General features: G+C 30.0%; 48 protein-coding genes (2 of these 48 only partly in view). 38 read left to right on the top strand and 10 right to left on the bottom strand.

All coding sequences use genetic code 11. The features are described from left to right. Both ABD715_RS06310 and gltX read right to left on the bottom strand, forming a co-directional pair. On the bottom strand, nt 1–673 hold the 5' portion of the coding sequence (locus tag ABD715_RS06310) for an AraC family transcriptional regulator (RefSeq protein ID WP_344787273.1). It extends 230 nt beyond the left edge of the window; the window shows 673 of its 903 coding nt (coding positions 1–673); its start codon is at nt 671–673; its stop codon lies off the left edge, out of view. Between the two features lie 113 nt (nt 674–786). After that, nucleotides 787–2,295 carry a glutamate--tRNA ligase gene (gltX, locus tag ABD715_RS06305; protein ID WP_344787272.1) on the bottom strand — a complete coding sequence of 503 codons (1,509 nt, stop codon included), beginning with the start codon at nt 2,293–2,295 and terminating at the stop codon, nt 787–789. Between the two features lie 200 nt (nt 2,296–2,495). On the opposite strand from gltX, the gene ABD715_RS06300 reads away from it, so the two are divergent. From ABD715_RS06300 to ABD715_RS06275, 6 genes are all read left to right on the top strand, one after another. Then, the gene (locus ABD715_RS06300) at nt 2,496–5,903 is read left to right on the top strand and encodes a hypothetical protein (protein ID WP_344787271.1); all 3,408 of its coding nucleotides are present in this window, start codon (nt 2,496–2,498) and stop codon (nt 5,901–5,903) included. Then, on the top strand, nt 5,896–6,309 hold the full coding sequence (gene ybeY, locus ABD715_RS06295; RefSeq protein ID WP_344787270.1) for an rRNA maturation RNase YbeY: 414 nt from the start codon (nt 5,896–5,898) through the stop codon (nt 6,307–6,309). The genes ABD715_RS06300 and ybeY overlap by 8 nt, the downstream gene beginning before the upstream one ends. Before the next feature lie 72 nt (nt 6,310–6,381). After that, a complete protein-coding gene (gene mnmG / locus ABD715_RS06290; RefSeq protein ID WP_344787269.1) occupies nt 6,382–8,253 on the top strand; it encodes a tRNA uridine-5-carboxymethylaminomethyl(34) synthesis enzyme MnmG in 1,872 nt (623 codons plus the stop codon). A gap of 272 nt (nt 8,254–8,525) precedes the next feature. Further along, a complete protein-coding gene (locus tag ABD715_RS06285; protein ID WP_344787268.1) occupies nt 8,526–9,104 on the top strand; it encodes a hypothetical protein in 579 nt (192 codons plus the stop codon). A gap of 14 nt (nt 9,105–9,118) precedes the next feature. Further along, complete coding sequence (locus tag ABD715_RS06280) at nt 9,119–9,973, top strand: class I SAM-dependent methyltransferase (protein ID WP_344787267.1); 855 nt, start codon at nt 9,119–9,121, stop codon at nt 9,971–9,973. 248 nt (nt 9,974–10,221) lie between these two features. After that, on the top strand, nt 10,222–10,749 hold the full coding sequence (locus ABD715_RS06275) for an OmpH/Skp family outer membrane protein (RefSeq protein WP_344787266.1): 528 nt from the start codon (nt 10,222–10,224) through the stop codon (nt 10,747–10,749). A 53-nt stretch (nt 10,750–10,802) separates the two neighbouring features. Here the strand turns inward: ABD715_RS06275 and ABD715_RS06270 are convergent, their stop codons facing one another. Continuing rightward, nucleotides 10,803–11,951, bottom strand: coding sequence for a DNA polymerase III subunit (locus ABD715_RS06270; RefSeq protein WP_344787265.1), 1,149 nt, complete (start codon nt 11,949–11,951; stop codon nt 10,803–10,805). A 283-nt stretch (nt 11,952–12,234) separates the two neighbouring features. Between ABD715_RS06270 and ABD715_RS06265 the strand changes: the two genes are divergently transcribed. From ABD715_RS06265 to ABD715_RS06250, 4 genes are all read left to right on the top strand, one after another. Further along, nucleotides 12,235–12,960, top strand: a complete 726-nt coding sequence (locus tag ABD715_RS06265; protein WP_344787264.1) for a hypothetical protein — start codon at nt 12,235–12,237, stop codon at nt 12,958–12,960. A 209-nt stretch (nt 12,961–13,169) separates the two neighbouring features. Continuing rightward, entirely contained in the window at nt 13,170–14,357 is a 1,188-nt protein-coding gene (locus ABD715_RS06260) for a phosphoglycerate kinase (protein WP_344787263.1), read from the top strand. Between the two features lie 133 nt (nt 14,358–14,490). Continuing rightward, the gene (locus ABD715_RS06255; protein ID WP_344787262.1) at nt 14,491–16,095 is read left to right on the top strand and encodes a LysM peptidoglycan-binding domain-containing protein; all 1,605 of its coding nucleotides are present in this window, start codon (nt 14,491–14,493) and stop codon (nt 16,093–16,095) included. 23 nt (nt 16,096–16,118) lie between these two features. After that, nucleotides 16,119–17,108: a DUF4837 family protein gene (locus ABD715_RS06250; RefSeq protein WP_344787260.1), complete on the top strand. Its 990-nt coding sequence runs from the start codon at nt 16,119–16,121 to the stop codon at nt 17,106–17,108. Between the two features lie 84 nt (nt 17,109–17,192). Here ABD715_RS06250 and tatA read toward each other — a convergent pair whose 3' ends face one another. Continuing rightward, nucleotides 17,193–17,375, bottom strand: a complete 183-nt coding sequence (tatA, locus tag ABD715_RS06245; protein WP_344787259.1) for a twin-arginine translocase TatA/TatE family subunit — start codon at nt 17,373–17,375, stop codon at nt 17,193–17,195. A 121-nt stretch (nt 17,376–17,496) separates the two neighbouring features. Between tatA and ABD715_RS06240 the strand changes: the two genes are divergently transcribed. From ABD715_RS06240 to ABD715_RS06150, 19 genes are all read left to right on the top strand, one after another. Beyond that, nucleotides 17,497–18,366 carry a M23 family metallopeptidase gene (locus tag ABD715_RS06240; protein WP_344787258.1) on the top strand — a complete coding sequence of 290 codons (870 nt, stop codon included), beginning with the start codon at nt 17,497–17,499 and terminating at the stop codon, nt 18,364–18,366. A gap of 2 nt (nt 18,367–18,368) precedes the next feature. Then, a complete protein-coding gene (locus ABD715_RS06235) occupies nt 18,369–19,853 on the top strand; it encodes a GH3 auxin-responsive promoter family protein (protein WP_344787256.1) in 1,485 nt (494 codons plus the stop codon). A 46-nt stretch (nt 19,854–19,899) separates the two neighbouring features. Beyond that, a complete protein-coding gene (locus ABD715_RS06230) occupies nt 19,900–21,591 on the top strand; it encodes a DUF6909 family protein (protein WP_344787255.1) in 1,692 nt (563 codons plus the stop codon). Nucleotides 21,592–21,595: 4 nt separating this feature from the next. Further along, nucleotides 21,596–22,648 carry a YveK family protein gene (locus ABD715_RS06225; RefSeq protein ID WP_344787254.1) on the top strand — a complete coding sequence of 351 codons (1,053 nt, stop codon included), beginning with the start codon at nt 21,596–21,598 and terminating at the stop codon, nt 22,646–22,648. 182 nt (nt 22,649–22,830) lie between these two features. After that, complete coding sequence (gene rfbC / locus ABD715_RS06220; RefSeq protein ID WP_344787253.1) at nt 22,831–23,367, top strand: dTDP-4-dehydrorhamnose 3,5-epimerase; 537 nt, start codon at nt 22,831–22,833, stop codon at nt 23,365–23,367. 3 nt (nt 23,368–23,370) lie between these two features. Further along, complete coding sequence (gene rfbD, locus ABD715_RS06215; RefSeq protein ID WP_344787252.1) at nt 23,371–24,165, top strand: dTDP-4-dehydrorhamnose reductase; 795 nt, start codon at nt 23,371–23,373, stop codon at nt 24,163–24,165. Next, on the top strand, nt 24,162–25,289 hold the full coding sequence (gene wecB / locus ABD715_RS06210; protein WP_344787251.1) for a non-hydrolyzing UDP-N-acetylglucosamine 2-epimerase: 1,128 nt from the start codon (nt 24,162–24,164) through the stop codon (nt 25,287–25,289). The genes rfbD and wecB overlap by 4 nt, the downstream gene beginning before the upstream one ends. A gap of 2 nt (nt 25,290–25,291) precedes the next feature. Continuing rightward, nucleotides 25,292–26,509 carry a UDP-N-acetyl-D-mannosamine dehydrogenase gene (gene wecC, locus ABD715_RS06205; RefSeq protein WP_344787250.1) on the top strand — a complete coding sequence of 406 codons (1,218 nt, stop codon included), beginning with the start codon at nt 25,292–25,294 and terminating at the stop codon, nt 26,507–26,509. A 252-nt stretch (nt 26,510–26,761) separates the two neighbouring features. Further along, on the top strand, nt 26,762–27,805 hold the full coding sequence (gene rfbB, locus ABD715_RS06200; protein WP_344787249.1) for a dTDP-glucose 4,6-dehydratase: 1,044 nt from the start codon (nt 26,762–26,764) through the stop codon (nt 27,803–27,805). A gap of 41 nt (nt 27,806–27,846) precedes the next feature. Further along, nucleotides 27,847–28,719 (top strand): glucose-1-phosphate thymidylyltransferase RfbA, encoded by an 873-nt coding sequence (gene rfbA, locus ABD715_RS06195; protein ID WP_344787248.1) that lies wholly within the window; start codon nt 27,847–27,849, stop codon nt 28,717–28,719. Nucleotides 28,720–28,738: 19 nt separating this feature from the next. Next, nucleotides 28,739–30,628 (top strand): DCC1-like thiol-disulfide oxidoreductase family protein, encoded by a 1,890-nt coding sequence (locus ABD715_RS06190; RefSeq protein WP_344787247.1) that lies wholly within the window; start codon nt 28,739–28,741, stop codon nt 30,626–30,628. A 2-nt stretch (nt 30,629–30,630) separates the two neighbouring features. Beyond that, nucleotides 30,631–31,479, top strand: coding sequence for an NAD-dependent epimerase/dehydratase family protein (locus tag ABD715_RS06185; RefSeq protein ID WP_344787246.1), 849 nt, complete (start codon nt 30,631–30,633; stop codon nt 31,477–31,479). Further along, a complete protein-coding gene (locus tag ABD715_RS06180) occupies nt 31,458–32,429 on the top strand; it encodes an ATP-grasp domain-containing protein (protein ID WP_344787245.1) in 972 nt (323 codons plus the stop codon). Before ABD715_RS06185 ends, ABD715_RS06180 begins: the two co-directional genes overlap by 22 nt. Nucleotide 32,430: 1 nt before the next feature. After that, complete coding sequence (locus tag ABD715_RS06175; RefSeq protein WP_344787244.1) at nt 32,431–33,066, top strand: HAD family hydrolase; 636 nt, start codon at nt 32,431–32,433, stop codon at nt 33,064–33,066. Next, nucleotides 33,066–33,698 (top strand): acetyltransferase, encoded by a 633-nt coding sequence (locus ABD715_RS06170; protein ID WP_344787243.1) that lies wholly within the window; start codon nt 33,066–33,068, stop codon nt 33,696–33,698. The genes ABD715_RS06175 and ABD715_RS06170 overlap by 1 nt, the downstream gene beginning before the upstream one ends. A gap of 13 nt (nt 33,699–33,711) precedes the next feature. Beyond that, complete coding sequence (gene rffA, locus ABD715_RS06165) at nt 33,712–34,842, top strand: dTDP-4-amino-4,6-dideoxygalactose transaminase (RefSeq protein ID WP_344787242.1); 1,131 nt, start codon at nt 33,712–33,714, stop codon at nt 34,840–34,842. Then, on the top strand, nt 34,839–35,975 hold the full coding sequence (locus ABD715_RS06160) for a TDP-N-acetylfucosamine:lipid II N-acetylfucosaminyltransferase family protein (protein ID WP_344787241.1): 1,137 nt from the start codon (nt 34,839–34,841) through the stop codon (nt 35,973–35,975). Before rffA ends, ABD715_RS06160 begins: the two co-directional genes overlap by 4 nt. After that, a complete protein-coding gene (locus tag ABD715_RS06155; RefSeq protein WP_344787240.1) occupies nt 35,968–37,245 on the top strand; it encodes an MOP flippase family protein in 1,278 nt (425 codons plus the stop codon). The genes ABD715_RS06160 and ABD715_RS06155 overlap by 8 nt, the downstream gene beginning before the upstream one ends. Then, nucleotides 37,246–38,493: a DUF6369 family protein gene (locus tag ABD715_RS06150; RefSeq protein WP_344787239.1), complete on the top strand. Its 1,248-nt coding sequence runs from the start codon at nt 37,246–37,248 to the stop codon at nt 38,491–38,493. Between the two features lie 14 nt (nt 38,494–38,507). Here ABD715_RS06150 and ABD715_RS06145 read toward each other — a convergent pair whose 3' ends face one another. Continuing rightward, nucleotides 38,508–39,011 carry a hypothetical protein gene (locus ABD715_RS06145; protein WP_344787237.1) on the bottom strand — a complete coding sequence of 168 codons (504 nt, stop codon included), beginning with the start codon at nt 39,009–39,011 and terminating at the stop codon, nt 38,508–38,510. Nucleotides 39,012–39,818: 807 nt separating this feature from the next. Here ABD715_RS06145 and ABD715_RS06140 point away from each other — a divergent pair. The 5 genes from ABD715_RS06140 (at nt 39,819) to ABD715_RS06120 (ending at nt 45,028) form a co-directional block, all read left to right on the top strand. Further along, complete coding sequence (locus ABD715_RS06140) at nt 39,819–41,018, top strand: glycosyltransferase family 4 protein (protein ID WP_344787236.1); 1,200 nt, start codon at nt 39,819–39,821, stop codon at nt 41,016–41,018. Then, nucleotides 41,011–41,748, top strand: a complete 738-nt coding sequence (locus tag ABD715_RS06135; RefSeq protein ID WP_344787235.1) for a WecB/TagA/CpsF family glycosyltransferase — start codon at nt 41,011–41,013, stop codon at nt 41,746–41,748. Before ABD715_RS06140 ends, ABD715_RS06135 begins: the two co-directional genes overlap by 8 nt. 169 nt (nt 41,749–41,917) lie before the next feature. Beyond that, entirely contained in the window at nt 41,918–42,904 is a 987-nt protein-coding gene (locus ABD715_RS06130; protein WP_344787234.1) for a UDP-glucuronic acid decarboxylase family protein, read from the top strand. Between the two features lies 1 nt (nt 42,905). Continuing rightward, nucleotides 42,906–44,258, top strand: a complete 1,353-nt coding sequence (locus tag ABD715_RS06125) for an undecaprenyl-phosphate glucose phosphotransferase (RefSeq protein WP_344787233.1) — start codon at nt 42,906–42,908, stop codon at nt 44,256–44,258. A 5-nt stretch (nt 44,259–44,263) separates the two neighbouring features. Next, entirely contained in the window at nt 44,264–45,028 is a 765-nt protein-coding gene (locus tag ABD715_RS06120; protein WP_344787232.1) for a glycosyltransferase family 2 protein, read from the top strand. Here the strand turns inward: ABD715_RS06120 and ABD715_RS06115 are convergent. Then, nucleotides 45,012–46,319: a phenylacetate--CoA ligase family protein gene (locus ABD715_RS06115; RefSeq protein WP_344787231.1), complete on the bottom strand. Its 1,308-nt coding sequence runs from the start codon at nt 46,317–46,319 to the stop codon at nt 45,012–45,014. The two genes, ABD715_RS06120 and ABD715_RS06115, sit on opposite strands and share 17 nt — an antisense overlap. Nucleotides 46,320–46,510: 191 nt before the next feature. Here ABD715_RS06115 and purD point away from each other — a divergent pair, with 191 nt between their 5' ends. Continuing rightward, nucleotides 46,511–47,782, top strand: a complete 1,272-nt coding sequence (gene purD / locus ABD715_RS06110) for a phosphoribosylamine--glycine ligase (protein WP_344787230.1) — start codon at nt 46,511–46,513, stop codon at nt 47,780–47,782. Here the strand turns inward: purD and ABD715_RS06105 are convergent. Further along, complete coding sequence (locus tag ABD715_RS06105) at nt 47,777–48,004, bottom strand: DUF6341 family protein (RefSeq protein WP_344787229.1); 228 nt, start codon at nt 48,002–48,004, stop codon at nt 47,777–47,779. The genes purD and ABD715_RS06105 overlap by 6 nt on opposite strands. 38 nt (nt 48,005–48,042) lie before the next feature. Between ABD715_RS06105 and ABD715_RS06100 the strand changes: the two genes are divergently transcribed. Beyond that, the gene (locus ABD715_RS06100) at nt 48,043–48,966 is read left to right on the top strand and encodes a DUF6427 family protein (protein WP_344787228.1); all 924 of its coding nucleotides are present in this window, start codon (nt 48,043–48,045) and stop codon (nt 48,964–48,966) included. Here ABD715_RS06100 and upp read toward each other — a convergent pair. Beyond that, entirely contained in the window at nt 48,955–49,614 is a 660-nt protein-coding gene (gene upp / locus ABD715_RS06095) for a uracil phosphoribosyltransferase (RefSeq protein WP_344787227.1), read from the bottom strand. The genes ABD715_RS06100 and upp overlap by 12 nt on opposite strands. A 74-nt stretch (nt 49,615–49,688) precedes the next feature. On the opposite strand from upp, the gene ABD715_RS06090 reads away from it, so the two are divergent. Together ABD715_RS06090 and ABD715_RS06085 are read left to right on the top strand one after the other, a co-directional pair. Further along, a complete protein-coding gene (locus ABD715_RS06090; RefSeq protein ID WP_344787226.1) occupies nt 49,689–50,294 on the top strand; it encodes a DUF4254 domain-containing protein in 606 nt (201 codons plus the stop codon). Nucleotides 50,295–50,409: 115 nt separating this feature from the next. Beyond that, complete coding sequence (locus tag ABD715_RS06085) at nt 50,410–51,384, top strand: glycosyltransferase family 9 protein (protein ID WP_344787357.1); 975 nt, start codon at nt 50,410–50,412, stop codon at nt 51,382–51,384. Between the two features lie 63 nt (nt 51,385–51,447). Here the strand turns inward: ABD715_RS06085 and ABD715_RS06080 are convergent, their stop codons facing one another. Together ABD715_RS06080 and ABD715_RS06075 are read right to left on the bottom strand one after the other, a co-directional pair. Then, nucleotides 51,448–53,742, bottom strand: a complete 2,295-nt coding sequence (locus ABD715_RS06080) for a sulfatase-like hydrolase/transferase (protein WP_344787225.1) — start codon at nt 53,740–53,742, stop codon at nt 51,448–51,450. 22 nt (nt 53,743–53,764) lie between these two features. Continuing rightward, nucleotides 53,765–57,671: the 3' portion of a hybrid sensor histidine kinase/response regulator transcription factor gene (locus tag ABD715_RS06075; RefSeq protein WP_344787224.1), read on the bottom strand. The gene runs 365 nt beyond the window's last position; only the last 3,907 of its 4,272 coding nucleotides appear in the window; its start codon lies beyond the right edge, outside the window; the stop codon is at nt 53,765–53,767.

Here is a 57,671-nt window from a genome sequence, read left to right as displayed (position 1 = left end):
TAAATAACAGTTTAGCATATTCTGAAACCGAAAGTCCTTTGGTGTAATTTTCGTCAATAAGATTAATAAACTTTATAAACTGTAATTTTTTATCGTCAAATATGGTATAAGTTTGTTCTTCGGTTTGCTCGCAGGCTTGTTTTACACGTTGTATTTGTATAAGAAATGCTTTTAAATACGACTTTAATAATTCTTCTTTACCAAATTGGTCAGGATTATTAAACTCGCGTTTTATTTGCGCAATATACTCTTCAAATATAATAGCAGTTGTTTTTTTTAAAGGACAAAGTGGTTGTAGGTAAGGATTGTTAAAAAGGTTACACTTTAAAAAAAAGTCGGTTTCATTGTCTTTTTGCACAATAAAAGTCTCATTAAAATGCAACAAAATACCTTGGTAATTAGTATTGTCATCAAAATAATGCACTTGGTTTTTAGCGACAAACAAAATAGTATTATCGGTAACATCATGCGCTTTTAAATCTATAAAATGTTTTCCGTTACCTTGCTTAAACCAAATAACTTGAAAATAACTATGAATATGTGGTTTGGTAGTATGGCCTTTATGTTTGGTAATATATTCGTTTAAATCGTGTATGGCTAATTGTGGCTTATCTGGTTGATGCCTGTTTAAATGATATTCAACAATTTTATTTTCGGTATTTGTATTTGCCATATGTAAATTTACAAACTTATTTGTCTATATCGCTCTAGTTTTTATTTATAAAAAAAGCTTTTAAAAAGTAATTACACTCTTTAAAAGCTTTCGTATTATTTTTGGTAAGCTACTTAAGATTTAATTAAATTCTCAATACGTTTAACCGTTTCGTTTTTACCAATCATGTACATAATATCGAAAACATCTGGACCTTGTAATGCGCCAACTAAAGCTAAACGAAGAGGCATCATAATTTTTCCAAAACCAATTTCGTTATTTGTTATCCAACCTTTAATTTCGGTTTGAAGAGCCTCTACAGTAAAATCTGTATTTGCATTAATTATTGCAATTAACTCTGTCATTAATTCGGCGGTACCTTCTTTTATTGCTTTTTTAGATGCCTTTTCGTCGTACGAAGTAGGGGCGTTAAAAAAGAAATGTGTGAGATCCCAAAAATCTGTTACAAAGGTAGCACGTTCTTTAATTAGGTTAATAGCCATTGCAATGTAATTAACATCAATTTCTGCTAATTCTGGTTTTAGGTTTTTAAAGGCATCAGCTAAAGTTTTGTTACTTTGTTGTTGCATATAATGGTGGTTAAACCATTTTATTTTATCAGGATCAAAACGTGCACCAGCTTTATTTACACGATCTAAATCAAAAGCTTCAATAAGCTCTTGAATGTTAAAAATTTCTTGTTCAGTACCTGGATTCCATCCTAAGAAGGCTAAAAAATTAATGGTAGCTTCGGCAAAGTATCCGTCTTCTTTATAACCTCTAGAAATGTCGTTTGTTTTAGGATCTGTCCATTGTAAAGGAAAAACCGGGAAACCTAATTTATCGCCATCACGTTTACTTAATTTTCCTTTTCCGGTAGGCTTTAAAATTAATGGTAAATGTGCAAATTCTGGTACATCCCAACCAAGTGCTTTGTATAGTTGAAAATGTAGAGCTAAAGACGGTAACCATTCTTCACCACGAATTACATGGCTTATTTCCATTAAATGATCATCAACAATATTGGCTAAATGGTAGGTAGGCATACCATCACTCTTAAATAACACTTTATCGTCTAAAATATTAGTATCTATTTTAATATTACCACGAATAATATCTGTTAAATGCAAAGTTTCGTTTTGCGGAGATTTAAAACGAATTACATAATCGTCTCCTGCATCTAGTTTAGCTTTAACCTCTTCTGCACTAAGCGATAAAGAGTTGTTTAATTTTAATCTGTTATGCCAGTTATAAATAAATGTTTTGCCTTTAGCTTCGTGATCTTTTCTATGAAAATCTAAATTTTCGGCAGTATCAAAAGCATAATATGCATTGCCAGAAGCAATTAATTTATCGGCATATTCTTTGTATATATGTTTACGTTCACTTTGTCTGTAAGGACCAAACTTTTCGTTTTTATTTACACCTTCGTCAAAAGGTATACCACACCAATTTAAGGCATTAACTATATAGTTTTCTGCACCTTCTACATATCTATTTTGGTCTGTATCTTCTATTCTAAGAATAAAAGTTCCGTTGTGTTTTTTAGCAAATAAATAGTTAAATAGCGCAGTACGAACGCCACCTATATGTAAAGGTCCTGTTGGACTTGGTGCAAAACGCACACGAACATTTTTGGTCATGTTATAATTATAATTATGTATTTTAAATTTAATATAAATCTTTAAAATTTCGGGTTAAATGTTGTTTTAAAAATTTGAGGCAAATATACAATTAACACATAATTATAAACAGTGTTGTAATTAAAATTGTAGTTTAGTAAGTAATTTGTATACTGTCTTTTTGCTTATGCAAAATGAGATACTGTAATATTAAAAGTTATATGAGTAATTTTAAACATATACAAAGCAAATTAGAGGCTTTTATTTCTAGGTTTTACACAAACGAGTTAATTAAAGGCGCTATTCTTTTTTTTGCTATTGGTTTATTATATTTTTTACTAACACTTTTTATAGAGTCTGTTTTATGGTTAAATACTACAGCTAGAACTATTTTGTTTTGGCTTTTTGTTTTGGTAGAAATTGTGCTGTTAGTTAAATTTATATTTTTACCATTAGCCAAATTATTTAAGCTTCAAAAAGGCATTAATTACGAAGAGGCTTCAATAATTATTGGTAAACATTTTCCCGAGGTTAGCGATAAGTTGTTAAATGTACTTCAATTAAAACAAAGCGAAAGTGAGTCAGAATTACTATTAGCAAGCATAGAACAGAAAAGTTTAGAGTTAAACCCTGTACCATTTAAATTAGCTATCAACTTTAAAGAAAATATTAGTTATTTAAAATATGCTGCTATTCCTGTTTTAATTCTTGTAATAATAGCCATAACTGGAAATGCAAATTGGTTTAGCGATTCTTATAAACGAGTTACAAATTATAAAACTGCTTACGAGCCACCAGCACCATTTCAATTTTTTGTGGTTAACGATAGTTTAAACGCTATAGAAAATAAAGATTTTAAACTAGTTGTTAAAACCGCAGGAAAAGTAACACCAGAAAGTGCACAAATTGAATATAATGGAGAAACTTATTTTTTACAACAAAAAGGATTAGGAGCGTTCGAGTATGTTTTTTCTCAGCCAAAAAGCAATATAGAATTTAAACTTTTTGCAAATGCTGTAATTTCTAAACCATATAAATTAAATGTTATAGAAGTGCCTTCGCTTTTAAGTTTCGATATGTTTTTAAATTACCCAAAGCATACTAAGCGTAAAGACGAAGTTTTAAAAGGTTCTGGTAATGCTTTGGTTCCAGAAGGAACAAAAGTTACATGGAAATTAAAAACTAAATCTACTAGCCAAGTATATTTGTTTGCTAAAGATACCTTGGCATTTATATCTAGTAAAAAGGATGTTTTCGAAGCTAAAAAAAGTTTGTTTTCTAATTTAGATTATGAAGTAAGCACAAGTAATTCAAGACTTAAAAATTACGAAAATTTAGCTTTTAGTATTGATGTTGTTAAAGATGAATTTCCAGAATTGAATGTTACAATGAAGGTTGATAGTTTAGATTTACAGTCGCTTTATTTCCATGGGCAGGTGAGCGACGATTATGGTTTGTCTAAATTAGAATTGGTTTATTACCCAACAAACAAAGAAAATGAAAAGCAAATTGAAGCTATTAAATTAACAAATTCTAATGTTTCTGAGTTTATAACTGCGTTTCCAAATAATTTAAATATAAAAGCAGGGGTTTCTTATAATTTGTATTTTCAAGTATTTGATAATGATGTAGTTAATAAGTTTAAACAGGTTAAAAGTTCTGTTTTTACCTATAAAAAAAGAACTGCTACAGAAGAAAAAGAAAAACAGCTTAAAGAGCAAAACGAAACGATAAAAGATTTAAATAAATCGCTTAAAAAATTTAACGAACAAGAAAAGCAACTGGTACAGTTGTCTAAAAATCAAAAGGAAAAAAAGAATTTAGATTTTAACGATCAAAAAAAAATGAAGTCATTTTTTAAACGTCAGAAAGAACAAGACGAAATGATGAAGAATTTTAATAAAAAGCTAAAAGAAAATTTAAAACAATTTGAAAAAGATAACCCTAAAGACGATCAATTTAAAAAAGATTTACAAAAGCGTTTACAAGAAAACGAAGAGCAGTTAAAAAAAGATGAAAAACTCTTAGAACAGTTAGAAAAAATTACTGATAAAATTAATAAAGAGGAGTTAGGGAAAAAATTAGAAGAACTTGGCAAACAAAACAAAAATAAGAAAAGAAGTTTACAGCAACTTTTAGAATTAACTAAACGTTTTTATGTAGAGAAAAAACTTGAAAAACTTAAAGATGATTTAGAGAAGTTAGCAGAAGATCAAGAAAAGTTATCAAACCAATCTGAAGAAAATAATACTAAAGAAAAACAAGATAGTTTAAATAAATCTTTTGATGATTTTAAAAAATCTATTGAAGACTTAGAGAAAGATAATAAGGCTTTAAAAAAACCATTAGAAATTCCTAGAGATAAAATTGATGAAAAAGAAATAGATCTAGAACAAAATAAAGCTTCAGAAAATTTAAATAAAGAAGTTTCTCAAACTGAAGAAAAGAAGAAAGAAAATCATTCTAAAGCAGAAAAGAATCAAAAAAAGGCTGCTAAGAAAATGAAAGAAATGAGCAAAAAAATGAGTGCCTCGATGTCTGCAAGTGGTGGAGAACAAATGCAGGAAGATATGGATATGCTACGTCAAGTTTTAGATAATTTAGTTTTGTTTTCTTTCGATCAAGAAGCACTTATGGATCAGTTTAATGCTATAGATGTTAATCATAACAAATATGCTTCCTATTTAAAAAAGCAATATAATTTAAAGGAGCATTTTGAGCATATAGACGATAGTCTTTTTGCCTTGTCTCTTAGACAACCTAAATTATCTGAAACTGTTAATAAAGAAATCACCGAGGTGTATTTTAATATGGATGAAGCAATGAAAGTGTTAGCGGATAATCAATTGTATTATGGAATTTCTAAACAACAATTTGCTACAACCGCAGCTAACAATCTTTCTAGTTTTTTAAGTGATGTTTTAGATAATATGCAAGAAAGCATGTCTATGTCAAAAGGCAAAGGACAAGGTGAAGAACAATTACCAGATATTATTATGAGCCAAGAAGAGCTTAATAAAATGATGGAGAAAGGCATGAAAAAGGGTGAGAAAGGTAAACCTAATAAGGAAGGTGGCAAGGAGAAAGGAGAGAGCGAAAAAGATGGTGATGCGGGTAAAGATAAAAATAAAGGAAAGAGTAGTAAGAAAGGAGATAATGGAGAGCAAAATACAGAAGGAGAAAATGGAAGTAAACAAGGGGAAGGTTTAGGTGAACAAAATTCTGAGGAGCTCTATAAAATATATCAAAAGCAACAAGAGCTTCGGGAAGCTTTACAAAAGCGTCTAGAAAAAGAAGGTTTTGGTAACAAAGGAGGTAAATTGGTTCGTCAAATGGAAGAGATAGAATTAGACTTATTAAATAAAGGTTTTACAGAGCAAACGCTTCAAAAAATGATGAATTTAAAACATCAATTAATTAAGTTAGAGAATGCAACTTTCCAGCAAGGCAAGGATAAGAAGCGAGAGTCTGAAACTAATAATAATCAATTTGATAATAACGCAAAAAATCAAATACCTAAGGCTAAACAATATTTTAAAACAACTGAAATATTAAACAGACAAGCATTACCTTTGCGCCCGATTTATAAAAAGAAAGTCCAAACTTATTTTAAAAATACTGATGATTGATTTTAATTACGAAACCGATTTTACAATAGCTAACGAAGAGACTATTTCAACTTGGATTACTAAAGTCTTGACTGAAGAAGGTTTTAAAGAAGGTGAAATAAATTATGTGTTTTGTAATGATGAATATTTGCACAAGTTAAATGTAGAGTTTTTAGATCATGATACATTAACAGATGTTATAAGCTTTGATTATACAATGGGTAAATTAATATCTGGAGATATATTTATATCTATTGATAGAGTTAGAGATAACGCTAAATATTTTAAAGTCGATTTTATAAACGAATTATATAGGGTTATGGTTCACGGTATTTTGCATTATTGCGGATACAAAGACAAGAGCCAAGAAGACGCTAAAACAATGAGAGCCAAAGAAAACCATTATTTAGGTTTAATAAATAGTTAGGCTAAAGTTGTATATTTGCAAACTTTTAAAAATGGTGTTCCACGTGGAACATGTTAATTAAAATTAAGAATTATGTTTAACGAAGTGTATGATGTTATAGTTGTTGGAGCAGGGCATGCAGGAAGCGAAGCAGCTGCAGCTGCAGCTAATATGGGGAGTAAGACGCTACTTGTTACTATGAACCTTCAAAACATCGCTCAGATGTCTTGTAATCCAGCTATGGGCGGTATTGCAAAAGGACAAATAGTTAGAGAAATAGATGCTTTAGGTGGCTACAGTGGTATTGTTTCTGATACGTCTGCTATTCAGTTTAAAATGTTAAACAAATCTAAGGGGCCTGCTATGTGGAGCCCTAGGGTGCAAAGTGATAGAATGCGGTTTGCAGAAGATTGGAGAATGCTCCTTGAAGGAACTCCTAATTTAGATTTTTATCAGGAAATGGTTTCTGGTTTAATTATAGAAAAAGAGAAAGTAGTAGGTGTAAAAACTTCTTTAGGTATAGAGATAAAAGCAAAATCTGTTGTTTTAACTAATGGTACTTTTTTAAACGGTTTAATTCATATTGGAGATAAAAACTTTGGTGGTGGTAGGGCAGGAGAAAGAGCAGCTACAGGTATTACAGAACAGCTTGTTAATTTAGGTTTCGAATCTGGTAGAATGAAAACAGGAACTCCTCCTAGGGTTGATGGTCGATCTTTAGATTATTCTAAAATGACTGAACAGCCTGGTGATATTAACCCAGAAAAATTTTCTTATTTAGATATTACAAAACCATTAACTAAGCAACGATCTTGCCACATGACTTATACAAGTTTGGAAGTTCATGATTTGCTTCGTGAAGGCTTCGATAGATCGCCAATGTTTAATGGTAGAATTAAGAGTTTAGGACCTAGATATTGTCCTTCTATAGAAGATAAAATTAATCGATTTGCAGATAAAGATAGGCATCAGTTGTTTATAGAACCAGAAGGTTGGAATACTTGTGAGGTTTATGTAAATGGTTTCTCTACGTCTTTACCAGAAGATGTTCAGTTTAAAGCATTACGTTCTGTTGTTGGTTTTGAAGGGGTAAAATTCTTTAGACCTGGTTATGCTATAGAATACGATTATTTTCCGCCTACCCAATTAAAACATACGTTAGAAACTAAGTTGATAGAAGGTCTTTATTTTGCTGGACAAATAAATGGTACCACAGGATATGAAGAGGCTGCTTCTCAAGGTTTAATGGCGGGTATAAATGCTAGTTTACAGGTTCAAGAAAAAGATCCTTTTACATTGGGTAGGAGCGAGGCTTATATAGGTGTTTTAATAGACGATTTAATTACTAAAGGTACAGAAGAACCTTATAGAATGTTTACATCTCGGGCCGAATATAGAACTCTTTTACGTCAAGATAATGCAGATTTAAGATTAACACCTAAAGGTTTTGATCTTGGTTTAGCTTCAGAAAAACGTTTAAAACGTATGGAAGAAAAACATGAAGCTGCAGAAAAATTTGTTAATTTTTTTGAAACACAGAGTGTAAAACCTGAAGAAATTAATCCGGTTTTAGAGTCTAAAAGTTCATCTTTGGTTAAGCAATCTGGTAAACTTTTTAAAGTATTTGCTAGGCCAAATATAGAGATGGATGATGTGCGTAAGGTAAAGAGTGTAGAATCTTATATTCAAGAAAATAATTTGGATAGAGAGGTTATAGAGCAAACAGAAATACAGGTAAAATATTCTGGCTATATAGCTAAAGAAAAAAGCAATGCAGATAAGTTAACAAGATTAGAATATGTTAAAATTCCATCAAATTTTGACTATTCTCAAATTAAATCTATGAGTTTTGAAGCTCGTGAAAAACTTAAAAAAATACAACCAACTACAGTATCTCAGGCCTCTAGAATTAGTGGTGTATCACCTAACGATATTTCTGTTTTATTAGTTTACATGGGAAGATAATTAAAGATAATGTTGTTGCATAAATAATTTATTTGTGCTCTTAATGCTTGTTTTGTTTATCGTATTTAGGTCTTGTTTAGCATAGAGCATATTCAATAAATTTTTTTATTCAAATAAAACTAAAACTCATTCATATTAAATAAAAAAGAACAAGTGGGGGTGTTTAACTATTTCGTTTTTTATTGTATTATGGTATAATATGCTTCAATAGTTCCACGTGGAACACTTCTTTTTTTTAATTAAAAATCATTTTAATTTTAGTTTTTTTATAAATGAATAAGTTTTTTGTCCTGATTATAATACTTATTATTGCTCCTTTTTTGGGTGGTATTTATGGTATTTTACACGATCAAATTACTTATACTATTTCAGAAGAGTATTATTCTAAATTTAAATTTGTTCAATTTGGTTTAGATAATTGGGGTTTAGGTTATAATATTAGTTCTACTAAAACACCAGAAATAAAGCTTCATAATCCGAGAATTGGAGCTGCTATTGTTGGTTTTTTGTCTACATGGTGGGTAGGTTTGTGTATAGGAGTTTTTCTAGGTGTTGTAGGTTTTATTCAAAAAAGCGGAAAAAATATGTTTAAAGTTGTTTTTAAATCTTTTCTTTTTACCATTGCAATTGCTTTTTTAACAGGAGTAATTGGCTTAATATATGGAAAACTAGTTGTTGTAAAAGGAAATATTAATTGGTTTATTCCTGATAATTTAATTGATATCGATGCCTTTTTAATGGTTGGCTCTATGCATAATTTTAGCTATTTGGGAGGTGTACTAGGCTTAGTTTTTGGAATATATTATAGCTTTAAACAAAAAGTAAAATTAAATAGAGATACTGTTAATTAGTAAATATACAATCTGTGACCAACAAAAAAATTACCTATTTAAATGTAAAAGACTTCTCTGTTTCTGGAGAAGAATTTAACCTTATCGAGAATATAGAGTATGGTTTTTTGGAAACTATACCACAACCTACGTCTAAAGAATTACCCGAATATTATAAAAGTGAAGATTATATTTCGCATACCGATTCACAACGTAATTTATTTGAAAAGGTGTATCACTTAGTTCGAAAAATTTCGCTTAAAAAGAAATTTAATTTAATTAATGCTAATGTGTTTAATGGTAAAAATTTATTAGATGTTGGTTGCGGTACGGGTGATTTTTTGCAGACAGCACAAGATAATAATTGGAATGTTACTGGTATAGAACCAAACGAGCAGGCTAGGGCTATAGCTAATAAAAAAACAAAAAATGTTGTTTTTAATACAGAGCAACTTTTAAAATTTAAAGAAAATAGTTTCGATGTTATTACCCTTTGGCATGTTTTAGAACATATTCCAGATATAGAAAATCAGATTAAAATTTTAAAAAAACTCTTAAAATCTAACGGAACTTTAATTATTGCTGTACCTAATTATAAAAGTTACGATGCTAAATATTATAAAAATTTTTGGGCTGCTTTGGATGTGCCTAGACACTTATGGCATTTTAGTAGAACTTCTATTTCTAATTTAGTTGGTAAACAATCCATGAAAGTTGTAAAAATAAAACCGATGTTATTTGATGCTTTTTATGTAAGCTTATTGTCTGAAAAATACAAGACAGGTAAAATGAATGTTGTAAAGGGAATATGGATAGGTTTGGTGTCAAATATCAAATCTTTATTCACAAAAGAAGCTTCTTCACTAATTTATGTAATAAAAAATATATAAAAACGATTTAAACAAGGTTTAATAAGTGTTGTTTGTTTATTATATCCAATTACAAGGGGTTTTTTTAAAAAGAGCTTAAAACGCTTTATTTGGGGTTGTTTTTAATAATTAAATATTATTAATTTATTTTTTAGCATAAAATTTCTTTATATGTTAAATTCAAAATAATTCGTCTGTATTTTTTGTGTTACTTTATTACATTTGTGCCGATTCGAAAAAAAACTAATTAACCAACAAATAAAAATAAAATGAAAAATATTCTTTACGTTGCTATTGCATTAATTGTATTTACATCATGTCAACAACAAAAAATTGGTTTTGTAGATAACGGAACTGTTATTAATGATTTTCAAGAAAAGAAAGATGTAGAAGCTGCTTTTCAATTAAAACAAGAAGCTTTTGCAAAAAGAGCAGACAGTATTAGTCAAGCTTTTCAGGCTGAAGCACAAAAAGGACAAACTGAAGCACAAAGATTAGCAAGAAGCAATAGAAAAAAAGCAGAAGAGCTAATGCTTGGTTTACAACAAAAACAACAAAAATTACAACAACAAATGCAAGGTGAAGAGCAAGCGTTGAGACAATCTTTTCAAGCAGAAATAGATTCTGTAATTTCTACAGTAAAAACCTTTGTAAAAGATTATGGTAAAACTAATGGTTATACTTATATTTTAGGTACAAGCGATGCTGCAGCAACGGTTATGTATGGCACTGAAGAAAATAATTTAACCCAAACAATTTTGGATGCTCTAAATGCTAACTATAAGAAGGCAGAGTAATATTATTAATTTTAAATAAAAAATGGCTGATAATTTAAATTATCAGCCATTTTTTATGCTTTTTTATGAAGTAAACGGGTTAATTTAATACTTAAATCGGTTAAAATTATCTTAGAGTTACCATTACGTTCTATATGGTAAATAGCATCTTGTAACTCGTTGCTAATATCCATAATGTTACCACCATGTATGTAAGGAGCAAAATTTTCAAGTTTAAATTTTGTTTTAGGTTCAAAAAAAACAAGGTTTTCGGCGTTGTAATTTAAAAGTAAAGCTTGACGAAAAAAGTCGATACAAAAACTAAGAAATTGCTTTTGTGTTTCGCGTCCAGTTTTAGCAATATCTTCGCTCCATTTAATTAAATCTAGAATAGCACCTTTGTTACCTTTGGCTTTAAAAGCACTTCTAATCCAAAAAATAAACCAGGTTTCAAACTGTATGTCTTCAGAGTCTTGATACATTAAATCGCAAGCTTTATTGTAATTTCCGTTAGCTTGATGTGCAATTTTTGTGGCAATATTTGCCTCTAGGTTATATTGGTTTATTAAAGCTTCTTTAATAACGTTTTCTGCCAATGGCGGAAAATGTAATATTTGGCAACGCGATCTAATGGTGTTAATAATTTGTTCTTCGTCTTCAGTAATAAGAATAAATATAGTTTTATTTGGAGGTTCTTCAATTAGCTTTAAAAGCTTATTAGCAGCAGCTGTATTCATTTTTTCTGCCATCCATATAAGCATTACCTTATATCCACCTTCATAAGATTTTAAAGTAAGCGATTTTACAATATCATTAGCCTCTTCTACACCAATTTGCCCTTGTTTATTATCTACTCCAAGCAGTTTGTACCAATCAAATAAATTACCATAAGGCTGTTCTTCTAATAATTGACGCCACTCTTCTAAATAATAACTAGAAACGGGTTTGCTTTTTACTTTATCGCTGGTAGTAACAGGAAATGCAAAATGTAAATCGGGATGCGAAAGGTTGTTAAATTTAAGATTACAAGCCTGATTTCCCGTATCGTTTTCGCCATTAGTATTGCTGCAAAGCAAGTATTGTGCATAAGCTATAGCCATGGGTAATGTACCCGACCCCTCTTTGCCAACAAATAGTTGTGCATGTGCAATTCTACCATTATCTACGCTTGTTGTTAAATGGTTTTTTATGTGTTCTTGACCTAAAACTTCCTTAAATAACATGCCACAAATATACTTTTTGTTTTTAACATTAACTCATAACAAATTCAAGAACTTCTTCTGTTTTTTTTATAACTAATTAATACAGCAATATATATTGTAAGTTTTATATTATAAAATATTTTTATCTAATATGAATATTATATATTTCTAATAATCAAGTAATTAGTAGGTGTGTCATGTAGTATTTTTCCTTTGAATAAAGATTTAACATTGGAATACAATAATAAATAGTAATTTTGTTAACGTTAAATTTACATTTGATTAACCTTTAATAAATATTATTATGAGTAAAAGTATTAAAAAACCAGCAGTTTTAAAGAAAGAAGCAACAACCACTGTTAAACCAACTGAAGCAAAAAAGAAAGACAAAAAAGCAGCTAAAAAAGCAAAAGAAAAAGCGGCAAAGTTAAAAGCAGCAGCCAAAGCAAAAGCTAAAAAGGCAGCAGCAAAGAAAAAAGCTCAGGCCAAAGCAGTGAAAGTTAAAGCAGCTAAAAAAGCAAAAAAACAAGCAGCAAAGAAAAAAGCTCAGGCAAAGGCAGCGAAAGTTAAAGCAGCCAAAAAAGCAAAAAAACAAGCAGCAAAGTTAAAAGCAGCAGCTAAAGCAAAAGCCAAAAAGGCAGCAGCAAAGAAAAAAGCTCAGGCAAAGGCAGCGAAAGTTAAAGCAGCCAAAAAAGCAAAAAAACAAGCAGCGAAGTTAAAAGCAGCAGCTAAAGCAAAAGCCAAAAAGGCAGCAGCGAAGAAAAAAGCTCAGGCAAAGGCAGCGAAAGTTAAAGCAGCCAAAAAAGCAAAAAAACAAGCAGCGAAGAAAAAAGCGGCAGCTAAAAAAGTAGTAAAGGCCAAGAAAAAATCAGCTAAAAAAAATAAATCTAAAAAGAAAGCAAAAACACCTAAAACTAAGGTTATAAAAGCTATAAAGACTATAAAAAAACCAGCTGTAAAAACTAAAAAAGTTAAAGCATCTAAAAAGGCTAAAAAAACTAAAAGTATTAAGTTAAAAAAGGTATCATAGTAATTTAATTGTGTTAATTAAAAGACTAGTTAAATTGTTTTAATACTTTATAATCTAACTAGTCTTTAATTTTAATATCAGCTATTAATCATAATTTCTTAAAAATTAATTTATAAGCTATATCGTTTTCGTTAAAAAACACGTTTTAAATGGTTTTTTAATTAGTTACATTTGTGAATCAAATAGTTAAAAAACTAAATAATTTATAAATGAAAACGCTTAACGATTTTAATTTCGAAAATAAAAAAGCATTAATTCGTGTAGACTTTAATGTACCTTTAAACGATAAGTTTGAAGTAACTGATGCTACAAGAATTATATCTGCTAAACCAACTATTATTAAGATTTTAGAAGATGGCGGAAGCTGTATTTTAATGTCTCATTTAGGACGTCCTAAAGGATTTCAAGACGAATTTTCATTAAAACATATTGCAGATAAAGTTGAAGAAATTTTGGGTGTAAACGTTATTACAGTTGCAGATTGTATTGGTAACGATGTTGAAACTGCTGCTGCTAGTTTAGAACCAGGTCAAGTTTTATTACTTGAAAATTTACGTTTTTATAAAGAAGAAACTGCTGGTGATGAGGCTTTTGCAGAAAAGTTATCTAAATTAGGAGATATTTATGTAAACGATGCTTTTGGTACAGCGCACAGAGCGCATGCATCTACAACAATTGTAGCTCAGTTTTTCGAAGGTAAAAAATGCTTTGGTAACTTACTAGCTCAAGAAATAGAAAGCATTAATAAAGTAATGGAAACTGGAGAAAAACCAGTTTTAGCTGTTTTGGGAGGTGCTAAAGTATCATCTAAAATTACAATTATAGAAAATATTTTAGACAAAGTAGATCACTTAATTATTGGTGGTGGTATGTCGTTTACATTTGTTAAAGCTCAAGGCGGAAAAATAGGAAACTCTATATGTGAAGATGATAAAATGGAATTGGCTTTAGATATTTTAGAACAAGCTAAAGCTAAAAATGTACAAATTCACATTCCTGTTGATGTTATTGCTGCAGACGATTTTAGTAACGATGCAAATACTCAAATTTTAGATATTAATGCAATTCCTGATGGTTGGGAAGGTGTTGATGCAGGACCAAAATCTAGAGAAATCTTTCATAAAGTGGTTATGGAGTCTAAAACTATTCTTTGGAACGGACCACTTGGTGTTTTCGAAATGGAAAGTTTTGCTGGTGGAACTATCGAACTAGGAAACTCTATTGCCGAAGCAACCAAAAATGGAGCATTCTCTTTAGTTGGAGGAGGAGATTCTGTTGCTGCTGTTAAGCAATTTGGATTTGCAGATAAAGTAAGTTATGTAAGTACAGGAGGTGGCGCTATGTTAGAAAGCTTAGAAGGAAAAACACTTCCTGGAATTGCTGCTATTTTAAAGTAATAGCTTTTAAATCTGAATTTTATACATTCAAAATTTAATAAGAATATATATTAAGCGTAATTAAGTTTTCAAATTACCTTAAAAAACACGATTTTAGCCATACTATCGTTCAATAATAACTGAACTGAGACCTATGGCTAATCGTTTTTTTATACTTTTTTTTATTTTTAACCTGTTTATTTGTCAAGCACAAACAAACGACTCAATTGTTACTCAAAACAAAATTAAGGTTGAAATAGACAGTGTTATTTCTAATAAATTAGCTCTAGAAAAAGCAGATATAGATACTTTAATTGATGGAAGTGTTAAGCATGTTAAAGAAATTTTAGCAATTGCAGATAGTACTTCTATAAAAAACCTAGGCGACAACGCATTTGCTTCAGAATTAGATAAAAAATGGTTTGAAGAGCTGTATAATAATACCTTGTTCGATACTATTTATAAGTCTGTTACAGAGCTTACTTTTGAAGAAGTAGATTATCCAGAATTACCAACCGACACTTTAAAAGCTAGATTAAAAGAACTGGATGCGCGTACACCGTTTAATGTAGAGTACAATACATCTTTAGAAAGTGTAATAAAGTCTTATTTAAAGCACAGGCGTAAGCATTTACAAAAGCTTATAACGCTAAGCGAATATTATTTTCCTATGTTCGAGCGCGAGTTAGATAACCATAATATACCTTTAGAAATAAAATATTTAGCCATTGTAGAGTCGGCACTAAAACCTAGAGCAAAATCTAGAGTAGGCGCTACAGGGCTGTGGCAATTTATGTTTGCTACAGGTAAAATGTATGGTTTGGACGTAAGTAGCTATGTAGACGAACGTAGTGACCCTATAAAATCTACCGAAGCAGCATCTAAGTATTTGGCTAGATTATACAAAATATTTGGAGATTGGGACTTGGCATTAGCAGCTTATAATTCTGGCCCAGGTAATGTATCTAAAGCAATAAGAAGATCTGGAGGTTATAAAAATTATTGGAATATAAGGCCTAATTTACCTCGAGAAACAGCTGGGTATTTGCCTGCTTTTTTAGCTAATATGTATATTTTTGAATTTGCAGAAGAGCATGGATTTAAAAAAGTAAGACCAGAATTTGCTTATATAGAAACAGATACGGTAAGGGTAAAACGAATGATTACACTCGATCAAGTTGCAGAGGTAACCGATGTACCCATTGAAGAGCTCCAGTTTTTAAACCCATCTTATAAATTAGATATTATTCCTTTTATAAAAGATGAAAACTATACGCTTAGACTGCCAAGGCATGCTATAGGAAGCTTTGTTAATAACGAAGAGAAAATTTATGCTTTCGCTAAGGCAGAATTCGATAAACGAGAAAAACCACTTCCTCAGTTTTTTAATTCGAACGATAAAGTTATTTATAGGGTAAGATCTGGAGATTACTTGGGTAAAATATCTAGACAATATGGAGTAAGGGTAAGCCAGTTAAAACAATGGAATGGATTGAGAAGTAATAACTTAAAAATAGGTCAACGCTTAACGGTCTATCCAAGAAAACCATATACAGCTTCAACATCTAGCTCTGTTAAAAAAGTAGTAGCAAAACCCCCAACAGGCAATGTTGTAACTTATACCGTTAAGAGTGGCGATTCACTATGGAGTATTTCTCAAAAATTTTCTGGAGTTTCTGTTCAAAATATTAAAGAATGGAACGGTATTAGTGGTAGTAGTTTAAAACCTGGAATGAAACTAAAAATTTCTAAGGGTTAATCATCAAAAACTAAAATATTAACATGAAAAAAATTCTACTAGTTTCAGTTTTAGCACTATTTGCAATGTCTTGCAAAGATGGTAAGTCATCAAACGAAAAAATTCTATTAGATTCTAACGGTACAATAAATACCATATCTGTTGTGGTAGATAACGAAATATGGAAGGGATCTGTGGGAGAAGCTGTAAGAGATGTACTAGCTGCTCCTATTTATGGTTTACCTCAAGAAGAACCTATTTTTAATATTAATCAAATTCCGCCTCATGTTTTTACAGATTTTATTACCAAAAACAGAACAGTTTTAAAGGTTGAATTAAATAAAGAAACAGGTATTACTTTTAATAATAATGTTTATGCAAAACCACAAAAAGTAATTGTGGTTTCTGGGCAAACTAAAACAGATCTTATTAAGGTTTTAAGCGATAATGCCACTAAGATAATCGAAACTTTTAAAGGAATAGAGCTTAAAGAAAAACAACGCCTTATTAAAAAATCGTTGTATAATACTAGAGTAATTCAAAAGAATTTAGGGTTAGATATTAATTTTCCAACAGCATACAGAATTGGTAAAACCATTGCTAAAGACGAAGATAAATTTTACTGGATAAAGCGAGATATACCTACAGGTTATGTTAATCTTTTACTTTACGAGTTACCATTAGGAGCCATAAAAAAGGACACGAATATGATTGCTCAAATTGTAAAAATTAGAGATTCGATAGGCAAAAAATATATTGAAGGACCTGTAGAAGGGTCGTATATGATAACAGAAAATGCCTACACACCATTTCATACCCAAACCATAGTTGATAATAAACCAACATTAGAAACAAAAGGGCTTTGGGAAGTTAAAAATGCTTTTATGGCAGGACCGTATGTAAATTATGCTATAGAAGATAAAATAAACAAAAGATGGGTTGTTGTAGAAGGGTTTACCTATGCGCCATCTGTATCTAAGCGAAATTATATGTTCGAGTTAGAGGCTATAATTAAGTCTATAAAAATTCAATAAACTCTTATTTTTTTAAGAGGTTTTAAAGACATAAAAAAACCAACACAATTTGTGTTGGTTTTATATTTTATAGAAAAGATATAATTACTCTTTTTTGTCTTCAATTTTATCTTCTTCTTTACTAGCGTCCTTAAATTCTTTAATTCCACTACCAAGTCCTCTCATTAATTCAGGTATTTTTTTACCTCCAAATAATAATAACACAACAACAACAATTAAAATTATTTGTGGCGCTCCAATAACTAATGGTAACATATATAAACTCATGATTAAAGTATTTTAAATAACAAAGTTAATAATTAAAGTTTAATAAAATCGTTTTAATCATAATTTTAGCATAAAGAAAACGGATGCTTTTGAGATTATTTTAATTAATTTTGTTTTTAACATGACAGAAAGTAAAAAGAAAACTAAAAAAATAAAAACCAAACTGCTCGATAAATATCGATTAGTTATTTTAAACGAAGACACCTTTGAGGAGCGATTATCTTTTAAGTTAACACGCCTAAATGTGTTTGTATTGGTATCTTTATCTAGTATTTTTTTAGTTTTATTTACACTATTATTTATAGCTTTTACGCCTCTTAAAGAATATATACCAGGATACTCGTCTACTGCTTTAAAAAAGAAAGCTACAGAGCTTAATTTTAAGACAGATTCGTTACAGCAAGTAATTACTTTAAACGAGCGTTATTATAGCTCTATAAAACAAGTGCTTCAAGGCGAAGTTAGCTCGGCAAGTGTAAATAAAGATTCTATTATAGAGGCAGTTAAATTAGAAATTAGTGAAGTAGATTTAAGCCCAATTCAAGAAGATTCTATTTTAAGAGAAAAGGTGGATAAAGAGGATAAGTATAATTTATTTGAATCTGCATCATCGTCAACAAATTTTGTTTTATTCCCTCCGGTAAACGGAACCATAAGCGAATCTTACAGTTTAAAAGATAAGCATTACGCTATAGATTTGGTAGTGCCTAAAAACACACCTATAAAAGCAACCGCAGATGGCACGGTTATTTTTGCAGAGTGGACAGCAAGTACTGGTTACGTAGTTATATTAGAGCATAGCCATGGTTTAATTTCTGTTTACAAACACAATGCAGCCTTAACAAAAGCACAGGGCGATTTAGTTAAAGCAGGAGAGGTTATTGCAACATCTGGAAATACAGGCGAGTTATCTACCGGGCCTCATTTACATTTCGAACTTTGGAATGATGGCTACCCAATTAATCCTTCAAACTTTATAGATTTTAAATAATTATGATATCATTAAAGTCTGCACTTGCAAAACCTTTTGCAAAACGTGTGTATAAAAAAACTCAGAAGTGGGTAAATAAACCTGTAGAAACTCAGGAAAAAGTTTTTAAAGAATTAATAGCCACTGCATCTAGTACAATATTTGGAAAAGACCATGATTTTATAAGCATAAACTCTTATAAGGATTTTGTAAAAAGGGTACCAATTAGAGATTACGAAGCTTTAAAACCATATGTTGAACGCGTAGTTGCTGGCGAAGAAAATATTTTATGGAAAGGTAAGCCTATTTATTTTGCAAAAACTTCTGGTACAACATCAGGGTCAAAGTATATTCCAATAACTAAAGAAAGTATGCCTAGTCATGTAGAAGCAGCTAGAAATGCTATTTTAATGTATATACACGAAACAGGCAACGCTAAGTTTGTAGATGGAAAAATGATTTTTTTACAAGGAAGCCCTATTTTAACAGAGCAAAACGGTGTTCAGTTAGGTAGACTTTCTGGTATTGTAGCGCATTATGTGCCAAAATATCTTCAGAAAAACAGATTGCCTTCTTGGAAAACTAATTGTATTGATGATTGGGAAACAAAGGTTGATGCTATTGTAGAAGAAACATTGCCAGAAGACATGACCATTATTTCTGGAATTCCGTCTTGGGTGCAAATGTATTTTGAAAAACTTCAACATAAGACAGGAAAAAAGGTAGGCGATATTTTTAAAAATTTCAATCTTTTTATCTTCGGAGGCGTAAATTACGAACCTTATCGTGCAAAATTTGAGAATCTTATAGGACGAAAAGTAGATAGTATAGAGCTTTACCCAGCAAGCGAAGGTTTTTTTGCTTACCAAGATAAGCAGAACGAAAAAGGGATGTTACTTCAATTAAATTCTGGCATTTTTTATGAGTTTGTAAAAGCAGATACTTTTTTTGATGAAAACCCAGAAAGAATTACAATTAAAGATGTTGAGGTTGGTATTAATTATGTTATAATTATTACAACAAATGCAGGACTTTGGGCTTATAATATTGGCGATACAGTAATGTTTACATCTACAAAACCTTACAGAGTAATTGTGTCTGGCCGAATTAAACATTTTATTTCTGCCTTTGGCGAACATGTTATTGGTAAAGAGGTAGAACAAGCTATGCAAGAAGCTACGGTTAATTCTAATATTAGAGTGTCAGAGTTTACTGTTGCGCCTCAAATAAATCCTTTAGAAGGGTTACCTTATCACGAATGGTTTGTAGAATTTGAAAACGAACCAGAAAATATTTCTGCTTTAGCAAAAAAAATAGATCAATCGCTTCAAAAGCAAAACAGTTATTATTTCGATTTAATTGACGGTAAAGTTTTACAGCCATTAAAAATAACAATAGTGCAAAAAGGCGGTTTTCAAAACTATATGAAATCTATTGGAAAATTAGGCGGACAAAATAAAATACCACGTTTATCTAACGACCGGAAAATTGTTGATTTACTTGGCTAATAAAATTAATTAAATTAGTATTACCTTTGCTCCACCAAATTATACTATGAGCACAAAAAAACATCATGAAAGAACCAGAGCACAAGAAAGCTCTAATGCCATAGAAAGGCTGTATATTACTATGCGACACCTTTTTAACAGAGGGTTTTATAAGCCTATGGGTATTTCTGGAGAAACATTAAGAAGTTCTTTACTTTTGTTAAGACCAGAAATTTATGGATCTATAGGCGACGAAAAAGCAGAACTTGAAGGTTTGCTTTATGTTATAGATAGATTGCCTATTGGTATAGAAGAGTGCATGTTTATTAATTTAACAAGCGACGAAGGCTATGGCGATTCTCATTTCGAACCCATAATACCACCAAAAAGACGACGTAATTGTTATCGTATTGATGATGAACAAATGAATATTGAAATTACACGTGGTCGATCTGAGATTTACGATATTTTAACGCACCTTACTTTTCTTTTTGTTGAGTCTCATAAAATAAGTAATCGTGTACTAATAAATGACGAAGGAGATACAACTCGCGATTGGATAAAACTTGAAAATGCAGTTTTATCTAAAAAAGAATTTACACAAGAAGAGCGCGAAGTAGCGATAACACATACAGCTAATATTTTAGGAAGAACGTTTAAAGAAATTACTACTGTATATAATGCATTTGCAACACCTTCTCAGCCAGAACGTTTATTGCATATTGTATATTGGTTAGGTAAACTAGCTATAGAAGAATTGGTAGGTAATAATAAACGAACCATTACGTTTAGCCCTGTGTTAAGAGAGCGTATTGGGCATCATATTCATGGAGAAATATGGGCAAATAAAATAAAAGAAACATTACATACTAATAATTTATTAGAAAGACCAATACATATTATAAGTGCAAATATGCACAGTGTAATGAATACGCTTTTTACACCAAATGCTTTAAAAACTATTGTAGCAAAAAAAGATGTTTTTGAGGTTTACGAATCTTTAAGTCATAAAGAGAACGAAGCCTTGCGCAATAAAATTTCTAAAGAAGCGTTGCAAAAGGGAATGTTGTATATTAAAGATACATCTGGAGCAAACATAGATGTGCAAATATTTGACACAAGTAAAATAGATAGTACAAAGCTAGACATTAAGGCTTCTCAACCTGTTTTAAAAGATAAAAAACCTGTTATTATTGTAATGGATTATGCTTTTGGAGAGCAGGCTTACGAAACGATAGACGAGCTATTAAAACCTTATAAACCTAAAGGTAAAGAGAAAGTACATTTAAATGTAGAGTCTTTATCTATAATGGGAAAAGCAGGTATATTAGAAGGCGGAAAAGGAGACATTATGATACCTTCTGCACATATTTTTGAAGGCACAGCCGATAATTATCCGTTTGAGAACGAATTAAAGCGTGAAGACTTAGAAGGAAAAGGCGTAAATGTTTTTGACGGTACAATGATAACTGTTTTAGGAACATCGTTACAAAATAAAGATATTCTTAAATTCTTTTATAACTCTACATGGAATGTAATTGGGTTAGAAATGGAAGGAGCACATTACCAAAAAGCAATACAAGCAGCATCTAAAGTTAGAGGCAGTATAAGTCCAGATGTAAAAGTGCGATACGCATATTATGCTAGTGATAACCCTTTAGAAACTGGTGCTACATTAGCATCTGGAGGTTTAGGGGCCTCGGGAGTAAGACCAACATATTTAATAACAAGAACCATACTAGAACAAATATTAAATTAAAATTATGAGTAAAGAGTTACCACAATCAAAACAATCTGAAGAGGTAGATTTAGGACAGTTGTTTAAACTTATTGGAAATGCTTTTGATAGATTATTTAAATTTATTGGTTCTATATTTAAATCTATATTTTCTGTTATTATATACGCTTTAAAAGTTGTAATAAATAATTATAAACTTATAATTATAACTATGGTATTAGCTGGAATTATAGGTTATGGGTTAGAAAAGGTTAGAAAACCAGTTTATACTTCTAACATGTTAGTAAAACCTTATTTCGATAGTAAATATCAGTTAGTTACTAATATTCGTTATTATAATGCTTTAATTGCAGATAAAGATTACAAACAATTAGAGAATTTATTTAAAATAAATGAAGCCGATGCTGCAAGTCTTTTAGAATTTGAAATTAGTCCTGGCCCTGAAACAGAAAATGACAGAATCTTACAATATGATAGGTTTATTAAAGCTGTTGATAGTGCGAGAGCGCAAACTATTTCTTATAGAGACTTTTTAGAAAACAGAAGCGTATATTCTGGAAGTATTTTTGAGATTTCAGTTCAATCATTAAAAAAAGATATTTTTAGATCTTTAGAAGAGGGGTTAAATTCTACTTTTACTAATACATATTCTGTGAAAAAAATGCAGAAAAGAGACTCTCTTATAAGCTTAGATAAAGCTAGAATAAAACAGTCTTTAAAACAAGTAGACTCACTAAAAAGGGTATACATTGCTATAATGAAGTCTGAGTCTGAAACCAATAATTCTCCTGTAACTTTAAAAGAAGGAGGAGCTATGGTGCAAGAGCGAGTTAAAACAAAAGAATTTGAATTATTAGCTAAAGAATTAGATTTAAGAAATGAATTAAATAGATTAGAATCTCAGCAAGTAGAAGAAGATGTTTATTTTGACACTATCTCTAGTTTTCAAGATGTGGGGTCTGCTTATAGTTCTTTATTTAATAAATATTCTCTTATTTTTCCTATAATAAGTTTTCTATTATTAATGCTTGGTTATTTAGCTTTTAGAGTGATAGTTTTTGTTAAAAAATATGAATAATAATTTATTTATTAGGCATACACGAAAGACTTTAATTCAATTTTGTTTATTGTTTAGTTTAACAATAGAGATAATATTATAAATAATAAAGCTCACTTATATTAAGTGGGCTTTTTGGTTCAATAAAACTTTACGAATTTTAAAATTAGAATAGAAAATAGTTTTAATAATTAATTCAAAAAATGAAAGTAGAAGAAATAAGTTTAAAAGGTTGTTTTTTAATATCGCCCTCTATTTTTGAAGATGAAAGAGGTGTTTTTTTTGAAAGTTTTAACTTAGGTGTTTTTAAAAAAAAAACAGGAATATCAAAACCTTTTGTTCAAGATAATATATCAAAATCTAAAAAAGGAGTTTTAAGAGGATTACACTTTCAAAAAGGAATCCATGCTCAATCTAAATTAATTAGCGTCTTAAAAGGAAGTGTTCTAGATGTTTGTGTCGATTTAAGGGTTGAATCAGCAACATATGGCGAGCATTTTTCTGTTGTTCTTGACGATGTTAATTGTAAACAACTTTATATTCCCGGAGGGTTTGCTCATGGGTTTTTAACTTTAGAAGAGAACACATTGTTCTCTTACAAATGTGATAATTTTTATAATAAAGAAGCAGAATCTGGAATTATATTTAATGACGATACTTTAAATATTAATTGGAATTTTCCAGAAGAAAACCTTATTATTTCAGATAAGGATAGGCTGTTACCTACTTTTAAGCATTAGAGAATGAATACTAAAATATTAGTTACAGGATCAGAAGGTCAATTAGCAAAAACCATTAAAGAATTGGTTGTAATTAATAAATACAATTACGAATTTGTGTTTGTTTCAAAAAGTGATTTAGATATAACAAACAGCAAAGATGTTTTAGATCTGTTTATTAATGGAGGTTTTAATTATTGCATTAATTGTGCAGCTTATACAAATGTAGAACAAGCAGAAAAGACACCACAAATAGCATATGCAGTGAATGCAGATGGGGTAAATAACTTGGCTATTGCTTGTAAAAAAACAAATGCAATTTTAATTCATATTTCTACAGATTATGTTTTTAATGGAGAAAAAAACAAACCCTATAGCCCAAGAGATATAACAAACCCTATTAATGAGTATGGAAAATCTAAATTATTAGGAGAAAAACATATTCAAGAGGTGTTAGATAAATATTTTATTATACGAACGTCTTGGTTATATAGTAAAAAATACGGTAAAAATTTTTATCATTCAATCCTTGCAAAGGCAAAAAAAGGAGAAACACTCTTTGTTACTGATGCTGAAACAGGTTGCCCTACAAATACAGAAAACCTTGCCAACTATATATTAGAGTTAATACATAGTAAAAGTCAGAATTTCGAAATATTACATTTTTGTGATCAAAAAATAATGACTTGGTATGAGTTTGCAAAAAAAATACTTACTGATAACGAATTGTTAAAAAAAACAAAATTTTTTAAAACGAAGAATTACACTACTTTTGCCAAAAGACCAAAGTATAGTGTTTTGGTTAAACCAGAAGCATGAAAAAGAAAAACTTAATTATTTTTGGAACACGACCAGAAGCTATAAAAATGGCACCGCTGGTTAAAGAATTTTTTAAAAACACAAATACTTTTGAAACAAAAGTATGTATAACTGCACAGCATCGAGAGATGTTAGATCAAGTACTTTCATTTTTTGAAATTACTCCAGATTACGATTTGGATTTAATGAAGCCTAATCAAAACCTTTATAGTTTAACAGCAGATATTATTACAAATCTAAAGCCAATTCTTGAAGAATTTAAACCAGATTATGTATATGTTCATGGCGATACAACTACAACTATGGCTGCCAGTATTGCAGCTTTTTATTCTGGAGCTAAAGTATGTCATGTAGAAGCAGGTCTTAGAACTTTTAATAAGCGTTCACCTTTTCCAGAAGAGGTAAATAGGAGCATTGCAGGTTCTGTTTGCGATTATCATTTTTCACCAACAACAACCTCACAACAGAATTTATTAAACGAAAATATTGATAAATCTAATATTTTGGTAACAGGTAATACAGTTATTGATGCGCTTCATTTTAGTTCGAACAAAGTAACATCAGAAACATATTCTGATGACGAAGTTGATAATTTAAAAACCATTGTAGATTCATCTAAACGTTTAGTCTTAGTTACAGGACACCGTAGAGAAAACCATGGGCAAGGTTTTATTAATATTTGCAGTGCTTTAAAGGAAATAGCTACACAAAACGCAGATGTACAAATTATTTATCCTGTTCATCTTAACCCTAATGTGCAAAAACCTGTTTACGACCTTTTAGGAGATGTAGATAATATACAATTAATAGCACCTTTATCTTACCCAGCTTTTGTGTGGTTAATGAGCAAATCGTTTATTATTATTACAGATAGTGGAGGTGTGCAAGAAGAAGCTCCTAGTTTAGGAAAGCCTGTTTTAGTTATGCGAGATACTACAGAAAGACCAGAAGCTGTAGAAGCAGGAACAGTGTTTTTAGTAGGAACAGATAAGGATAAAATTGTTTTAGAGGCTAATAGACTTTTAAATGATACCGAAGCTTATACTAAAATGAGTAAGTTACATAACCCTTACGGAAATGGCGAATCTTGCCAAAAAATTGTAGAATTTATTGCTAAGTTATAATTATGAGTAAAAATCCAAGTGTAGTAATGATTGGTTTAGGCTATATTGGTCTACCAACAGCAGCTTTAATAGCGCAAAGTAAAACATATGTTCACGGAGTAGATATTAATCCTAGCGTAGTAGAAACTATTAACCAAGGAAAAATACACATTGTAGAGCCAGAATTGGATGTTGCGGTAGCAGAAGCAGTGAAAGAAGGATATTTAAAAGCTGCAACAACTCCTGTTGAAGCAAATGCCTATTTAATTGTTGTTCCTACCCCTTTTAAAGCCAAGAACGAACCAGATATTTCTTTTGTAGAAGCTGCAACTCGTGCAGTTTTGCCTTTATTAAAAGAAGATGATTTATATATTATAGAATCTACTTCGCCAATTGGTACAACAGAGAAAATGATGGATCTTATCTATACAGAAAGACCAGAGCTAAAAGATAAGTTAAATATAGCATACTGTCCAGAACGTGTGTTACCAGGAAATGTAATGTACGAACTGGTACATAATGACCGCGTTATAGGTGGTGTAGATGAAAAGTCGACTGAAAAAGCACTTGCCTTTTACAGACAATTTATAAAAGGAGATTTGCACAAAACAAACGCACGTACAGCCGAGATGTGTAAACTAGTAGAAAACTCTTCTAGAGACGTGCAAATAGCATTTGCTAATGAGTTATCTCTAATTTGCGATAAGGCAGATATTAATGTATGGGAATTAATAGAATTAGCCAACAAACACCCTAGAGTAAATATCTTACAACCAGGTTGTGGGGTTGGTGGACACTGTATAGCAGTAGACCCTTATTTTATTGTAGCAGAATACCCAATGGAATCTAAAATTATTGGTACAGCTAGAGAAATAAACAATTATAAGTCGTTTTGGTGTGCCGAGAAAGTTAAAACCGCAAAGTTAGAGTTTGAACTTAAGCATGGCAGAAAACCTAGTATTGCATTAATGGGACTTGCCTTTAAACCAAATATTGACGATTTAAGAGAGTCTCCAGCAAAGTATATAGCACAAAAAGTATTACAAAATGCTAATAATGAGGAGTATTACATTGTAGAGCCTAATATTACAGAGCATAATGTCTTTAAAATTACAGAATATAAAGAGGCAGTAGAAAAAGCAGATATTGTTGCATTTTTAGTGGCACATGATGAGTTTAAAACATTAGAATTATCTAATGATAAGGTAGTGCTTGACTTTTGTGGTGTATTTAAGAAATAAAATTATTTTGTAGAACTATAAATGGTAAAATTATTGGGTTTTTTAATAAAAAGCCTAATAATTTTTTTGTGTGTAAATTAGGTTTTTGCAAAAAAATTAAAGGCCAGTAATATTTTTTATCGTTAATAATAAGTTCCTTTATAGATTTTTATGTAGGTAAAAAACCAGGAGAAGAGGATAATCTAAAAACATGAGTGTAAAGAATTAATTGGTAGTAGTTTAGACGTTAAAAACGTAGAAATAAATTAGAACATGAATATATTAATTACAGGAGGTGCAGGTTTTATTGGCTCGCACGTAGTAAGGTTGTTGGTAAATAAATATCCTAGTTATAACATTTTTAACTTAGACGCTTTAACCTATGCAGGTAATTTAGAAAACTTAAAAGATATCGAGTCTGCAAAAAACTATACATTTTTAAAAGCAGACATTACAGACGAGCAAGCTATAAATGCCCTGTTTGAAAAGCATAAATTTACTGGAGTAATTCACTTAGCTGCAGAGAGTCATGTAGATCGTTCTATAAAAGAACCTTTAGCCTTTGCTAAAACAAACATTTTGGGTACCATGGTGCTTTTAAATGCCTTTAAAAACCTATGGCAAAACAATTGGGAAGGTAAAAGGTTTTATCATGTAAGTACAGATGAGGTTTATGGTAGTTTGGGTAAAACTGGGTTATTTACAGAAACAACGCCTTACGATCCTAACTCGCCTTACTCAGCATCTAAAGCAAGTTCAGACCATTTTGTGCGTGCTTACGGAGAAACTTACGGTATGCCTTATGTTATTAGCAATTGCTCTAATAATTATGGGCAAAATCATTTTCCAGAAAAATTAATTCCTCTATTTATTAATAATATTATTAATAACAAATCGCTACCTGTTTATGGCGATGGTTTGTTTACTAGAGATTGGCTTTATGTAAAAGATCATGCTATTGCCATAGATTTAGCTTTCCATAAAGGAGAAAACAGAGAAACATACAATATAGGAGGCTTTAATGAGTGGACTAATATAGACCTTGTTAAATTACTATGTAAGTTAATGGACGAGAAGTTAGGACGATCTGTAGGTAGTTCAGAAAAACTAATAACGTATGTAAAAGACAGGCCAGGTCACGATTTAAGGTATGCCATTGACGCTACAAAAATAAATAAAGCATTAGGTTGGGAACCATCTGTAACATTCGAAGAAGGTCTTGCTATAACCATAGACTGGTATTTTGATAATCAAGAATGGTTAAAAAATGTTACGTCTGGTAGTTATCAAGAGTATTACATAAAACAATATTCATAGTTCTTGTATTTGTTTACAAGTAACCCAATTAAATAAAAGTTATGAAAGGAATAATATTAGCAGGAGGCTCAGGTACACGTTTACATCCACTTACACAAGTTGTGTCTAAACAGTTACTTCCTATTTATGACAAGCCAATGATTTACTACCCACTATCTGTACTAATGTTAGCAGGTATTAAAGACATATTAATAATTTCTACCCCGCACGATCTACCAAATTTTAAAGCTTTATTTGGAGACGGTAGTAACATAGGTATAAAAATATCTTATGCAGAGCAACCGTCGCCAGATGGCTTAGCTCAAGCCTTTATAATTGGCGAAGATTTTATTGGAGATGATGATGTGTGTTTGGTTTTAGGAGATAATATTTTTTATGGTGCAGGACTTCAAAACCTTTTGTTTGATTCTATAAAAACCGTAAAAGAAAACAATAAAGCAGTTGTATTTGGCTATTATGTTGATGATCCTGAACGTTATGGTGTTGCAGATTTTGATGCCAATGGTAATGTTTTAAGTATTGAAGAAAAACCAAAACAACCAAAGTCTAACTTTGCTGTGGTAGGTTTATATTTTTATCCTAATTCGGTGGTTAAAATAGCCAAAGAAGTTAAACCATCGCAGCGTGGAGAGTTAGAAATAACTACAGTAAATAAAACCTATTTAGATCAAAAGGAATTGAAAATGAAAGTTATGAGTCGTGGGTTTGCTTGGTTAGATACAGGTACACACGAGGCATTAACAGAGGCTACAGAATTTGTAAAAGTAGTAGAAAAAAGAACAGGTTTAAAAATTGCTTGTATTGAAGAAATAGCAGTAAATTTTAATTGGATTAAAAGAGAAGACCTTTTTGAAAAAATTAAAAATTTAAAAGGGGATTATTTTGAATATTTAAAAAAAATAATAAAAAAATAGCTAGCAGCTAAAGCTTTACATGATAAAAATCACAAAATTTTTAAAAAATAGTTATAAAAAAGAAATTGATGGTACTGGTTTAGCTGTTTTTAGAATAGCATATGCAATTGTGCTTTTATGCGAAATAGCGCAAATGTTCTATTTTAAAGCATTAATTTTTGATAAAATACCTTTTATTGATAGTGCAGAAATTAATTTTGGGATACCAATTGGTATTTGGTTCATATCTGTTGTATTTATTTTGTTTGGGGCTTTTACACGTTTAGCAACCATAATAAATTACCTTTTAAGCCTTATTTTAATAGGCACCATTGGTAGTTATGAGTATCATGTGTTTTATGCTTATATGGGGATTAATTTTTTGCTTATGTTTATGCCAATAAGTAAATGTCTTTCCTTGGATAGATTGTTTCTAAAATTAAAATACTCTAATACCACTTTTCAATACAACCCATCAAGAAAGGTAGGTCAAATTTATTATTTTATACCTTTATATGTTGCAATTGGATTAGTTTATTTTGATTCAATTTTTGTTAAATTAACAGCTCACAGTTGGTTAAATGGTTTAGGAGTTTGGATGCCTAGCTCATTTCCTATGATGGCTCAATTTAATTTATCTTTTTTATTAAACATTGAATTTTTAATGTATTTCTTAGGATACTTAACATTAATATTAGAATTTATATTTGTTTTTGTTTTTTATAAAAAGAAATTTAGACTCCCCATTTTTATTATTGGAACTCTACTGCACATTGGAATCTTAACAACATTTCCTATTCCTTGGTTTGCTCTTACTTTTATATCAATTTATTTGTTAATGGTTCCAGTATCTTTTTGGAAAAAAATATTTACAGCAAAAGTAAAAGAACAAGACTTCTTTTTTTATTATGATACAGAGTGTCCGCTTTGTGTAAGAACTAAAATAACTATAACACACTTAGATTGGTTTAATAAAATAGGATTCAAGACCGTACAGTTTGATGCGCAAGATCACGAAAAACTATCTAAAATTAACACTAATATTTTATTGGACGATATACATAGTGTTGATATAAAAGGTAATGTGTATTCTAGTGTAGATACATATATACAAGTATTTAAAAGAATTTTTTACCTATATCCCTTATACTTAATATTAAAAATACCAGGTATATATCATATAGCAAAAAAGATATATAGTTATGTTGCAAAAAACAGAGATACAGAGCGATGTACAGAAGAAAATTGCGGATATAACCCACCAACAATACCAGATAATGGTAAAGTTAAATTATTGCAAAATTATACTTTAGATGATTTAAAATTTACTTTTCTTAAAACTATTATTTTTACTTTCACATTAATTCAGTTTATAATTATTTTAGACAGTCCATTAGTAAATAATTTTAAAGAAACCATAGGTGTAAATAATAAAATTGTAAACTCTGTTTTTCATGGACTAAAAAGAACAACAGTTTTTGTAACTAAACCATTATTTGGATTAACGACTCATAATGTTTTTATTGACGATTACCATTATAATGGCTACAATCATATAATAGCATTAGTTTATAAAAATGATAAAGGTAATGAACAATGGTTACCAATTATTGATGAAAATGGACAACCGTCTTACTATAATTACGGAACCAATTGGAGAAAAATGTCTTTTAGTACAAACAATCCAAATATTAATTCAAAAGAATTAAATAAAGGAGTTAGAGATTTTACTGCCTTTTGGGCACATAAAAACAATATAAACTTAAATAATGCAACCTTTATTATAAAAGTAAAAAAAATAGAAAGTACCAACCATTGGGAAAAAGATTTTTTAAGCAATCAAATTTCTCAACCATGGCTAGACGGTGGTTATGTAGAATGGAAAAATAAAGAGTTTCATTCGCATATTAAAGATATTGAAGCGCTATAATAATGAAAAAAACTATTGTTATAACAGGTATTAATGGGTTTTTAGGAAGTCGTTTAAAAGATATTTTAAATAACGATTTTCAACTTTATGGCATAGAAAGAAAGGAAGATTTTAATGGTCCTATAAAAACTTTTGCATCTACCAATTTGGATGAAATAGATATTAATCCCGATTTTGTAATTATGTGCCATGCAGCAGTGTCCTCTGGTCAAATAAATGTAGAAACAGACTTACTATATCAGGTAAATGTTAAATTAACAAATGAAATACTAGCTAAGTTTAATAACTCTAAAATTATATACATATCATCGGCGTCTATATATAACTTAAATGAAACAATTATAACAGAAAATACAGTTAATAGCCCAAACAACGAATATGCTATATCTAAATATTGGGCAGAGAAATTGGTTTTAAACACCAATAGAGCTGTTATTGTTAGACTTTCTTCGCTTTATGGTGTAAAAATGAAAGAAAACACTATAATACCTAATTATATAAACCAGGCATTAAATAATGGAAATATAGAGGTTTGGGGAGAAGGTAAACGAGAACAAAACTATATCTTTATTGATGATGTTTGTTCTTTAATAAAAAATGTGTTCGAAAAATTTAACAAAGTTTGTAATAAAACATTACTAGCTGTAAGTAATAGAGAATATACCAATTTAGAATTGGCTAAAATTATAGCAAAAGAAACAAATGCAAAAATTAAACTTGTTAACCAAGATTATTCAGCATCTTTAAATTATAATAATTTAGAAACAAGAACTGTTTTAAATTGGAAAGCAGAATCTAATTTTAAGCAAGAGATAATAAAATATATTAAATGGAAGCAAAAACAGTCTTAGTAACTGGTATAGGAGGGAATGTAGGCCAAGGGATTTTACGAAATATTATTTCGCTAAATTTAAACCTAAAGCTAATAGGTGTAGATATTGCTAGCTTTACTCCAGGAAACCACTTGTGCAACAAGACATATCAAGTGCCTTATTCTTTTCATGAGAGTTATATACCTACAATAAGTAAAATTATTGAAGACGAAAAAGTAGATGTAGTTTTACCTTCAACAGATTATGAGGTGTTTTATTTGTCAAAGAACAAAAACATATTAAAAGCTCAAATTGTAGCTAGCGACAGCAATACAGCAAAAACTTATTTAGATAAATTTGCCACATATACTTATTTGTCTAAAAACAATATCCCTTTTGCTAAATCATGGTTATCTGGTGATTATGATTTTTCTGAAAAAGATATTATAGCCAAGCCTAGAGAAGGAAGAGGATCTCGAGGAATTTTAATAAACCCAGAAAACCCAAATGATTTGCCAGAAGGTTATATGATCCAGCCATTATCTAAGGGCAACGAAATAACAACAGCAGTTTACGTTTCAAAAAAAAATGAACTACACGGTTTGTTTACTATGGAAAGAAAACTAACCAATGGTACTACTACAGAATCAAGAGTGATTTTTGAGTATGATGATAGATTAAGACTAATTGCTCAAAAAATGATAGATCTAGGAGGTTTAATTGGAAGTTTTAATATACAAAGTATTGTTACCGATACAAACGAAATTGTACCTTTCGAGATTAATTGTAGAATATCTGGTACAAATTCTATAAGACATAATTTAGGTTTTCAAGACGTAAAATATGCTATACAAGAATATTTACTAGAAGAAGAGCCAGATAAACCAAACCCAATAGAAGGCATTTCAACACGAATTTTAATGGATGTAATCTATCCAAACACTTCAGATTTTAATAAATTAAAAAATAGTAAACACCTAATATTTTAGTATGATTAAGTACGTTTTTTTTGATGTAGCAGAAACCCTATTAGGTAAGCCAAGTTTATTTACTATAATTCAAAATGTATTAAAAGATTTTGGACATAATCGATCTTTACAAGAAATAAAAGAGAAACATAAATTTTTATCAGAAGTAATCCATTTTCCAGATCGTACCGACGAAGCGTTTTATAAAAAATTTAATTCTAACCTAATTTACACCTTAGGAATTATTCCTTCAGATGATTTGGTTAATTCAATTTTTAAAAACTGTACGTATTTGCCTTGGGAAAAATTTGAGGACACTAAAGTTTTATCAGAAATAGATTTACCCATAGGAGTAATTTCAAATTTTAATACAACACTTAAAGACAAATTAAATACCTTCTTTGGAGATGTATTTACAGATGTATTAGTTTCTGAAGAGCTAGGGGTTGCTAAACCCAATGTTGAGTTTTACAAAAAAGCATTAGAAAAAATTTCTTGCAATGCAGACGAGGTATTATACATTGGAGATTCAATTAAATTAGATTTAAAACCAGCTCTTGAACTTGGTTTTAATGCTTTAATAATTGATAGAAATAATTTTTATCCAAAATTAGAAAAAAGAATATCGAGTTTAATAGAGGTTAAAAACTATATTTAGTGAAAAAAACATTAGCAATACTAGGTTCAGGACATTTAGGGCAGCAAATAGCATATTACGCCATTTCTGATAGCCATTATAGTAATGTAGTGTTTTTTGACGATTTTACCTCAGATAAAGAACGTAATGGTTATGCTATTTTAGGAGATACAGATAATGTAGAACAAGCGTATTTAAACAATGCTTTTGATGAAATAATAATAGCTCTTGGTTATAAGCATTTAAATGTAAAAAAGGCCTTGTATGAAAGGTTTAAAGGTGTAATTCCATTTGGAAAAGTAATACACTCTTCATCTTGGGTAGATAAAACTGCTTCCATAAATGAAGGTTGTGTAATATACCCAACTTGTGCAATAGATGCAAATGCGGTAATAAATGCAAATACGGTACTTAATATAGGGTGTACTATAGCACACGATAGCGTAATAGGTAAACATTGCTTCCTGTCTCCAAGAGTAGCTTTAGCTGGTTTTATTAATGTAGAAGAAATGTGTATACTAGGTATCAATTCTACCATAATAGATAATATAATAATAGTCGAAAAAACACAAGTAGGAGGAGGCACGGTTGTAACAAAAAGTATAACAAAATCAGGTTTATATGTAGGCAATCCTCACCGATTTATAAGATAAAATAAAATTTAAAATGATACCATTTAACAAACCGTTTTTAGTAGGTAAAGAAACTCAGTATATTGAAAAAGCAGTACGTTCTGGAAAAATCTCAGGAAATGGTGATTTTACCGTTAAATGTCAAAATTTTTTCGAAACTAAATTTAGCTTTAAAAAAGCTTTATTAACAACATCGTGCACAGATGCCTTAGAAATGGCTGCCATGTTAATGGATATTAAGCCTGGAGACGAGGTTATTGTACCTTCTTATACATTTGTGTCATCTGCTTTAGCTTTTACGCGTCAAGGCGCTAAAATTATCTTTGCAGATAGTAGAGAAGATCATCCAGGTATAAATGAAAAATCTATAGAAAATCTTATCACAGATAAGACAAAAGCAATAGTTATTGTACATTATGCAGGAGTTGCTTGCGATATGGATATTGTAATGGAGGTTGCTAAAAAGCATAATATTTATGTAGTAGAAGATGCAGCACAAGCAATAGACTCTTACTACAAAGGGAAGCCTTTAGGAAGTATTGGGCATTTTGGAGCTTTTTCATTTCATGAAACAAAAAACATAATATCTGGAGAGGGTGGTTTATTAACTATTAATGACGAACAATTTATTGATAGAGCAGAAGTTATTTGGGAAAAAGGTACAAATAGATCTGCTTTTTTTAAAGGAGAAGTTAATAAATATGGTTGGGTAGACACAGGTTCATCTTTTTTACCATCAGAATTAATCGCAGCTTTTTTATATGCACAACTAGAACATTTAAAGGACATACAAGCTAAACGAAAAGAAATTTGGAATACTTATTTTAAAGATTTAAATGTATTGCAAAATCAAAACCTTTTAAAACTAGCTACACTGCCAGATTACGCAACCAATAACGCACATATGTTTTATGTTGTTACTAAAAATGTACAAGAGAGAGATGCGTTAATAGCACATTTGCGAGCCAATAAAATACACTCTGTATTTCATTATTTGTCTTTACATAAAAGCGACTATCATACTAATAATAGTAATGAGGCTGTACAGAATTTGCCAGAAGCAGATAGATATACCGACTGTTTAATTAGATTGCCTTTATTTTATGATTTGGATATTGAAGATGCTAAAAAAATAGCATTAACTATTAAATTATTTTTTAAATGATTTTACATGTAATTGATGATGAAAAGTTTTTAGTGTCTGTTATAGAGTTATTCGAAACTATTTTTCCTAATCAAAATATATTTCTAGTAGGCATCGATAAAGTGGGTTATAATGATTTCGAGAAACTAGAGCAATCAACAAAAGTTATTTTTAAAAATATTAACACGCCTAGTTATCAAACAGAATATTTAGAATTAAGTAAATCAGTAAATTTTATTTTGTTTCATAATGTTTATAAAACATATAAACTTAGGCTTTTACAAAAATATAAATTAAATATAAAAACAGCTTGGACTTTTTGGGGAGCAGAAATGTATGGGTTAAATCCTAATTATAATGCATTACTTCCTGCAACGAAAACAGCTTATTTAAAAAGCTTATCAATAAAAGATCAAATTAAAAAGACAACGTTATCAAAATTAAAAAAGGCATATTATTGGAGGTTGTTTAAAAATGCCTTAAGGCAACGTAAATTACATTATACCTTAACTAATATTAATGCAGATGTAGATCTTTTAGAGAGTTATACAAAGTTAAATTTACCTAGGGGCTGGTTTAGCTACTATTATTATAATGATGCAGTAAGAAGTAAGATTAAAACCGATAAAAAGAACATATTAATAGGTAATTCTAGTTCTGAATCTAATAATCATTTAGATGCTTTTAATTTAATAAATAAAAAAGAACTAAAAGATAAAAAAATATATGTGCCTCTTAATTATGGAGATAAAAAATATAAAGATTTAGTTATAAAGCAAGCAAAAGGTATTTTTGGATCTTCTGTTGAGCCTCTTGTCGATTTCTTATCGTTAAACGAGTATACCTTTATAATAAATAGCTGTTCTGTTTTAATATTGAACCATAAAAGGCAACAGGCCTTTAATACAATAATGCTTGCTTTAGCAAATGGTTGTAAGGTTTATTTACGAGAAGAAAATACTATTTATAAAACCTTAAAAAGCGAAGGTTTTATAATTTCTAGCATACAAAAAAATATAAATAGTAAGGAGGCGCTTAATGCTTTAACAAAAGAAGAACAAAAATATAATTTAGAGCTTATTAATAAGCATTATTCTAAAAATATTGTTTTCGAGCGAATTAAAGTAGAATTTGAGAGAATGATAAATGAATAATATAAAAAAAGAAGTCGTTTCTGGAGTTAAGTGGACTACTATTGGCACTATAGTGTTGGCAATAGTTGCATTGTTAAAATTATCTGTTTTAGCTAGATTTTTAGATAAAGCAGATTTTGGGTTAATGGCACTTGTAACCTTTGTAATGGGGTTTATGAATCTATTTAACGATATGGGCTTAACTTCTGCAATACTTCATAAAGCAAATATTTCTAAAAAAGAATATGCTAGTTTGTATTGGATAAACATAATGTTTAGCTTTATTTTATATGGTATTTTGCTTTTGGCTTCTCCCTTAGTTGCGTCGTTTTATAACGAGCCAGAGTTAACTGTTCTTATTCCATTGTTAGGACTCAATTTAATAATCTCTGCTATTGGACGAATTTTTAAAACTATAGAATCTAAACATTTAAAGTTTAAAATGATTTCTATTTTTGAAATAATAGCAGCGGTGTGCTCATTATGTTTTGCGGTTTTTTTAGCTATTAATAATTATGGCGTATATACTTTGGTTTATTCGGCTTTGATGCAATATATAATTCAAAACTTATTGTATTTTCTATACGGACTTAAAAAATATGGATTGCTATTTCATTACAATTACTCAGAAACAAAACCTTTTTTAAAAATAGGTGTTTATCAAGTAGGAGGACAGGTTGTTAATTATTTTAATAGAGATATAGACATTTTATTGATAGGTAAGTTTTTTAGCTCAGAAGTATTAGGTGGGTATAGTTTAGCAAAACAGCTTGTTTTTAGACCAGCTCAAATTTTAAACCCAATTATAACCAAAGTAGCTTCTCCAAGCTTATCAAAGCTACAAGATAACATTGAAGTATTAAAGTTAAATTACTATAAGCTTATAAGTATTGTAGCAAAAGTAAATGCAGTAGTTTACATTGCTTTAATTATTTTTGCTCCTTTGGCTGTTTTAATATTTTATGGAGAAGGTTTTAACGAGGTTGTTACTTTAGTCCGTATACTATCTGTTTATATGATTTTTAGAGCTATAGGTAATCCTGTAGGTAGTTTAATAATAGCTACAGGGAAGACTAATATAGAGTTTTATTGGAATTTACTGGTCTTGATAGTAATACCTGTTTTTGTGTTTATTAGTTCGCAATATACAATTAACTGTGTTGCTTGGAGTTTAAATATAGCGTCTTTTATTCTTTTTTACCCAGCCTGGAGATTTTTAATATATAAAATAATTGGCGGTACTTTTAAGGAGTATTTAAAAGCCATTTTCACTTTAAAAATAAAGTATTAAATGCAGTTATTAATTTTTTTAGTATTGACCATAGCTTATATAACTATTGGTTTCCAATTTTTAAAAAATAGAGATATTTCGGTGTTTTTAAAACTAACTGTTTTACTGCCAATTACATCTTCCTTAATACCGCTGCATACACACTTCCAAGTAAATGTATATTACTTTTTTTCCTTTATTGTCGTGGTGGCATATTTTTTTCAAACTTTGTTTAAACCTAAAATGGATAAAAACATTGTAATAGTTACTGCTTTACTAATTGGTTTTATTGGTTTTTATTTACTGTACGATGTTTTAATTTACAAAGAGAATTTAAAAGTAATTAATTTACTTAAAGACTTTAAACCTTTAATTTTTATTTTATTTGGCTTTGTGTTTCTGTATGTGTTAAAAAACAGGCGACTAAATTGGAAAGGGAAAGAGGCAAAAAAAATAATGAAATATAATTTTATAGCAACAATAGTTTGGTTTGTTATTTTAAATACAACTGGTTTTATTTCTTTTGCTACTAATGATCCCTATTATAGTGTTACAGACATTAGATATACATCTGTAGGAGCATCTTTTATCTTAATTTATTATATAGCTGGACTGGGCGTAAATAGAAAGTTTGATAAATATGATTTAGCCTATATTTTAATACCCCTATTTTTATCTGGAAACAGAACAGTATTATTTACATTGGCAGTTATATACCTAATAAACATGGTTATGGTTACAACTAACGCCATAAAATTGTTTAGTAGGATAGGTGTTTTTGTTAGTGCAGGTTTGGTTCTGTTTTTTGGAGTTTTTAGTTTTAACGAGAAGCTACGTACCAGAATTTTAACAATGTTTGATTACGATATTGTAATGAGGCAACTTATTGAATTTCGTTTTGCTCCTTTTATAGAAAAGCTAAATACCTACAGTTGGTATGATTATTTTTTTGGTAAAGGAATTGGAGAAACCATTTTTATTCCATGGTTTGTTTGGAGAGAAACTGTAGATAATTATAATATTTACATGGATAATATTTTTTTAACACTTTATATTAAATACGGTGTGTTTTCTCTAATAGTTGTATTTCTTTTAATTCATTTTATTAATCAAACTAAAACCAATAAGCGTTTCAAAATATTATTATTAATATATTTTTTTATTATGGGATTAACTACAGCATTTATGTATCAAGCAAAGTTTTTATTTATACTAATTGTTTTAGCTAGTTTTAGTTTTGAAACAAAAACATTGAATAGGAAAGAATAAATACAATTTAAGTGTTATAACTTTGTGTTATCTACAACAGCTTTATTTAATATTGCTTTTTGGTTTTGATAGCTGTTTAAATAAAATAGCCAAAAAGCAATAAAAACAATACCATGGTGCCTATTCCATATACATTCTGTAATACTTGTTATAGTAACTATAATAATAAATTGGAGACCAATAAAATCTTTAAATTTTATAAAAATCCAGAAATAATTAAATAATAAATAAATAAATACACCAAGGCCAATAATACCTAGTCCAACATAAAATTCAATATATTGGTTATGGCTATTATAATCGTTTTTAAGGGGTTTTTCTAATTTGTATTTTTCATATTGCTCATTAAGAGATTGCTGAATATCACCAATACCATTACCAATCAAAATATTATTGTTAGCACTAGCTGCTGCAGTCCATAGTTTAGTTTTATGGTTTGTATCGTTAACAGTATAGCCTGTGTAATAAGTAAAGCCAAGTAAATGCTGAAACCTATATTTTGTAACGCCTACATTCATTAAAATAGAAAAGCCTATAATATGAAATAAGACTAATACAATGGCTCCCTTTAAAAGTTGTTTTTTATTTATTATAAAATGTATAATATTTAATAATACTATTAGGTAAAGTATTCCTATTGAAATTCTAGCGGATAATTGAAATATAAATAGAGAAAAATATATTATAAGGCACACATACAAAGCAGTAAAATGTATAGTTCTTTTGTTAGACCTTATAAAATCTAATAAAAAAACTATAGCTAATAAAATATACATAGAATAATATGTAGTGTGTAAATTTATTGTATTACCTAACGCTTTGTAAGAGTAATTTAAGTTAAAAAAGTGCCTTAAACTAGTCTCTTTATTTTCAATAAAAAGAGAAATAACTTTAAAATGAGAATATAAAGTTGCAAAAAGAATAACTAAAATATAGAGAAAATATATATGTTTACGTTTTATGTTTTTTCTAGATAAATAAGTAAAAATTAAAAGACAACTTGGTATTATTGTTAACCTTTCAACCCGTTTTAATCCAATTTTAATATCAGAGGTATAACATAAACTAATTAATATAAGTACAAAGAAAATAAGTATAGGGGTATTTTTAAGTAATACTTCTTTAAACGAATTATAGTTAAAGTAATATAAACTTATAGCTACCATTCCTATAATAACTTTACTGTTTAAATCATTTTTAAATAAAATCAGGGATATAAAGAATAGAAAAAAAAGAATATTTTCTTTTGTAAAAAACTTAATCATTATTATTAATTATTTATAGTTTCAAAAATACTGTACTTTTGATATAAATTAGATTTATAAATGAAAATTTTACACATACTTTACCAATCGGTACCACAAATATCTGGTTCAAGTATCCGGTCTAGAGATATTTTAATGACCCAAAAGGAAGTCGGTATGGATGTTGTTGCTATTACAGCACCGTTTCAAGCTGCTACATCTAATTTTGATATAATTGATGGAATAAAATATTATAGATCCAAATTTAACGAGAAAGATACAATTTCTGATAAAAGAAAATCTTTAGGTAGTAGAATACTTAGGCTCTTTTCTATATTCTCATTTTACAATGAAATAAAAAAAATAATAATTATAGAAAAACCCAATGTTTTACATGCTCATGCCATGTTTTTTTGTGGTATACCTGCATTATTATTAGCCAAGAAATATAAAGTTCCTTTTGTTTATGAAGTTCGTTCTCTTTGGATGTTGAAGAAAGAAAAGAAAAAAACTAGTAAAATTTCAGACTTAATAGAAAGATTGCTATTTAAAACAGAATGTTTTGTTATGAAGAAGGCAAACCAGGTTGTTGTTATAAATGAGAACCTTAAACAAGTAATAGTTAATTCTGGCGTGCCTAGCGATAAAATAGTTTTAATTAACAATGCTGTTAATACAACCTTAATTAATAAGTTAAAGGATATTGATGCAGTTAAAGAAAGAGATGAGGTGCGTTTTGGTTACATAGGCACTTTAACACCACATGAGGGTATAGATATGTTAATTGAAGCCTTTAATATTTTTAATTTAAAACACCCAAAATCTAGACTTATTATTTTTGGATGTGGTATCGAAGAAGAGCGAATAAGTCAACTTGCCCAAGGTAATAATAAAATAGATTTTAAAGGAAAAATAGATCCTAATGAGGTTTATAAGGCTTTTAACGCCATTGATATTATAGTTAACCCAAGATATAAAAATAAACTAACAGATTCTGTAACTCCTTTAAAACCATTAGAAGCAATGGCCTATAGTAAATTGGTAATAGGTAGTGATGTTGGAGGAATTAAAGAATTGGTAAAACACGAAAAGAATGGTTTTTTATTTTCGTCTGGGAGTGTGAAAGAACTAGTAAAGACAATGGAATATGTAGTGAATTTAGATTTAAAAAGAGTAAAAGAGGTTAAAGTTGGAGCTTTAAATTATGTTCAAAATCAGAAAAGTTGGTTGAATAACGCTTCTATTTATCACAAGAATTATCAAAATCTAATAAATGAATAAAATAAGCATATTAAACACTCATATCCATAATTTGACAATGGACGAAACCATACAAATTGTTGATAATACAATAAGTAAGGGAGAACAATTACATCATGTAGTAGTAAATGCAGGTAAGATTGTTGCTATGCAAAGCGATTTACAACTGCGCAAGAGTGTAAATGAAAGTGATTTAATAAATGCAGATGGTCAAGCTGTGGTATGGGCATCAAAAATACTTGGTAAACCTTTACAAGAACGTGTTGCAGGAATAGATCTTATGGTTAACTTAGTAGAGTTGGCTTATAAAAAAAACTACAAGGTTTTCTTTTTTGGAGCAAAAGAAGAGGTTGTAAAAACGGTTGTAGATAAGTATACTAATCAATACTCTTCTAGTATTATAGCAGGTTATAGAAATGGTTACTTTAATAAGAATGAAGAGCAAAATATTGCTCGAGACATTTCTAATTCTGGAGCGAATATTCTATTTGTAGCCATTAGTTCTCCTACTAAAGAAAATTTTCTATACGAAAATAAAGAGCTATTAAATAAAGTAAATTTTGTAATGGGAGTAGGCGGTAGTTTCGATGTGGTTGCTGGAAAAGTTAAGCGAGCCCCCGTATGGATGCAAAATTATGGATTAGAATGGTTTTATCGTTTTGCCCAAGAACCTAAGCGTATGTGGAAAAGATATTTAGTAGGTAACTCAAAATTTATAAGTTTAGTATTAAAAGAAAAATTAAGAAAATAATATTTTCTTAGTCATTGTATCTGTTATATACTTTTATATTTTTGCCTTGATAAAGTAGAGTGTGAAAATAACAAACACTTTGTTATTTATTTAATAAAGCTATACAGGTAAATGAAAATTGTTTGGGTAATTCGTTATTAAAATATTAAACAAAGTAGAGTTAAAGTATATGAAAAAAGTTTTAATAACAGGAGCTGCTGGCTTTTTAGGTTCTCATTTATGCGACCGCTTTATTAAGGAAGGATATTATGTTATCGCCATGGATAATTTTATCACTGGAGATAAAAAAAATTTAATCCATTTAAAAGAGAATCCAAATTTCAATTTTATAGAACATGACGTTACAGAATTTATAAAAATTGATGGAAACTTAGATTATATTCTACATTTTGCATCACCCGCAAGTCCTATAGATTATTTAAAAATTCCAATTCAAACGTTAAAAGTTGGATCTTTAGGCACGCATAATTTATTAGGTTTAGCAAAAGCTAAAAATGCAAGAATTTTAATAGCATCTACATCCGAGGTTTATGGAGATCCATTAGTACACCCTCAAACCGAAGACTATTATGGCAATGTAAGTACAATAGGTCCTAGAGGCGTCTATGATGAAGCTAAGCGCTTTCAGGAATCTATAACAATGGCCTACCATAGGTTTCATGGGTTAGAAACTAGAATTGTACGTATATTTAATACTTACGGTCCAAGAATGCGATTAAACGATGGTAGAGTAATACCTGCATTTATGGGGCAAGCTTTAAGAGGCGAAGATTTAACCGTTTTTGGAGACGGTTCTCAAACCCGCTCTTTCTGTTATGTAGACGACCAAGTAGAAGGGATTTTTAAATTATTATTAAGCGATTATTCAAACCCTGTTAATATAGGAAATCCTCATGAAATTACAATTAAAGAGTTTGCAGAAGAAATTATAAAACTTACAGGAACAAATCAAAAAGTAATTTACAAAGATTTGCCTGTAGACGATCCCATGCAAAGACAACCCGATATTAGTTTAGCAAAAAAAATATTAAATTGGGAGCCAAAAGTAGGTAGAGCAGAAGGCATGAAAATAACATTTGAATATTTCAAAAGCTTATCTCAAGAGGAATTATATAGAAGTGAGCACAAAGATTTTGAAAAGCATATAATTAGATAAATTGAAATATAAACACGGACGTTACTCAAATTTAATTAAACCCTTATTTGGTATTACCGACTTGGTAATACTTAATAGCATGTATTTCTTTTTTGAAATTAATATAGAGAACCCATACCAGTTTGGTATATATACTTCTTTAATGTGGATGTTAATTTCTTTATTAAATAGGTTTTACGAAATACAAAGGCACACAAGAATAATACAAATTATATCTGTGCTTTTAAAGCAAATTGTTTTTTTTACAGTTATTTTATATGCCTATATAGGTTTTTTTAAGCAGCCCAATATTAGTAGATTGGCATTAGGTAATTACCTAATCTCTGCCCTAGGTTTAATAGCTGTATTTAAATTTCTAGTATTCTTTTTATTAAAAAGATATAGACGAATTTTAAGCGGAAACATAAGAAATGTTATAGTTATTGGCGATAACGAAAAAACAAGGCAATTAATAAAAACCTTTAATACAAGATTAGATTTTGGTTATAAGTTCCAATCGCAATTTAAGGTAAAAAATGATGATTTTTCGTTAGATAAATGTTTTAATTATATTATAGAAAAGGATATTGATGAAATCTACTTTTCTATTGCAGAGTTGTCTAACAAGCAAATTAATAGGTTGGTTGATTTTGCAGATAATAACTTGCGAGAATTAAAATTTATTCCTGATAATAAAGATATTTTTTCTAAAAAGTTAAAGTACGAGTATTACGATTATATTCCTATTTTATCCATTAGAACCATTCCTTTACAAGACTCTGTTTTTAAGTTTATTAAGCGTTTATTCGATATTCTATTCTCTTCGTGTATTATAGTTTTCGTATTATCTTGGCTTACTCCAATTTTAGCTATTATAATAAAATTAGAATCTAAAGGTCCTGTGTTTTTCAAGCAATCTAGAAATGGTTTTAATTACAAAGAGTTTGATTGTTATAAGTTTAGATCTATGACACCTAATAAAAATGCTAATCTACACCAGGCAACCAAAGGAGACATGCGAATAACTAAAGTCGGTGCTTTTATAAGAAAAACAAGTATAGACGAGTTACCTCAATTTTTTAACGTTCTTTTTGGAGACATGTCTGTAGTTGGACCAAGACCACATATGGTTAGTCATACCAATCTATATGCACGTAGAATTGATAAATTTATGGTTAGGCATTTTGTAAAGCCAGGAATTACTGGTTTAGCACAAATTAGTGGCTTTAGAGGAGAAATAGAAGAGGATAAAGACATTATCAATCGTGTTAAATACGATATTTTTTATATAGAAAACTGGTCTATTCTTCTAGATTTAAAAATTATTATTCAAACGGTTGCAAACGCTGTAAGGGGAGAAGAAAAGGCATATTAATAATTATGGTTTCTATAATAACTCCAATGTTTAATTCTGAAGCGTTTATTTCAGATACAATACAAAGTATACTTCAACAAACATACACCAATTGGGAGCTTATATTAATAGACGATAATTCTAATGATAAAACCAAAGAGATAGCGCAATCATATATTAAAAAATATGCTAATATTTCTTTAATTATCAATAATAAGAATTTTGGTGCAGCAATATCTAGAAATAAAGGCATAGACGCAGCTAAAGGTAATTTTATTGCTTTTTTGGATGCCGATGATTTATGGAAACCCGAAAAGTTGGAAAAGCAAATAACTTTTATAAAAGCAAATGGTTGCGATGTTTGCTTTAGCTCATATAGCTTAATTAACGAGGCTGGAGAGTGTTTAAATAAACAAATTAAGGCATTACCTGTTTTAACGTATAAAAAGTTGTTAAAAAGCAATTATATAGGGAATTTAACAGGGGTTTACAGTGTTAAAACACTTGGCAAAATAAAATCGACAAATTTAAGAAAACGTCAAGATTGGCTATTGTGGTTGGCTGCTCTTAAAAAATCTGGTAAACCTGCCCAAGGTATAAACGAATCTTTGGCTTTTTATAGAGTTAGAGAAAATGCTATGTCTTCAAATAAATTGGGCTTATTAAAATACAACTACTGGGTTTATAAAAAAGGATTAAAATTTTCTACAATAAAATCTAGCTACTTTATTATTCGGTTTTTATTCGAACACTTTTTTATTAAATCCAAACAAACTATAAATGAGATTTAAACTGTTTTAGTTTGCCTCTATTAGCTCTAGTTAGTTGTTTTTCTTTCTTAAAAAGAATAGTTAAACCGGGCTCTAAATAGGTGGTTATTGCTTCTCTTATTTTTTGTAGTTTATCTCGGTTAATTTCGTGGTTACCTGTATAGCTAATTTTAAAAGTGTTAAGCTTTAGTTGTTCAATAACAAACTCTTTTACATACCCAGAATCCTCTATAATTGTTTTTGTTATGTAGTAAAATGTTAACCCAGCAGCTTTTTTTCCGCTAGGTAAAACAATAATATCGTCTGCTCTCCCAATTAAAGATTCCAAAATAGGCGTTTTTAGCGTGCTTTGTTTCGATAGGCTGCCAATGTCTCCTAAATCGTACCTAATAAAAGGATGTGCTTTGTTATAAAGCGAGGTAACAACAATACGACCTTTTTCTCCAATTGGTAAAACGTTATCGTGCTTATCAAGTATTTCAATAAATAAATCTTCATTATTTACTATCCATTCATCCTTTTTGTTTTGAAAAGCAATTAAGCCTAACTCGGCAGCACCATATTCGTTAATTACGGGTATTCCAAATTGAGTTTCTAAAAGGGCTTTATCATCTTTAAAAAGCATTTCAGAAGTAACAATACAAGCTTTTAAGCTAGGGCAAATAGATTTTAAAACAATGTTTTTTTGCTTTAAATACTTAGCAAATTGTACTATAGAGCTTGTGTATCCATTAATATAATCGAATTTGGTAGTCTTAAATTTTTGTGCGTTTTTTTGTAATTGCGTATCACTTAAGTCAAAAACAGAAAACCGGTATCTATTACTCAATATATCTTTTAAACGCTCTTTATAATACCCTTTTTTGTTTAATGGAATACCGTAAAATCGTGCTTGTTTAGAGGTGTTTAAGTTAATATTAAACCAAGCATATTTATTAATAAAACCTGCCCAAGTTAATGCATGACAAAATTTATCTTTTGCAAAAATAAAAGGCGTTCCAGAAGAGCCAGAGGTTTTGTGTTTATGTATGTTTTTTAAACTAAAATTATCTGAAAGACGATTTTTTAAGGGTTGCTGTAAATCGCTTTTAGTCATTACAGGAATATCTTCCCATGCTTTCATATTAGCGTTCTTAGTAAAATCTTTATAAAATGTATTGTTTTTTAAATGATAATTTACAATTTCGCGCTTTTTAGTTTCTATGTAATTTTTTAATTCAGCTTCATCCTTATTCAAAATTGTTTTCAATAATTTTTTCGCTTCACCAATAGGGAAACGTTTAAATTTTAAAGCAAGGTTAAAGAAATTCAATTAAAATTATATTTAAAAGTATTAAAACAAAGCTAAAGATAAATACTGTTTTTTAAGCTTATTAAGTGAAAAATAGGAAAAAAAGAAGTTTCAATGTATTGCCAACCGTAAAAACAACTTATTTTTGCGTTTTAAAATACATTTACCTTGTCATTCATTATTTTAAAATGATAATCTAAAACTAAATAAAAATGAATATCTTAATTCTTGGTTCTGGCGGAAGAGAACATACATTTGCTTGGAAAATAGCACAAAGTCCTTTATGTAAACAACTATTTGTAGCTCCTGGAAACTCAGGAACTTCAGAAGTTGCTACTAATGTAAATATAGGAGTAACAGATTTTGAAGCCATAAAAGAATTAGTTGTAACTAGCAAAATCGATATGGTTGTAGTTGGACCAGAAGATCCTTTAGTGCAAGGTGTTCACGATTTCTTTTTAAGCGACAAAGCCCTAAAACATGTATCTGTAATTGGTCCGCAAAAGGCAGCAGCAGAGCTAGAAGGAAGTAAGGAGTTTGCTAAAGAGTTTTTATATAGGCATAACATTCCTACTGCAGCATATCAGAGTTTTACAAAAGATACCGTAGAAGAAGGGTATGCTTTTTTAGAAACTTTAAAAGCGCCTTATGTTTTAAAAGCAGATGGATTGGCTGCAGGAAAAGGCGTAGTTATTCTTAACGATTTAGATGAAGCTAAAACTGAGTTAAAAAGCATGTTAGTTGATGCTAAATTTGGAGACGCTAGTACTAAGGTGGTTATTGAAGAGTTTTTAGACGGTATAGAACTTAGTTGTTTTGTATTAAGTGATGGAGAAAATTATAAAATTTTACCAACCGCGAAAGATTATAAGCGAATTGGAGAAGGCGATACAGGATTAAATACCGGAGGAATGGGAGCAGTCTCTCCTGTACCATTTGCTACAGAAGAGTTTTTAAATAAAATTGAAGAGCGTATTGTAAAACCTACTATTTCTGGTTTTAAAAAAGATAATTTGCCATACGTTGGTTTTGTTTTTATAGGCCTTATAAAAGTAGGAGACGACCCTAAAGTAATAGAATATAATGTGCGTATGGGAGATCCAGAAACAGAAGTGGTTTTACCAAGGCTAAAGAATGATTTTGTCGAAATTCTTAATGCGATGTCTAATGGTACGCTAGATAAAATAGATATAGAAATTGACGAGCGAGCAGCAACTACAATTATGTTAGTATCTGGAGGTTACCCTGAAGCTTACGAAAAAGGAAAAGAAATTACAGGAGTAAATACTATCGAAAATTCAATTCCGTTTCATGCAGGTGCGCAAATAAAAGACGGTAAAATTGTAACTTCTGGTGGTCGTGTTATGGCAATAACATCATATGGAGATACCTACCAAGAAGCCATAAAAAAATCTTACCAAAGTATAGATAAGCTAAACTTTGATAAGATGAATTATCGTAAAGATATAGGATTCGATTTATAAAAACGAGTGCGAAGAAATGCTTTTGTCTTCTTCGTTGTTGTCGTTAAACTTTTTAAGTTGAAGCATCCAATAAACCATGGCTGCAAAACCTATAAGCATAAAAATCCAAGAAATTGTACTTGCAGCAAACCAGTTTTCTAGCTCTAGAGCTCTTAAAGAGTCCATAGGAGCAAAAAGTACGTTAACAAATAAATCCTGTATCGAGTAAAAGAAATCTTTCATAGTAGTATATTTACAAGGCAAAAATACAAAAAGAGTTAATGATTGCAAGTATTTTCAGTAAATCTAAACCAATAAATTTTATTATTGTTTTTTTTATCACACTTTTAGCTTTTCTACTCGCTAATCTAGAAGATATAAATAAACCAATACAGCTTAGTAACGTGCTGTATTTAATGGTGTTATTTTTAGCCAGTTATATCTCTATTTTAATGTTAGATTTTATTGTGTCTAAAAATAAATTAACACAAAATAATAATTACGAAATACTCTTGTATGCCTTGTTTTTAGTAGCAATTCCATTATCGTTAAGTAGTGGTAATATTATTATTTCAAACCTTTTTGTGCTTTTTGGATTAAGGAGATTAATTAGTTTGAGAACTCAAAAAAGTATGAACAAAAAGTTGTTTGATGCTGCTTTTTGGTTTGCTATTGCTGCTCTTTTTTATTTTTGGTCTATCTTATTTTTTGTTCTTATTTTATTTACATTATTAATGTATACAGACAATAAAATAAAGCATTGGGTTATTCCTTTTATAGGTATTGCTACAGTTTTTATATTGGCAGTAAGTTTTTCTGTACTGTATTATAACAATTTTTTCGAAGTTTTTAAAAGCTTGCCAATAACAAATTTAGATTTTAGTACGCATAATAATTTACCATTTATAATTGCTTTAACCATGCTGTTATCTTTTGGTGCTTGGTCTTCCGTGTTTTACATTGGCGAAATTAAAAATAAAAAAAAATCGTTTAGGCCTTCTTTTAAAATAATACTTTTTATGGTTATAACATCGTTTGCCATTGTGGTTTTGGCCCCAGAAAAAAACGGAAGCGAATTCCTTTTTCTTTTTTCGCCTTTAGCAATAATTATTACAAATTATATAGAAACTATGGAGGTAAATTGGTTTAAAGATGTGTTTTTAGCAATATTAGTTTTGGTACCATTTGTACTTTTATTTTTGTAGCTTTTCTCCAAAAGCCAAATCTCCAGCATCACCTAAACCCGGAATTATATAACCTTTATCGTTTAATGTTTCGTCTATAGCAGCAATCCATAAATGGGTATTTTTGTCAAAATGATTGTCAATAAAATCAACACCTTCTTGTGCGCCAATAACGCTAATTAAATGTACCTCTTTTGGTGTTCCAAAAGGCTTTAAAGCTTCAAAAGTGGCTAGCATAGATTGTCCAGTTGCTAACATAGGGTCTGCCAAAATAAGTGTTTTACCTTCTAGATTTGGACAAGCTAAATATTCAACTATAATCTCAAAACTTTCAGGGTCATGTTTGTGGTGTCTATAAGCAGATATAAAAGCATTTTCTGCAGTATCAAAGTAATTTAATAGCCCATTATGCAATGGTACGCCAGCTCTTAAAATAGAGCAAAGCACTATATTATCATCATATAAATTAATGTTACTATTTGCTAAGGGTGTTTCAATTGTTTGGGCACAAAAATTTAAAGTTTTACTCATTTCATAACTTAAAATTTCGCCAATGCGTTCTATGTTTCTTCGAAACCGCATGCTGTCTTTTTGAATGTTAACATGTCTAATTTCTGATAAAAATGTATTTAAAATGGAGTTTTGGTTAGAAATATTATGAATATGCATAGTTTACAACTTGTTTTATGGTAGTAAAGTTAACTAAATATGAAGTATATTTACCTCTTTAAAATAATAACAATATGTTTACAAGTAAAGCCAACAAAATATTTCAAGATGTTATAGAAAAATATCATGTAATTAATACTGTAGATCAATCTTTTACAAACCCATATACAAAAAGTGATTTATTAGAGCATTTATTATATAGAAAATGTTGGATAGATACTGTACAATGGCATTACGAAGATATTATTCGCGATCCGCAAATAGACCCTGTAGAGGCTTTAGCTTTAAAGCGCAAAATTGATGCATCTAACCAAGATAGAACCGATATGGTTGAATATATAGATAGTTATTTTCTTGAAAAATATAAAGATGTTACAGTAAAAGATGATGCTACAATTAATACCGAAAGTCCTGCTTGGGGCGTAGATAGATTGTCTATTTTAGCATTAAAGGTATATCATATGCAAGAAGAAGCTACGCGTGTAGAAGCTTCTGATGAACATAGAGTTGCTTGCCAAAATAAGTTGAATATTTTATTAGAGCAAAGAGAAGACTTATCTACAGCTATAGATACCTTGTTAAGCGATATCGAAAAAGGCTATAAATACATGAAAGTGTATAAGCAAATGAAAATGTATAATGATGATGAGTTAAATCCTGTTTTACGAGGTTTAAAATAGTTCAAGAACTAATCAAAAATTTGTGTTTTAAACTTAGGTTTAAAGTGTGTTTTTTTTGTTTAAAAATTTAATATTGAAACCAAAACGTAACATTCTGGTTATTAGGCTTTCTGCAATGGGTGATGTTGCTATGGTTGTTCCTGTTTTACGAGCCCTATGCCAAAAATATCCTGAGCTAAAAATTACGGTTTTAACACGTAAATTTTTTACTCCTTTTTTTAATGATATACCAAATATAAATGTTTTTTCTGCAGAGGTTAAAAGCAAGCATAAAGGTGTATTTGGACTTTATAAATTATCTAAAGAATTAAAAAAATTACAAATCGATGCAATTGCAGATTTACACAATGTGCTTAGAAGTAATATTTTAAAGCTCTTTTTATTTGGAAAACCATGTTTTCAAATAGATAAAGGTAGAGCACAGAAGAAGGCTCTAGTTTCTGGCGAAAGTTTTAAGCAGTTAAAAACCACACACCAACGCTACGCAGATGTTTTTGAGAAACTTGGTTTCCCTATAGATTTGTCTAATCCAACATTTCCCCAGAAAATAGTTTTAGAAGATAATCTTTTAAGTATAATAGGTAACACTAACAAAAAAAGAATTGGCATTGCTCCTTTTGCTGCTTATAGTGGTAAAATGTATCCTTTAAATTTGATGAAGGCTGTTATAAAAGAACTTTCTAAAAACTATTCTATTGTTTTATTTGGTGGAGGCGAAAAAGAAGTTGAGGTTTTAAATGCTTTTGAAGCTGAATTTGAAAACGTAGTTAATGTTGCAGGAAAATTATCGTTAAGTGATGAATTAAGTGTTATTTCTAATTTAAATGTAATGCTTGCCATGGATTCTGGAAATGCACATCTAGCTGCTATGTTAGGCATAAAAGTAATTACCATTTGGGGTGTTACGCACCCTTATGCTGGTTTTTTGCCATTTAATCAACCTAGCGATTACGCTTTGGTAGCAGATCGTGTTAAATTTCCTGAAATTCCAACTTCTATATATGGAAATAAATACCCAGAAGGGTATCAAGTAGCCTCAGGGAGTGTTTCTCCTAAAACTGTTGTTAATAAATTAATAAGTGTTCTTTAAAATATAATGTTTAAGCGTATTAAATCTATTGTTTAATACGCTTTTTTGTACTTTTTACTTATATTATTTCGCGTAAGGTCTTAAATTAACACGTAGTAACATATCGTCAGACACAATAAATAAATAGCGACCGTCGTGTGTAAACTCGCAGTTTCCTGTAGATTTATCTGTTTTAATTGTACCAAGGTGTTTACCTTCTGGAGTAATTACTAAAACACCATCTGGACCTGCAAAAAACAGGTTGCCATGTTTGTCTAATTTAATGCCATCTGGACTTTGTTTACTCTTGCTAGCTTCTCTTAATGCTGTGGCATCAAATAGTAACCTCCTGTTTGCTATTTTTCCTTGCGAAAGAATATTGTAAGCAAATATTTTAGGGTAAGCCGGTGTAGAGTCGCCTATGTAAAGCGTTTTGTTATCGTGAGATATGGCTATACCGTTAGGGTTTTTAATGGTTTTATCTAATAAGACAACTTCTTTTGTTTTTTTGTTATAAAAGTAAACTCCGTTAAAGCCAATGTCGCTTTTTGCCTTTTTTAAACCATAAGACGGGTCGGTAAAGTAAATGTTATCTTGTTTATCAAAAGTTAAATCGTTTGGAGAGTTAAACTTTAAGCCTTTATAATTTGTTATTATAGGTTCGAATTCTGGGTGTAACGAATCTTTTAAACTAACTAACTTGCTTATAACACGATCTCCTTGTTGGCAAAGAAATAAATTTCCTTTAGAATCTACACCAAGGCCATTAGCTCCTTTTCCGCCTTTGGTCCATGGTTCTATTTTGGGTCCAGTATATCCAGAGGGTTGCATGTAAAGGCTTAAACCTTTTAAATCGTTCCATTGGTATACTTTGTTTTCTGGTACATCTGTAAATAATAAAGTTTTTTCTCGCGGAAGCCACACAGGACCTTCAGACCAATTAAAGCCTTCTGCTACCAAATCTATTCTGGCGTGTTTAGATACTAAAGAATCAAATGCAGGATCAATACGTTCTATATGTCCATAACTTGGATATTTTTTTAAAGAATCTATAACCTTTTTAAAGCGTTTTTTAATTTTTAATGTTTCAAGCGAAATATCTGTTTCTAAAAGTGGTTTTTGTTCTAATTTATCACGTTCTATATTGTAAAACCTTCCATCTCCATAAAGTTTGTATCCTTTGTTTAGTACAAATTCTGCAGGGTGAAAATGATCTTTTCCAACACCTGGTTTTGGGTTGTAACTCATGTATACCCAATCGCGTCTCTTTGCAGGTTCGCCTTTTAATATAGGAAGAAAACTTTGACCGTCTGTTAAAAAATCTTTAGGAATTTCTTGTCCAGCAGTTTCTAGAATAGTAGGTAAAAAGTCTATGGCATCTATAAATTCATCCGTTTTTTTACCTGCTTCAATTTGTCCTGGCCAATTAGCAATAAATGGCACTTTAATTCCTGTTTCTATTGTTAAGCCTTTTCCTCCTTTTATAACTTTGTCTCCAACGTTAGAGTGTATGGTTTGGTGAGTTCCGTTATCAGAATAAAATAAAATAAGGGTTTCTTCTCTAATGCCTTTTTGCTCTAAATTTTCTATAATATTTCCAACAATTTTATCGGTATATTCTACCATGTCTTTAAAATTACTGGTGTCGTTTTCAAAACGCATTTCTTTATCGTTCCATTTTTTGCTATCTGGAGTGGGAGAAAATGGATCGTGAGTTAATGCCATTGGGTAATAAACAAAGAAGGGTTTATCATCGTCTTGTCTGTTTATAAAATCGTTAAGGTAGTTAGAAAAAATATCTGGACCATATTTACCTTCAGTATTGTCTAAAAACTTACCATTTTGGTAAATTGTTGGGTCTGCAAAACGAGAGCCTTTATCTTCGGTGTGAGCAGTATGCCAAAGACTATATTCGTCAAAACCAGCATCTTCAACTTTCATGCCTGTATCTCTTCGGTATTCAGAACCTGGATAATCAACAGGATCGTAACTTTGTAATTGCCATTTGCCAACCATGCATGTGGCGTAGCCAGCATCTTGCATGAGGTGTCCAAATGTTTTTTGGCTAGGGTCTAAAATACCAAATGCAGTCCAATTACGGTAATTGTATTTACCCGTCATTAGCTTTACACGTGTATTGGTGCATAAGGGTTGGGCATAGGCTTGGTTAAATTGAATGCCAGTTGCCGATAACTTATCAATATTAGGTGTGCTATATGATGTACCACCGTAAGAACCAATACCTTCGTAACCTAAATCGTCAACCATAATTAAAATAATGTTTGGTTGCTTTGTTTTTTGGTTGGTAGATTTGCAGCTCGAAACTGAGATTAAAAAACAGATTGTTAGTGTTGCGTAAAGTAGTTTTTTTATGGTCATAATAGCTAGTTGGTTCTGTTGGTTATTTATCGAGCTGAATGTCGACACTTTTATCGTTAGATTTTATTTTCTTAATATATTCGCTAGGTAGTAATCCAAATTGTTTTTTAAAGCATTTTGAAAAGTAGGATCCTGTATTAAAACCTGTCATGTACATAATTTCTTTTACAGATAAATTGCTGGTTTCTAATAGTTGCATGGCGCGTTTTAAACGTATGTTTCTAATAAACTCGCTAGAAGATAGTCCGGTAAGTTCTTTAAATTTCATATAAATATTAGAACGACTAAACTTCATTTCTTTTACCAAGATTTCTACATTAAACTCGGTATCCATCATATGCTCTTCTATAATTTCTATGGCGCGTTGCAAGAATTTTTCATCTGCAGAAGTAACCGTGACTTCTTTGGGTTTTAAAAATATTTTTCTGTTAAATCGTTTTCTTAATTCTTGACGATGTAGTATAATATTAGTGAGTTTAATTTTTAATAAATCGATATTAAAAGGTTTTCTAATATAATCGTCTGCACCATGCTTAAACCCTTTTAGTTCGCTTTCGTCTGATGTTTTTGCGGTAAGCATAATTACTGGAATATGACTTGTTTCTTGTTCGGTTTTTAGTGTTTTACAAAATTCAAACCCGTCTATAATAGGCATAAAAACATCGGTTAAAACTATGTTGGGTTGTAAACTTCTTGCCATTTCAAGTCCTTCTTTTCCATTTTCGGCTTGGTAAATGGTGTAATCTTCTTGTAGGGCTTGTGCAATAAAGTTTCTAATATCTAGATTGTCGTCTATAACTAGTAAAATAGGTAGTTTAGAGCGTCCTTTTGTTAAAACATCATCAATTGTTTCATCGTGTCTGTCACGTTGAATGGTTTGTGCTGTAGAGGCGAAGAAGAAATCTTGATTTTCGTTATCGTGTTCTAAATTAATACCATCTAAGTTTAAATACATTTTTTCTTCCATAGGAAGTTTTACAGTAAACGTACTGCCTTCGTTTGGTGTACTTTTTACATCTATGGTGCCTTGGTGGAATTCTACGAGTTGTTTAGAGTAAGATAAACCAATGCCAGTACCTTCGCTACTTGCTTTTTTCTTGTTTTTTACATTATAAAATCTATCAAAAACATATTTTATTTTTTCGGTTGGTATTCCAGAACCAGAATCTTTTACTTTAATGATGAGAAGATTAACCGATTTTTGTTGGTTAAGAGCGCCTCTATGCTCAAAAACTTCTATTGTAATGTTACCATGCTCTTGAGTAAATTTTAAAGCATTAGAAAGTAAATTGTTTATTATTTTTTCTAGAGCAATAGGGTCGAACCAAGTGGTTATGTTTTCGGGTGTAATTATTTTAAAATTAACACCTCTTTTGTGACTTAAAAACTGAAAAGGCTCTACAAGTTCTTGAATAAATTTTACAAAATTTGAATTTATTAAATTGAGTTGCATTTTTCCTTTTTCCATCTTTCTAAAACCAAGTAATTGGTTTATTAAGCGCAATAAAGAATCGGTGTTTTTTTGCATCAAGTTTAATTGTTGCTTAACCGTTTTATCGTCTAGTTTTTCGTAAGAATCTTGTAAGTACTCTAAAGGCCCTTTTATTAAAGTAAGTGGTGTACGTATTTCGTGAGATATATTGGTAAAAAACTCTAATTTAAGTTGTTGCAGTTCTTCATTTTTTTCTTTTTCTAGATGAACAAGTTCTAGCTTGTGTTTTTCGGTTGTGTTTATTATTGTAAACTTCATTAAACCAAATAGCAAGCCAATAAGTAGTAGTAAGTAAAAACAGTAAGCCAATTTGGTAAGCCAAAGTGGGGGTTTAATAGATATGTTTATTTTAGCGGGTGTGCTATCCCATAAGCCATCGTTATTTGATGCTTTTACTAGTAGTGTATAATTTCCTGGACTTAAGTTTGTATAAGATGCTAAACGGTTATTGGCCTTGGTGTATTTCCATGTGGTGTCGAAACCATCTAGTTTGTGAGCAAATTGATTTTTTTGTGGTGCTGCATAGTGAAGCGCAGAAAACTCGAAAGAAATGTTATTTTGATTAAAATTTAAATCTAATTTTTGAGTTTTACCTATGGCTTTTTTTAATAGAACTTTTCCATTTAATTTTTGATCTATAGCTATGTGCTCGTTCGAAATATAAAAATCTGTTATAATGGTTTCGGGTTCGATGGTGTTGTCGCGAAGCGCTTCAGGAAAGAAAGCATTGTAACCGTTAATTCCGCCAAAAAGTATTTCACCGTTTTTTCTTTTAACAGATGCTAATTCTTGAAATTCATTATTTTGTAAACCATCATTAACATCATGGTTTTTAAAGGTTTCTGTTTTTGGGTTAAATTTTGTTAACCCTTTGTTAGACGATAACCAAAGGTTGTTTTCTTTGTCTTCTAAAATGCCTTTTATAATGTTGTTAGGCAGTCCATCTTTTGTTGTGTAGGATTTAAAAGTGCCCGAACTTAAATCTGATTGCGGAATAAATTTATCTAATCCACCACCAAAAGTCCCAATCCAAAGGGTGTTGTCTTTGCTTTCGTAAATAGATAAAATGTAGTTGTGACTAAGTGAGTTAGGGTTGTTTTTGTCGTTTTTAAAAACCTCGAATTTTGGATGTTTTTTTATAGTTTCGTTTTTGGTTAATACGCTTAAACCGTTTCCTGTTGCAAACCAAATATTACCTTGACTATCTTCTAGCATAGACCTTATAATATTTGAAGAAATACTTTTGGTGTCGTTGGTGTCAAAATCAAAAATATCTTTGGTGTAAGTTGTTTGGTCTTTGTTTAACACCCACCTGTGTACACCGCCATTATAAGTGCCTATCCAAAGCGTTTTTTTGCTGTCAACTAAAAAAGAAAATACACTGGTATTAAAATCGTTATAAATTTTTATTTTACTATTTGCTGTAATTTTATTGGGGTTAGTTATGTCTATTTCGTACAATGCAGGTAGACTTTGTCCGCCAAAAAGAAGTTTTTTTCTTGAGTTTCTTTCTATTTCTGTTATGGCATAAACACTAGGTATAGAATTAAAGTTTATAAATTGACTGTTGTTAGTACCTTTAACTAATTTGTTAATACTTCCTCCGTCTGTGCCAATCCATAAATCTTCATTACTATCTTCAAATAGTGCTCTTACTTTATCGTAACTTAAGCTATTAGGTTTTTCTGTTTTTCTTATATGCTTAAAATGCTTTTTACCTAAGTTAAGTTTGTTAACACCGCCACCATTTGTACCTGCCCAAATAATGCCTGTTTTATCTTTGTATAACGATGTTATTCTGTTTTTACTTATACTATTTGGATTTTTAGTGTCGTAAATAAACTTTTTAGTTAGTTTTAAAGATGCGTTACTTTTAGATGGGTTTGTTAATAGTAAAAGCCCGTTGTTTTCGGTTCCTGCCCATATTTTGTCGTTGTCAATTAAAATTTTACTAATAGTTTGATCTACTATTTTTTCGAATTTAAAGGACTTGGCGTTAAGTTGCTGTGCGTATAGTCCGTTATCGGTTCCCAAAATAAGTCGACCATATTTATCCTCATTAATACAACGTACCGAAACGTTTGGTAAATCAATACTTTTGTTTAGGTATTTAAAATATTTATTACCATTAGAGTCTCTAGATAATTTGTAAATACCACTAAAACTACCAAGCCAAATTTGGCCTTTACTATCTTGAAATATATTTAGAGGCGACCTAACATCTTTATTTATAACAAAAGGTTCTTGTATGGCATTAAATCTTGTAAATTGGTAAGACGATGGTGGTTGATTAAGATCTAATATATTTAAGCCAACACCGGTAGCTATCCATAATCTATTTTCCTTGTCTCTGTATAAGCTAGAAATATGGTTGCTGTTTAAAGATTTTGTGTTGTTTGCATCGTGTTTGTACGACGTGAATTTTTCGGTCGAGCGA

The organism is Postechiella marina (assembly GCF_039538365.1).
GTDB lineage: Bacteria > Bacteroidota > Bacteroidia > Flavobacteriales > Flavobacteriaceae > Postechiella > Postechiella marina.
Note: the sequence above shows the minus strand (reverse complement) of the source record. Positions and strands in the feature narration are given on the sequence as shown.

Coding starts and splice junctions, on each gene's coding strand:
- gltX (WP_344787272.1), bottom strand. CDS start 2,295: ATGACCAAAAATGTTCGTGTGCGTTTTGCACCAAGTCCAACAGGACCT.
- ABD715_RS06300 (WP_344787271.1), top strand. CDS start 2,496: ATGAGTAATTTTAAACATATACAAAGCAAATTAGAGGCTTTTATTTCT.
- ybeY (WP_344787270.1), top strand. CDS start 5,896: ATGATTGATTTTAATTACGAAACCGATTTTACAATAGCTAACGAAGAG.
- mnmG (WP_344787269.1), top strand. CDS start 6,382: ATGTTTAACGAAGTGTATGATGTTATAGTTGTTGGAGCAGGGCATGCA.
- ABD715_RS06285 (WP_344787268.1), top strand. CDS start 8,526: ATGAATAAGTTTTTTGTCCTGATTATAATACTTATTATTGCTCCTTTT.
- ABD715_RS06275 (WP_344787266.1), top strand. CDS start 10,222: ATGAAAAATATTCTTTACGTTGCTATTGCATTAATTGTATTTACATCA.
- ABD715_RS06270 (WP_344787265.1), bottom strand. CDS start 11,951: ATGTTATTTAAGGAAGTTTTAGGTCAAGAACACATAAAAAACCATTTA.
- ABD715_RS06265 (WP_344787264.1), top strand. CDS start 12,235: ATGAGTAAAAGTATTAAAAAACCAGCAGTTTTAAAGAAAGAAGCAACA.
- ABD715_RS06260 (WP_344787263.1), top strand. CDS start 13,170: ATGAAAACGCTTAACGATTTTAATTTCGAAAATAAAAAAGCATTAATT.
- ABD715_RS06255 (WP_344787262.1), top strand. CDS start 14,491: ATGGCTAATCGTTTTTTTATACTTTTTTTTATTTTTAACCTGTTTATT.
- ABD715_RS06250 (WP_344787260.1), top strand. CDS start 16,119: ATGAAAAAAATTCTACTAGTTTCAGTTTTAGCACTATTTGCAATGTCT.
- tatA (WP_344787259.1), bottom strand. CDS start 17,375: ATGAGTTTATATATGTTACCATTAGTTATTGGAGCGCCACAAATAATT.
- ABD715_RS06240 (WP_344787258.1), top strand. CDS start 17,497: ATGACAGAAAGTAAAAAGAAAACTAAAAAAATAAAAACCAAACTGCTC.
- ABD715_RS06235 (WP_344787256.1), top strand. CDS start 18,369: ATGATATCATTAAAGTCTGCACTTGCAAAACCTTTTGCAAAACGTGTG.
- ABD715_RS06230 (WP_344787255.1), top strand. CDS start 19,900: ATGAGCACAAAAAAACATCATGAAAGAACCAGAGCACAAGAAAGCTCT.
- ABD715_RS06225 (WP_344787254.1), top strand. CDS start 21,596: ATGAGTAAAGAGTTACCACAATCAAAACAATCTGAAGAGGTAGATTTA.
- rfbC (WP_344787253.1), top strand. CDS start 22,831: ATGAAAGTAGAAGAAATAAGTTTAAAAGGTTGTTTTTTAATATCGCCC.
- rfbD (WP_344787252.1), top strand. CDS start 23,371: ATGAATACTAAAATATTAGTTACAGGATCAGAAGGTCAATTAGCAAAA.
- wecB (WP_344787251.1), top strand. CDS start 24,162: ATGAAAAAGAAAAACTTAATTATTTTTGGAACACGACCAGAAGCTATA.
- wecC (WP_344787250.1), top strand. CDS start 25,292: ATGAGTAAAAATCCAAGTGTAGTAATGATTGGTTTAGGCTATATTGGT.
- rfbB (WP_344787249.1), top strand. CDS start 26,762: ATGAATATATTAATTACAGGAGGTGCAGGTTTTATTGGCTCGCACGTA.
- rfbA (WP_344787248.1), top strand. CDS start 27,847: ATGAAAGGAATAATATTAGCAGGAGGCTCAGGTACACGTTTACATCCA.
- ABD715_RS06190 (WP_344787247.1), top strand. CDS start 28,739: ATGATAAAAATCACAAAATTTTTAAAAAATAGTTATAAAAAAGAAATT.
- ABD715_RS06185 (WP_344787246.1), top strand. CDS start 30,631: ATGAAAAAAACTATTGTTATAACAGGTATTAATGGGTTTTTAGGAAGT.
- ABD715_RS06180 (WP_344787245.1), top strand. CDS start 31,458: ATGGAAGCAAAAACAGTCTTAGTAACTGGTATAGGAGGGAATGTAGGC.
- ABD715_RS06175 (WP_344787244.1), top strand. CDS start 32,431: ATGATTAAGTACGTTTTTTTTGATGTAGCAGAAACCCTATTAGGTAAG.
- rffA (WP_344787242.1), top strand. CDS start 33,712: ATGATACCATTTAACAAACCGTTTTTAGTAGGTAAAGAAACTCAGTAT.
- ABD715_RS06160 (WP_344787241.1), top strand. CDS start 34,839: ATGATTTTACATGTAATTGATGATGAAAAGTTTTTAGTGTCTGTTATA.
- ABD715_RS06155 (WP_344787240.1), top strand. CDS start 35,968: ATGAATAATATAAAAAAAGAAGTCGTTTCTGGAGTTAAGTGGACTACT.
- ABD715_RS06150 (WP_344787239.1), top strand. CDS start 37,246: ATGCAGTTATTAATTTTTTTAGTATTGACCATAGCTTATATAACTATT.
- ABD715_RS06145 (WP_344787237.1), bottom strand. CDS start 39,011: ATGAATGTAGGCGTTACAAAATATAGGTTTCAGCATTTACTTGGCTTT.
- ABD715_RS06140 (WP_344787236.1), top strand. CDS start 39,819: ATGAAAATTTTACACATACTTTACCAATCGGTACCACAAATATCTGGT.
- ABD715_RS06135 (WP_344787235.1), top strand. CDS start 41,011: ATGAATAAAATAAGCATATTAAACACTCATATCCATAATTTGACAATG.
- ABD715_RS06130 (WP_344787234.1), top strand. CDS start 41,918: ATGAAAAAAGTTTTAATAACAGGAGCTGCTGGCTTTTTAGGTTCTCAT.
- ABD715_RS06120 (WP_344787232.1), top strand. CDS start 44,264: ATGGTTTCTATAATAACTCCAATGTTTAATTCTGAAGCGTTTATTTCA.
- purD (WP_344787230.1), top strand. CDS start 46,511: ATGAATATCTTAATTCTTGGTTCTGGCGGAAGAGAACATACATTTGCT.
- ABD715_RS06105 (WP_344787229.1), bottom strand. CDS start 48,004: ATGAAAGATTTCTTTTACTCGATACAGGATTTATTTGTTAACGTACTT.
- ABD715_RS06100 (WP_344787228.1), top strand. CDS start 48,043: ATGATTGCAAGTATTTTCAGTAAATCTAAACCAATAAATTTTATTATT.
- upp (WP_344787227.1), bottom strand. CDS start 49,614: ATGCATATTCATAATATTTCTAACCAAAACTCCATTTTAAATACATTT.
- ABD715_RS06090 (WP_344787226.1), top strand. CDS start 49,689: ATGTTTACAAGTAAAGCCAACAAAATATTTCAAGATGTTATAGAAAAA.
- ABD715_RS06085 (WP_344787357.1), top strand. CDS start 50,410: ATGGGTGATGTTGCTATGGTTGTTCCTGTTTTACGAGCCCTATGCCAA.
- ABD715_RS06080 (WP_344787225.1), bottom strand. CDS start 53,742: ATGACCATAAAAAAACTACTTTACGCAACACTAACAATCTGTTTTTTA.